Here is a 50,420-nt window from a genome sequence, read left to right as displayed (position 1 = left end):
CAGCAAGAACTTATGCACAGTTAGACCAGGCAATCACGGATGCTCTAGCTGCGGTGACACTCCAAGATATTATTGGCTGGTTTACCCACTGTTGTTGCTATGTTTCACCCAACTGAGAACTGCTGTAATTGATCTTTGGTTTCAACAACTAAAGTTGCCAGATTGTCAAACATTTGTTCGCGGGTTAATTGTGGTTGGCTCCTCGGATTTATAGGCGATGGAAGTGGGGATACTGGGGCTTGTCCTCTGGTTATTTGGCTCAGTTGTGCTTCTATCCGATTTAGCCGCGATTCTATCCTAGAAATATCTGTTTGTAGATTGAACTGTGACGATTGGGAAAATGCGATCGCCCCAGGCGGGAACTTGTCTCCCATCGCACTATTTAATCCATACCAGCTAATTGTTACAAAAATTGTGGCAAGACAAAGTAGTAAAGCTTTTTTGTACATCGCTAGTCTGGTTGTAAAGATGCAAATAATTGTTGCCAATCATTAGATGGATTGGGACTTTCGACGGCTTTTACTTCAAAAGTAACGTTGCTTGCTTGAGGTTGGGATAAAGCAGCGATGCACAGATCGGCGATCACATCACGGCTAACTTTTCCTCTAATATTGTCTCCTTGCTCAAATACTAATTCTTGAACGCCAGTTTCTTCGGTCAACGCGCAAGGTCTAATAATTGTATAAGGAATTTTACTTTCTCTTAAACTATCTTCGCCGCGCAATTTCCAAGTAAGAATACCTCCCAATTGATCGTTCATTCTGACGGCGGGTGGTTCTTCTTCGAGGTTAATACCAGGGCGATTGGGGCGAGTTACACCCGCCGAACTAATTAATACAAATTGTGGCAATGTTTCACCACCATAAGCTTTGATTGATTCTACTTGCAGGGCAAAGTTACCAGGGGTAAAGTTGGGATTTAATTCGCCGTCGTACTCAAATTTACTAAGCATTAACTGCAAAGAGCAAATATTTTGAGTATTGATTGATTCATTAGTATCTAAGGTTTTAGCCCGAAATACTGGAACTAATTGGTTAAAAGGAATGCGTACATCTATCCAACTATTATTTACAGTATCGAAAGAGTAGGAATAAGCTACACCATCCCACTTTGACTCGGTACGCGCTAGAAATTTGTAACGTTGACCGTCGCCTTTGACGCGCAGTTCTATACCTTCATAATTAGATAAATTGAATGGTGGGTCAATATTTTTAGTCCTTACCGAAGCAAATCCACCAGAATTTTGAGTAGATACATTGCCTGTAAATACTGCCAAGTTATCAACAAATTTAATTTCACTTTCGCTTACCCCGCCCATTACCACATCATCCACTGCGCCCCAAATAGCTTTTAAGTCTGGCGATGGATTAGCAAAGTCAAAGATAAGTTTTTCTGTGGGTTTATTTAGGTATTTCGCCGCCGCTTGGACGAGGTTTTTTACGCCTAAATACTCCACATTTTCTGGGGTATCGCCGACAACTTCTGGCTGATAGAATTTAATACCTTGATTGTATTTCGCCCGATCTGGCGTATCTCCTTCTACAGGCTGCACTTTGACTGACGTACAACAAATTACTGCTTGTACACTTGCCATCAATTGCGGTGTTAAGGTTTCGGGTTTAGTAATGTCACCTTCGATTAATTCTACATTTTGGGGAAGTATAGATTTCGCGCGATCGCAATTTCTGACTAAACAGCGCACTCTATAACCGCGATCAACTAATTTTTGCACTACGCGCTTACCAACGCCACCCGTCGCCCCAGCTACTAATACAGTTTCCACGCTTTTACCAATAGATGTATCTTTATTATCGTTACCTAAAAGCAACCGTTGCAGGCAGCCAATAAACGGGATAATTTCAAAGTCAGCCAAAGTTTTAACAAATCTACCTACATCCCACGAGCGATTTTGTTTATTCATACTGTGTCAGATTGAGTAATTAACGCCTCAACTTCAATTTCTACTAACATCTCAGGAGAAATCAAGCGATTTACTTCTACCATTGTGGTAGCTGGTCGAATTTCGCTAAAAAATTCGCCGTGGGCTTTACCAACTTTTTCCCATTCATCAATGTTTGTGACGTAAATGCGCGTGCGCACAACGTCAGTTAAGCTTGCACCTGCGGAAATTAATACAGATTCAATATTTCGTAGAATTTGGACAGTTTGCTGATAAGAATCGCCCACACCAACAATTGCTCCACTGTTGTCCGTTGCAGTTGTCCCAGAAACATAAATAAAGTTGCCAAGCCGAACTGCCCGCGAATAGCCTACAATTGGCTCCCAATGGCTTCCCGTTGAAATATTCTGTCTGTCCACTATAAAACTACTACCTCAAAACCCCGACTCTCACCTTCTAGTTTAAGATCGAGCGATGGAACAGGAAGATATAAAAACTATTACCCCCGCAAACCTCTTGATGGTCGATATGGATGGAACAGTACGAGAACCTCGTTCTGACAACAAGTTTATTCAACGTCCGGGAGATCAAAAACTTATTCAAGGCGCGGAAGGTGCGATCGCCTATTTTGCAAGTTTTGGCTGGAAAATAATCGGCGTAACCAATCAAGCGGGTGTAGCGGCGGGTAAAAAATCTCTAACTAGCTGCGTCAAAGAACAGCAGCAAACAATGCTTTTGCTCCCAGAAATTGAGGAAGTTTATTTCTGTCCAGATTTTGCCGGGAAAAAATGCTTTTGCGTTACGCCAACAGAAGTAAAAGATTATAGCAAACACGAGCTATCGGGGACATTTCGCAAACCCAACCCAGGAATGCTATTGCTAGTGATGGAAATACACAATGCGGGCAAAATAGTGTTTGTAGGCGATCGCCCTGAAGATAAACAAGCCGCAAATTCTGCTTCAATCAAGTTTCAACAAGCCGAAAACTGGCGTAGAACCTATGGCGATTTCTGAAATTGCCATGATTGCCCTCGCCAATATGTTCACTGCAAATACCTTTACAACTATGCTGCAATTTCAACCCCCCGGCTTCGTGCAACAGGCGATAGATACGTCTTTGGGTGCAATGGTATACTACAGCCCTGTAACTACTTCAAAACAGTTACCCCCATTAATATTTCTGCATAGTTTTGGCGGTGGCGCTTCTGCTTATGAATGGTCTAAAGTTTACCCAGCGTTTGCCAATGACTACCGCGTTATTGCTCCAGACTTGATCGGTTGGGGAGAATCTGCTCATCCAGTGCGCGATTACGGAATTTCTGACTATCTAACAACTATTGCTGAATTTATTTCCCAAGTTTGTACACCTCCGGCGATCGTTGTAGCTTCGTCTCTAACGGCGGCTTTAACTATTCGTTTAGCTGTTGAACAACCCGATTTATTTAAAGCTTTACTTTTAGTTTCTCCATCGGGGTTTGATGATTTTGGGCAAGGTGCGGGGCGCAGGATACCATTGCAAGTTATCAATACACCGCTAATAGATCGCCTAATCTACACTTTGGGCGCTGAAAATGAAATTGCCGTGCGGAGTTTTCTAGAACGATTTTTGTTTGCTAATCCTAGGCGCATTTCGCCAGAAATAGTCCAAGCTTATTTAGCTTCAGCCCAACAGCCCAATGCTATTTATGCGGCTCTGGCTTTTTTACGGGGCGATCTTTACTTTGACTTATCTTTGTATATTCAACGCTTAACTACACCTACATTTATGCTGTGGGGAGAGTCTGCACAATTTACTGATATCAAATTAGGGCGGCGTTTGGCACAACTAAATCCCTCAGCAATTGAGATTCAAGGCATTTCAAGGGCTGGTGTATTGCCTCATCTAGAAATGCCAGAAATAGTAATTGGCTTATGTCAATATTACTTAAATAATATTACTTAAGTAGTATGGTGTTTATAGCAATTAAGGCAACTTATTATGATAAATTTCGTCTTGCTGGCTAGGAGATATTCTATGCTTAAATTTGCTCCTGGCAAGTCATATTTGCGATTTTAAAATATTAAATAAATGCGCCCTTAGAAATAGAAAAGATAGGAACAATTTACATTCCATTAAATCTAAGTTATTAAGAGAGTAATGAATAAAGTTTTTACAAGGAATCCTTTCTAATGGCTATTTCTATCAATCGTTTGCAATCAAGAACCGCCGGATTAATGGCGATCGCACTTAGCGCAGGCAGCATTGCACCTGTTGTTATCTCTGCGCCTTCCTTTGCTCAAAATACAACTTTTAGCGATGTATCTAGCAATTATTGGGCAAATTCTTTTATTGCCGAACTTGCCAGACGCGATATTATTGCCGGGTTTCCTGACAATACTTTTCGCCCCGATCAGCCCGTAACCCGCGCTCAGTTTGCGGCAATTGTGCGTAAAGCTTTTGAAAAAAGCCCCGAACGTAATGCCATCAATTTTACTGATGTTCCCTCAAACTATTGGGCATCTAATGCTATTGAAGAAGCCTATAGAACAGGTTTTCTTTCTGGCTATCCGGGCAATCGCTTTCAACCAGAGCAAAATATTCCCCGCGAACAAGTTTTGGTATCTTTAGCTAGTGGTTTAGATTACACCAGCAACGATTCAAATAATCTCAGCCAATACTATAGCGACGATAGCAGTATCTCTAGCTATGCTCGTAGCCCCATTGCCGCAGCAACGCAAAGAGCGATCGTTGTTAACTACCCCAATGTCAAATTTCTCAACCCCACTCGCACCGCAACCCGCGCCGATGTGGCAGCTTTTATCTACCAAGCTTTGGTAGATTCTGGGCAAGTATCGGCAATTAATTCAGCTTACGTTGTCGGACAAGCTCAACCAACTACGCCTACCACACCCCAAGCGATTACAATTCCATCAGGAACTACTATTCCTGTCAGATACGACCAAGCAGAGCGGATTTTGGTAACAAAAGAAGAAACTGCGCCTTTGACTCTAACTGTGGCACAAAATGTTGTCACCAGTAATGGCACAATTTTAATACCCGCAGGTAGCACCGTCGTTGGCGAGTTGCGCCCAGCCCAAGGTGGTTCTCAATTCTATGCTCAAGAATTGGTACTATCTGGCGGTCGGAGATACGATATCAATGCGACATCCGAAGTAATTACCAAAACCGAGCGCATCCGCAAAGGTGTTAATGCTGGTAATGTAGTCAAAAATGCTGCTTTGGGTGCTGCCGCCGCCGCCGCGATTTCGGCAGTAACAGGCGATCGCGCGATCGCAACGGAAGAAGTATTAGGCGGTGCGGGTGTTGGTACTTTAGTTGGCTTGTTCTTAGGTAGAAACAGCGTAGATTTAGTCGCCATCGACCCCGATACCGATTTGCAATTAACTCTAACTTCTAACTTGGCGCTAAACCGCTAATTGTTGATGGCAACCAAACTATAAACTTGGTTCCTAGACCATTTTGTGCAGGGCTGACTACTTCAACGTCGCCCTGCATTTGTTCAATTAATTCTTTGGCGATCGCAAGCCCTAATCCTGTACCCGGAATTGTCGAATTTTCCTGTACTCCCCGATAATGCCGCTCGAAGACTTTTCCTAAATCAGCTTGAGGAATTCCTAAACCTGTATCGCTAATTTCTATTCCTTGCAAACCGTCGCGGGTAATGCCAGATTGAATATTAATTTGCCCTCCGGCGGGGGTATATTTCAAAGCATTATCAATCAAATTGCTCAATACTTCCCGTAATGCTCCCGCGTCAGCTTTTACAGCAGGTGAATTTGTCGGGATGTCTGCATACAAATCTAAATTTCGCTCTTGAGCGAGGACTTTTGCCGATTCTACAAGTGGCGCTAATATATCGACAACAAACACTTGGTTGCTGCTTCCGGCGGGCAATAAGGGCAGAGGTTTTATCTTCGTTGAAGCTGGCGGTAACGCTTTTTGTGGCAATAGATCGTCCACTGTCAAATCTATTGCCCGATCGAATTGTTTGAGCAATTCTTGCAGGCGATCGCTTTCTCTCACAATATTATCGGCTACGGCTCGGTTTGCGTCGTCTGGTGCAAAGCGCTTGAGCAATAGCTTACCAAAGGTTCGTAATGCCGTTAAAGGATTGCGGAATTGATGCAATAAGTTATCTAGTAAGTCTCTTTGCTGCTGCTGTAGGTGTTGCTGTTTGTTTAGTTGCTGCTCAAACCATTCTTTGCGGCGATCCATTGCCCGCGCGATCGCTAAAGTTTGAGCAATTGTTTCAATTTCTTTACGCTCAGTTTCATTCCAAGCTCGATCTTCTCTCCCACTCACTAGCAATCCGATCAATATTCCTTCATAAACTAAAGGCAATACGATTTGTCTAGTTGGCATCAATGACTGAATCTGAGTGTTGTCTTGCCAAAATTCTCTTGCTGGCATTGGTACTGGGGCAGGAGCAGCAAGTGGGAGCAACTTTGGCAAAGCATTTTCGCCCGTTTCTTGAAGCAGCAAACCTCCGACGGCTGGCTTTGCTTTTTGCCAAGCGGCTAAATCGGGGAAAGCAAATACAGGAATCAACTTAGCTTGGCTACTTTCTTTTTCTACCAATTCTTCTGTCAAATACACAATGCTCCATACCGCTCCCAATTTCTGGGTGAGGGTGGCAACTTGAACTTGGCATAGAGCAACAAAATCAGAACTGGTCAGCATTATTCAACTACTAAAACTTATCAATTTTGCCCGCACCTGGGGACTTTTGCCTCATATTAACAAGGGAATTAGGCTATTGACTTTCACCCATCAATAGATTTTTGGACGTGGTGAAGATCTTTCAGCAGGTTTTTTCCATCTAGCTTGCTACTAAGATTTTAAACAATTGTTAACTTTATTAACCAACTTCTTAACCTTATCGCAGTTTTTTAACCATATCTTGATAACTTTGTATCAAATGCTTAACATAACTTGATTTCTAATATTCATAAAGATATACTGACGACGTAAATTGTAACTATAACTACAATATTCGAGCATTTAAAAGAGGAGGACAAAGAGTTGGCAAGGAGACGGAAGCGGAAAAGTCGTCGTCGTCAAGAGGGTCGCCGAATCCTAGAACACGTACCTCAATTTAGCATCGAAAGTGGAGAAGATAAACCTGTAACCGCCGCCAGAAAGTATATTCAAGCGGAGGGCATTCTACCACCAGCGCTGCTACTTGTGAAACGCAACGAACACACTACAGACCGTTATTTTTGGGCTGAAAAAGGGTTATTTGGGGCGCAATACGTCGAAGAAAATCATTTTTTGTTTCCTAGTTTGCGGTTTTTAGAAAATCCCACAGAAAAGGAATTAGTCACTATACGTAAGTAAGTGTGCCAAGTAGATTTAAGTGGTATGGAGAGTTTATAAGTCCTTAAAAATATTACTTTTGAGGTTTATCAACAGAAATACCAGGGTGTGAATTGTTAATCTCAGTCAAAGAACCCTACTCAAGCAAATAAGTTTGGGTAGGGTAATTTTTTGGCAATCAGGATTATTCGCGATCGCTTGCCACAAGCGAAGGAATCGACCGCCTAAGTTCAAGAATTTCATCGCGATGAGCTTTGACCCAAACTGCCACATCATTACCGCTTGTAGGTTCCAATTTCAAAGATACGTTTTCAGTGCGACCAGCTTTTTTCCAGTAAAAAATCCCCGCCGCCGGAGATATAAGCAACAACAATAAAAAAACTTTGCCTAAGTCGGGAAACAATATTGATAGCGCCAAAATTAAACTAAAAATACCCGCACTTGCCAGCAACGTTAGAAGAATTGCCAGAAAAACACTAGGTCTGACTAGCCCAGTAAAAGTAACAGAGTTATTTTCCTTATCTATACTGGCAACGCGATAGGCTCTTTGGTCAAAATACTGTTGTAGTTGAGCCATTACCGTTGCTTCTGGTTGCTGAGATATTAATTCTATTTGTTCGGTGCGATCTTTAGCGGAGGCTCGAATAAAGAAAAACAAGCCCGTTGCCAACACCAAAGTCAACACAAAAATCGAGGGGATAGTAGCAGTATTCACAAGGGAAAGATTAAAACTTATGCCAACTTCTTTATTATTGGCTACCTAGGGGAAGTATTGATATATTCTCGCCAAAGACGAGCCAAATCTTGAGATTGCCTTTCCCACTGAGAACTGATTTGATACATTCTCCTCGGACGACCGCGCCCTTGCACTTTTTTCCAGTAACCAGTGATAGCTTTTTCGTCTTCCAAAAATTTGATCGCACTGTACAAAACTGTATCGGAAAGCCGATAGCTTGGATGTTCAGCTTCTAATAAAGCAATAAGCTCTGTACCGTAAGATTCTTTTTCAACCAAAACTGAGAGAACATAACACACTGCTAGTTCTTGCCCTAAATAAGTTGGAGGGCGATGGCGAAAAAACTCATAGATATGCTCAAGGTTCATTTGTCGCTCTCCTAGTAAAGTTTTCATAGACATAGGATGTAGATTAGCGTTTGCGGTAGCTTGAGACAGGATGACGGAGGTAGTGGAAAAAAATTAGTAAACTTTATTTTTCTCGGCTTGTCAATTAACCTCTTAACTACTTGTATATTTGTGAATTTTTATAGAGATTGTGGACAAAAAAGCTAAAGAGAAAATCAAGTCAACCAAATGGTTAGGGCTAGAACTTACTAACGTAGCTGCCATAATTTTGAGGACAAATGACTCGACTTGGGAAACTTTTGGAATAATTTAGTCATGGACAGTCAAAAAATAGATTTGACGCAATTTTAAACGGTTTATTGGGGTTTGTCTGCCAAAATCGCTAAATTGCTGCTCTAAGGTATGATGCGATCGCATTTAAGACTTACTAAATCAAAAATTGTGGTGAAATCCTGCTCAAATATATTTAAAGGCTATAGATTCTAAGCACCCATAGGGGAAATATTATTGTGGAAAAGTCAGAATTAAAATCTCCTCCCGCTACCCTCCAGCAAATAGCTGTGGCATTTCGTCTAGCTGGCTGGGCTAGTTTCTGGGTTCAGTTAGTATTAGGGGTAGTTTCTACCTTGGTGTTGATCTTTGCAAGTCTTGGGCGCGATATTGGTCCTCAAGGGCAAACTAGCGCCGGAACTGGAATTGGCATAGTTTTTGCTGTTAGTGGCATTATTACTTTGGGTATCGGGGGTTATATAGCTTTTCGCTATACCCGAATTGGTAGGCGCTTGCAATCAACTAACCCTAATAATCGCCCGCGTAAAACCGATACAGTTCAAATTTTGAGATTAGGGTTAATTGTCAACTTGGTGGGAACTTTATTAACTATTTTAGGGGCGCAGGCGATCGCGGGAATACTCTTACTGCGTTCTTTATCTTTACCCCAAGGTTTTGGCGCGGCGATTTACAATCCCCAACAAATTATTCGCCCTGTAGATATTTTTGTAGTCCAAGCAAATACTAATACCGTTGCTGCTCATTTTGCTGGACTTGTAGCTACGTTATTTTTACTTAATCGCGTTACCAAACAGTAAACGAGGCGCTATTGTATGCTGAACTATGGGCAGAAAAATTAGGTAATAATCCGTGCTGGATATTAAACAAATTAGAGAACATCCTCAAAGGGTACAAGAGTTAATAAGTCGTCGGGGCGAGTACGATTTAGAGCCGATATTGCAGTTAGATAAGCAGATGCGCGAACTAGAAGCCAAAAAGTCGCATCTCCAAGCCCGGAGTAATGAAATTGGTAAATTAGTCGGGCAAAAAATGAAGGCTAATCCTCAAGATGAGGAAATTGCGGCTTTGCGAAGCGAAGGGAACGAAGTTAAAGCGCAAGTGGGCGAACTAGAACCCCAAGAAAGAGAATTGGTTGAGGAGTTAAGAACCTTACTTTTGGCTTTACCAAACTTGCCCAGTGAGACGACACCAATAGGAAGAAGCGAAGATGAAAATATCGAAGTCCGCCGACGGGGAGAAGAATTTATCCCGCAAAATCCTGCTATTTTGCCCCATTGGGAAATTGGCGAACAGCTAGGAATTTTTAATTTTGAGCGCTCGGCAAAGATTGCCCAAAGTCGGTTTGTGACGCTTATAGGTGCAGGGGCAGCTTTAGAAAGGGCATTAATTCAATTTATGCTCGATTGCCAAATAGCTGCTGGCTATCAAGAAATCATGCCACCAATTTTGGTTAATACTGCATCTTTGACAGCTACAGGACAGTTGCCCAAGTTTGCCGAAGAAAGCTTTAAATGTGCAGAAGATGACTTGTGGCTAATTCCCACAGCAGAAGTACCGCTAACTAATCTGTATCGAGATGAGATCTTAGCCGCAGACAGCTTGCCAATTTATCACTGCGCTTATACTCCCTGTTTTCGTCGGGAAGCTGGTAGTTATGGACGCGATACGCGGGGTTTGATTCGACTGCACCAATTTAGCAAAGTTGAATTAGTGAAAATTGTCTCTCCCAGTACCTCGGAAGCGGAACATCAAAAATTAGTGCAAGATGCGGAAGCAATTTTGCAAGCATTGCAGTTGCCTTACCGCGTATTAGAACTATGCACTGGAGATATAGGTCCTGCGGCGGCGAAGTGCTATGACTTAGAGGTGTGGTTGCCTTCTGCGGGCAAGTATCGGGAAATCTCTAGCTGTTCCAATTGCACTGATTATCAAGCAAGAAGAGGGCAAATCCGCTTTAAGGAAGTTGGGAAAAAAGGCACGCAGTTCGTACATACCCTCAATGGTTCGGGACTAGCTGTAGGGCGGACAATGGCAGCAATTTTAGAAAATTATCAACAGCCTGATGGGACAGTGAAGATACCGGAAGTATTGCAACCTTATTTGAAACGCGAAGTCTTATAACGAGCAGACTAAGGATATTGCTAAGAGGGTAATCCTGAGACAATAATCGGCAGTAATTTACCTTCATTCCTTCAATAGGGGTAGTTTTGATAAGTGATTCTCATGCTTTTTACTTTTGATAACATCATCAGTACCTCTAGTTCTGAAGATAGCTTTTTACAAATCTTTCAAGATGCTTTTTTCAAGCAAAAACAGCCATTTTTGGAAGCTCATCGCACAATTTTAAAAGCCTGCTACAGAAATCCAGGGCTTTCTCCAATTGTGAAAGGCAGCACACCAGAAGTTTTAGCCCAGTCTTGGTTAAAAAAGTATCAAGATAGCTACGAGAACAGAATTTCAAAACGAATTTCCCTACCGCCAGGAACAATTGCCGATCCAATCGTCAAGACAATTATCAATGCCAGATTTACAAAACTAACCGCAAATAGTCTTGAACAGATTGAGTACGCTCACAGACTGTCAATGTCTGCAGAAAATATTCAGGGATTACTGCTTGAAGAATTTCTCGCTGAACAATTAGCTGACTATGGTTGGTATTGTTGCTGGGGCGAGTCCGTTCGTCACGTTGATTTCTGTAATGTTGATGGTTCTCTCTTGCAAGTAAAGAACCGCAGCAATTCAGAAAATAGCTCCTCTTCTAGAGTGAGAATTAATCAACCTATTGAAAAATGGTACAGAGTTGATGCTAAAACAGGCTCTTACCGATGGGCATACTTTAACCAGAAATATAATACCGCCCGTTTCTCCGAAGATAACTTTGTCATGTTTGTGCAAAAAGTATTAATAGCAAATCCAGAGGCTTTAGCGGTGGAGGTAAACAATCCTTGGCAATTTTTAGACTAAACCATCAGACTAGAGGCAAAGAAAGCTGTACCCCCCAGGGTTCTTCAAGATCGCCTAAAGTTTCAGCAGCCCAACTCTTATCGTCAGTTTTGTGATAGCGCGAATAGGGAAAATCTGGATAAGCGATCGCGCGATCGCCGTTTAAGTGCGTTAATAGCATCCGTGCGATCGCCCTTCCTAGAGAACAGGGTACTGCATTTCCAACTTGCCGATATTGATCTAGTAAACTTCCCTCAATTATCCAGTCATCTGAAATCTCTTGAATTCGCTTATACTCTTCAATACTCAGGGGTCTATCCTCCTCTGGGTGTGCCAGATCGGTGGCAGGCATAGCTGGATGGCTAACCAATGTTGGGGAAGGCTTATCCCAGGCTAACCTTCGATAAAACCCTGTCTTTCCACCTCCTGCAAGAAAAGAAGCCCCAAGCGCTTCTTGGTGTAACTCTACGGGTAAATCCCGCCAATGTTGTCCAGGTTTTAGAAGCCGATAGTATTTGAGTCGTTTTTCAGGAAACTTGACAAAATGATGAACGTTATTAGGAAGCCCTTCTAGAGCCTCTCTCAATGTTCGCCATTGCGGAAGCCCATATAAACCTTTCTCCGAGTGAGTTGGTGTGAGATAAGGAAGTTTTTCTCCATCACGACTACAAGCAATGACGACTCTTTCTCGTTGTTGTGGCGACCCAAAATTGGCGGCACTGTACAAGTTGAAGGAAACACTATATCCTGCTTCTCTGAGTTTACGAGTGATGAAAAGCAATGCACCGCCCTTTTGTTCATCCTGAGATAAGGGCGGGAAATTCTTCCCTCTCATCTCAAGAGGCCTATGCTTTAATGAAGCCGATAGTAATCCCCGAACGTTTTCGATCGCGGCAAATCTAGGTTTGAGTTCGGCGATCAAATCAATGAATGTCAAAAAAACATTCCCCCGATCGTCATTAAACCCTTGTCGCTTGCCTGCACTACTAAAAGCTTGACATGGTGGACCTCCAAAAATTAGATCGATATCTTCAGTCGGACTCAAACCAGCTTTTTCCCGAATTGTTGCGGCGGAGTAATTTCTGATATCTCCGATTAGCGCAATATCTGGTCGATTTATTTCTATCGTTTTTCGGGCTGCTGGATCGACTTCACAGGCAAGCATCACCTTAATTCCTTCCTCTTCTAATCCCAAATCTAAACCCATGCAGCCCGAAAAAAAACTTAGGGCTTTTAGAGTCGGTTGACTGCAAGACCTTCTTGCGCGGTCGGGAACGAGTACGCTTGTATCCTTTGCCTTGCAGCGATACTCATAGGCAGATTCCGTAGCAACAAGCCATCGACTGCTAATCTTCTCTCCACCAATTTCACCGTATCGGAGCAGTTTGCGAACGTACTGCTCCGAACAACTCAGCATTTCAGAAGCTTCTTTCACAGAGAGGTATCGATCGAGCATGGTTTCGTTAGCGAAACTAAAATCAAGTACCTAATTTTAGTTTAAGTATGATGTCTTTGCAAGCTTTTTTGAAGGAGGCAATGGACTCATGTCATAGGTTTTTAATTGCGGGTTCTGTGACCTTATATAGCCATCACTCTACCAATCTAGGCGATCGCCTAATTCAGGAAAACCTATATTCCAGGCTTTACCCCGTCCAACGCGACATCAGCGTAGAATTAAAGAAATGTTGCGTTTAGTTAAAATTTTCTATGTCAGTATTGGCAGCGATCGCCGTTTTAGCGGTTCTCATCGTAGTACACGAACTAGGACACTTTGTAGCCGCCCGTTCTCAGGGTATTCACGTTAACCGTTTTTCTTTAGGTTTTGGTCCGGTTTTATTTAAGTATCAGGGATCAGAAACAGAGTACGCTGTTCGAGCTTTTCCCCTCGGTGGCTTCGTTGGTTTTCCCGATGACGACCCCGATAGCAAAATTCCCCCCAACGACCCCGATTTGCTCCGCAATCGCCCGGTAATCGATCGCGCGATCGTGATTAGCGCTGGAGTCATTGCTAACTTAATTTTTGCTTACTTGCTACTGGTAACTCATATTGGTTTTGTAGGTATCCCTCAAGCCAGCTTACCTGGGGTATTAGTACCAGAATTAGCCGCCAATGTTAGCCGAGTAGCAACAGATGCCGGAATTAAACCCGGCGATGTAATTTTGGCAGTAAACGATCGCACTTTTAGCAACTCCTTACAAGAAATGGAGGCTTTGAGCCAAATTATCAAAACCAGTGCGGGTAAACCACTCCAGCTAAAAATTGAGCGCAAAAACGAACAATTAACAGTAAATATTACCCCAGAAGCCAAAGCAGGCGATCGCGGTAGTATTGGTATCGCTCTTGCCCCTAATGGCAGTGTAGAGCGTACAAAAGTTAGTGTATTGGATGCTTTTAGCGCTGCGGCGGCAGAATTTCAACGAATTCTCGTGCTAACCATTAAGGGTTTTGGGCAACTAATTGGCAACTTTGGCGAAACTGCTGGTCAAATTTCTGGTCCTGTTGCGATCGTTGATTTTGGTGCAAAAATTGCCCGTTCTGATGCTGCAAACTTGCTGCAATTTGCGGCTTTAATTAGCATCAACCTTGCCGTAATTAACACTTTGCCCTTACCTGCCTTAGATGGCGGTCAATTGGCATTTTTGTTATTTGAAGCAGTGCGCGGCAAACCTCTACCCACACGCATTCAAGATGGTGTCATGCAGACCGGACTGATGTTATTGTTAGGGTTGGGAATTTTCTTAATCGTGCGCGACACGGCAAACTTGGAGTGGGTGCAAAAACTATTTCAGTGAGTATCACTCGCAAATGGGCAGCTAAAAAGCAACGGGCATTAGAGATTTTGGTGCGTCTGAAAAGACTTTATCCAGACGCACCTTGTACGCTCAACTACGAAACGCCCATACAACTTCTGGTGGCAACTATTTTATCGGCGCAATGCACCGACGAGCGAGTTAATTTAGTTACGCCAGAGTTGTTCCGCCGCTTTCCGGACGCGGCGGCTTTGGCAAAGGCTGATATTGAAGAATTAGAAGGTTTAATTCGTTCTACGGGCTTTTTTCGCAATAAAGCTAAAAATATTCAAGCGGCTTGCGCTTTGCTAGTTCAAGAATTTAACGGACAAGTACCTGCAAGCATGGAGCAATTATTAAAACTCCCAGGAGTAGCCCGAAAAACAGCAAACGTAGTGCTGGCTCATGCTTACAACATCAATGCTGGGGTAACAGTAGATACTCATGTCAAGCGTTTAAGCGATCGCCTAGGCTTAACGGAATATACCGATCCAATTCGTATCGAGCGCGACTTGATGCGCTTGTTGCCTCAGCCAGACTGGGAAAATTGGTCAATTAGATTGGTATATCACGGCAGAGCAGTTTGTAAGGCTAGAAGTCCGCAATGCGATGTTTGCATTCTTGCAGATTTGTGTCCGTCGGCAGTTTTGCCTGTAGATAATTGATGGATTTTTCTATAGAAGTCTTACTGCTCGCTATCAAACGACGGTAAACTTAGTACGTTACATCGCACGGCTTCCGCGCGGTCAGGCTAACAAAGTTTCCAATTTGGCTAATACTTCCTCAACTAATTCGGTAGGAGCTTTTTCAATAAACTTAACTTGGCGTGCTTTCCAATCGAAGCTCTTAATATGGTCGCTCAAAATAACTCCAACCGTTTGCATCCCATCGAATAGTTGAACTTCAAACTTGAAACCTTTTGATTTAGTGGTTATTGGACACATCAACGCCAGTGATGTCCTCCTGTTGTACTGGCTGGGCGATAAAATAATAGCGGGTCTTTCAAATCCCTGTTCGTGTCCTTGATGAGGACTAAAGTTTATTTTTACAATATCGCCTCGTTCTGGTATGTAGATATTTGGATTACCAGACTTCATTTCCGATTGCGCCTCCCATATCAGTTTCGCTATGTACGTTATCTGGTGTCATCCCTTCAAGAAGTTCGTCAAGAGTATATTTATTTTTTCTTGGTCGAATCACAATATTACCCTCCACAACGGCGAATGTTATAGCAGTCCCTTCTTTTAAATTCGCTTGTTTGGCTATAGGCGCAGGTATGCGAATACCTAAACTGTGTCCCCATTTAGCAACTTGAGAAGCCATAACTGATAGTCTAGTTAATTCATTACTGTATATACAATGAATATATACTACTCTCAAAAGTCCAATAAATTTCCTGATGTAGAGCCAGAGCCGATGCTTCACAAGACATATTTGAGCTATTAATGAGCTTGAGGTGTCGCTGTGCTATCAGTGCTGACTGATTCTACAAAGCCACAGTTTGCCCAGTTTGAGCGGAACGCCTAGCTGCATCAGCAACTTTGAGCGCGTACAGGCTTGCGGCAGAACTAACATACAATTGCGTACCATTGATTAAATGGTTTAATACCATATCTGTATCTTTGGCAAATAAACCCCGGCGCGTACCTACTTCAATAGGTGTTATTCCTTCGGCGTTAATTAATTTTCCGTCTTCTTTGTCAAAACTCAAACCACCTTTTTCGCCATCAACAGTAAATTTGCGTTCTTCCAGCCAGATAGTTTCCCCTTTCCCATAAACAACCTCAGCTATAAGCCCGCTAGTAAATTGCAACTGCGTCGTACACAAACAAGCTTTGTAAAACTCGCCATCCATCCCCCAATAGCGGTTTTGACAGTTAATAGTTGCAACACTACCAAATAAATCAGTCAGACGATGCAGCCGCGATAATGCACCACCCAAAGGAAAGCCAAATAAGGCTTTGTTGTAAGTCCAACGTTGAGGTGCAGGAGATTGGTGATTTAAGGTGCTATAGCGGGCGTAGAATGGATTGCCAATTGCTGGTAAATTTTCTTTTAAGGCTTGGTGCAAGCCGCCGAGTAATTCAATATGTTCTACGTGCAGTAGTTTATTTTGCCGAGAAGCGAGGTTAATTAATTCTTCAGCTTCGTATACGTCCAAAGATAAGGGATACTCAACTACAACGTGCTTTCCGTGCTGCAAGGCTTGGCGACAAATTGCACCGTGTTCGCTATTGATAGTTGCAACAATTACTAAATCTATATCTAAGCTTACTAACTCCTCTACAGATGCGATCGCATCCGCATCATATTTTTGAGCAAATTCGGCAGTTTTCTCGGTTGCATGACCAACTACTGCTACTAATTTAGCTCTCCCGTCTTGCTGCAATATCTCGGCTCTAAGCTTTGCTGCATAACCCGTACCAACTAAACCTACTCTAATTGGGGTATTTATTTCTAAAGAATTAACCATAACTTTCCCTTGCTTAATAATTTGATTTTTTGCGTTTAATTCGTCTAATTTGCTCGGATTCTTCTAATATTTCTTCCATCCCGCCTTCGGCAATATTTTGAACATAGTTAATTTTGATTTCTTCTAATAAATCTACAAGTAAAGCTTGAATTTCTTTCAAGTTATGTTCTTGCTGCAACTCTCTTTCTAGAGTTTTACTAAAATTATCAGTTAACTGTTTCCACACTTTCGCGCTTTGCGGATCTTCAATCATGTTTACGATCGCACTATAACTAGACTTAGCTATTTCACTAGCTAATTGCTTGGGCAAATTACTTACTCCTGGTACATTTTGAAGCTGTTTATATACTGGAGATTGGTTAAGTATAGTTTGAAGATTATAATATATCAACGCTTCTACATCGGGCTGAATTTTTGGGATAACTTGATGAACGCTTAATTTTACTATGCGAGATGCGATCGCACTAATTTCATTTGTGTTGTTGATATCTATATAACCACTTTTAGAACGCAGCAGCCAACGACTAATATCACCATTTTTAATTGCGTCTTGAAGCTGATCTATTATCCTAATACCCACAACTTCGGTAATTTCTTCGGCAAAATTAGCTACAAAATCGTGGTTAATTTGCGATCGCACAGGTTCGAGATTCAATAGTCGAGATTGATATAGGCGAATCGTTACCGGGATTACTCGCAACCATCGTAAAACAGGTAACAACAGAAAAATATCGTACCATCGCCGCAGCATTGCTTCTAACCAGCTTAATTTATTGCGAAAGCTAAGAAATAAGGTTCGAATTAAAAAATCTATGCTAAATATAATGACAAATGGTAAATCTATTAACCAAAACTTATCTATAAATTTGCCATTCTCTCCTATATCTCGATAGTAGTTAGTTTCAATTAACGGGCGTAATTGCGTATTAAAAAAGCTAATTTCCTGCTCCCAACCTACTTGAGATAAATATAGTTGGCTCCAAAATAATGTAAATGCTTCGTGGGCTGATGCTTCTATAGAGCGATTGTTAAAAGAGGCTACACGCAGGCGCATCAATCTCTTGATTTTAGCTAAACTTCCAGTTTTATCTGCTACATCAAAAGGATTATCTTCAATTATTTCATTACTAAGTAGACGCAACTGTTGCAATGAGCTTTCAACTTCCGGCGACTGCAACCCGATTTGCTCGACTTGAGTTTCTAATTGATCCACTTTCTGAAGATATCTTTGAGTTTCACGGTGAGGTTCTATCCCTTTAACTTGGTCGTAGTATCTAACTATTGTTGGTGCTTCTATAAAGTACCAATCTCGCAAAGGGATATAACTAAGATCGAAAACTACTAAAAGTAAATTTGCAACAGCAATAATTGCTAGTAACTTTTCGAGCCAAAGATTGCGGCGAACAGATTTTTTTTTAGCTTTTAATTGTTGAACAGATAACATAGCTTAGATAAAAAGTTTATGTATATTTTTTGCCCTAGTCACCGCAAAGCACGAGCGGAGTCTTTCCCAAAATAGTATGATCTTTTCTGCCTGCCCTCAGGAATGGCTAAGATAAGGAAATACTGGCTTCTTCCGTATTACTAATGACTTCAACTGTTGTAAAACCACCCCGCTTAAATTCTCCTACCCTGCATCAGCTACCTAACGGTTTGACAATTGTAGCCGAGCAGATGCCAGTAGAAGCCGTTAACCTGAGTTTGTGGGTTAATGTGGGTTCAGCCAATGAACCGAATGATATCAATGGTATGGCTCACTTTCTCGAACACATGGTTTTTAAGGGGACCAAGCGGATTGTTAGCGGAGAATTTGAGCGCCGAATTGAGGAACGAGGCGCAGTTACAAATGCCGCAACTAGCCAAGACTACACCCACTACTACATTACTACTGCCCCGAAAGATTTTGCTAGCCTAGCGCCTCTGCAAATTGATGTAGTGCTTAATTCGCTCATCCCCGACGATGCTTTTGGTAGAGAGAAGTTAGTCGTCTTAGAAGAAATCCGTCGATCGGATGATAATCCTCGTCGGCGCACCTTTGCCCAAGCAATGCAAACCGCCTTTGCCCGTTTACCCTATCGCCGCCCGGTACTTGGAGAATTTGACGTAATTTCCCAACTCCAGCCGCAGCAAATGCGCGATTTTCACACCTCTTGGTATCAGCCAGAGTCTATTACCGCCGTTGCTGTGGGTAATTTGCCTGTAGATGAATTAATCAAAATTGTTGCCGATGGTTTTACCGAAGCTACCAACCCCTCACCCATTGTCAACCGTCAACCCTTAGCGGCTACCCTTACTGAAGAACCTGCTTTTACAGAAATTGTCCGCCACGAGTTGAAGGATGATAGTCTGCAACAAGCGCGGTTAGTGATGGTATGGCGAGTTCCAGGGTTGAGTAATCTGCAAGAAACTTACGCCCTAGATGTATTAGCCGCCGTATTAGGAGCGGGGCGTACATCGAGGCTGGTGCGGGATTTACGAGAAGAAAAGGGACTGGTTTCTAGTATTTCTGTTAGCAATATAACGCAACGCTTGCAAGGCACTTTTTATATATCGGCAACGCTTCCTGTAGAAAACTTGGCGCAAGTAGAAGCATCAATTGCTCAGCACATTCATACTATTCAAAATCAGCCCGTTGCAGAATGGGAGATTGCCCGGATTCGCACTCAAGTTGCCAATCGATTTATTTTTGCTAACGAAACTCCAAGCGATCGCGCGGGTTTATACGGCTACTATCAATCTATGGTCGGAAACCTAGCGCCAGCCTTTGATTACCCAGCGAGGATTCAAGCCCTCGATGCGGGGGTAATGCAAGCCGCCGCCCAAAAATATCTCTCCGCCGATGCTTACGGTGCGGTTATTCTCAAGCCTTAATTTGTTATGTGGACGCAAATAGCCGAACATATCTCCCAGACTCAACCAAAGTTTGCGATCGCAAGTCATCGTTCTGTAAGCGGTGGCTGTATCAATCAAGGCTACGCGGTAAGTGATGGCGACTTCACTTATTTTGTGAAGCTAAACGAGGCTGCTAAAGTTGGAATGTTTGTTGCCGAGGCGCTAGGGTTGGAGCAAATGGCACAAACAAATACTATCCGCGTACCAAAACCGATTTGTTGGGGAGTCGCTGAAAATTCGGCTTATATAGTCTTGGAATGGCTGAACTTAGGTACGGCAACTACTAATTCGTGGCAAGAAATGGGGCGTAATTTAGCTGCAATGCACCGCACGACTAGCTCTAAGGGTTTTGGGTGGGAACAAAATAATACAATTGGTTCTACACCGCAGATTAATAATTGGACAACTGATTGGGTAAGGTTTTACGCTCAACACCGTCTAGGCTATCAATTTCAATTGGCTAACCGGAAGGGGGAGCATTTTCCCCAGCAAGAACAATTATTAGCATTCCTCCCGCAACTGCTATCCCATCAAGTACAACCCTCTTTAGTACATGGAGACTTGTGGGGAGGTAACGCCGCTTGTACAAACCAGGGAGAGCCAGTAATTTTTGACCCTGCAACCTATTATGGCGATCGCGAAGTAGATATAGCAATGACGGAACTATTTGGCGGTTTTCCGGCGGCTTTTTACCGCGCTTATAACGATACTTTTCCTTTAGAGCCAGGCTACGAGCAACGCAAAACCTTGTATAACCTCTACCACATTCTCAATCATTTCAATTTATTTGGTGGCGGCTACGCATCTGGGGCTAATCGCATGATTTCTCAGATTTTAACTAATTCAGCGAAAAAGTAGCCGCCACAAGAGCTAAAGAGCTAATTGCTAAAGCAAAACAACAATAGCCTTAAATTCAACATACATCAGCAAAATCTTGACTTTTGCAGCCATTACCTAACTTTTGACCGTAGCTATAGAGATCGCGCCTGTTGTTAAAATCGCAATAGTTGCTCAATTGCTCTAATGGCTCAAACTCGATTTGCTAAACTTGTTTCTTACCTCCGCCCCCATTGGCAAGCAACTACTGTAGGTATTGTTGCTTTACTTGTTGTTAATGCTATTGGTGTTTATATTCCGCAATTGATTGGTGAAATTGTTGATAGATTTCAATCTGCTTTCACTTTCGACGAAGTTTTACGCTATGTCATCCTAATTATTGTTCTTAGTTCGATCATGTGGGTCATCCGCATGGTTTCCCGCGTTACTTTATTTGGTGTTGGGCGACAGGTAGAATTTGACCTCAAACAAAAGATTTTTCAACACTTGCTAAGACTTGAACCTGCTTATTTTGCCCTCAATACGGCGGGTGACTTGATTAACCGCGCTACTAGCGATGTCGAAAATATCCGGCGATTGGTGGGATTTGCGGTGCTTAGTTTGGCAAATACAGTATTTGCTTACGCCCTTACTCTCCCGGCGATGTTAGCAATTAGCGTGCAGCTAACGCTTGCAACTATAGCTATCTATCCGTTCATGCTAGTTACTGTACAGTTATTTAGCGATCGCCTCCGCAACGAACAAATTCAAGTACAAGAGGAGCTTTCTCTTGTCAGCGAGTTGATTCAAGAAGATATGAGCGGGATTGCGCTGATTAAAATCTACGCCCAAGAAGAAAACGAGCGCCGTGCTTTTAGTCAAAACAATCAAAGGCTGTTAGCCGCCAACTTAAAACTAGCCAAAACCCGCAATACCTTATTTCCGCTTGTGGGGGGGCTTGCGTATATTAGTTTGCTAATTTTATTGTGGTTAGGTTCTAGCCAAATTATTTCTGGACAAATTACTATTGGTGACTTTCTCAAGCTCTTAATCTATGTAGAGCGTTTGGTATTTCCCACTGCACTGTTAGGCTTTACAATTACGGCTTACCAACGAGGTGAAGTTAGTATCGATCGCATTGAGTCTATTTTAACGGTCACGCCCAAAATTCAAAACTCCGACCAAGTTATACATTTACCCAAAGAACAAGTCAAAGGCGAACTCAAAGCAGTTAATCTCAGCTTTACTTATCCTGGCGCTACTACTCCAGCTTTGGACAATGTCAATTTGACGATTTTTCCTGGCGAAACTGTAGCAATTGTTGGTGCTATTGGTTCAGGTAAATCAACTCTTGCTAATGCTTTACCGCGTTTATTAGATATTGAACCTGGGCAATTGTTTTTAGATGGGATAGATATTACGCTTCTTGATTTAGATTCATTACGTCAAGCGATCGCTTATGTTCCTCAAGATAGCTTTTTGTTTAGCACTACGATCAAAAATAACATTCGCTATGGCGATCCGGTAAGCGACCAAGCCGAGGTAGAATATAGCGCCAAAGTTGCCCAAATAGACGGAGAAATTCGCAATTTTCCCCAACAATACAAAACTATTGTGGGCGAACGCGGCATTACTCTTTCTGGCGGTCAAAGGCAACGTACTGCTTTAGCTAGAGCGATGCTCGTTGATGCGCCAGTATTAATTTTGGATGATGCGCTTTCTAGCGTGGATAATCAAACTGCCACTGATATCTTGAATAATCTTTCGCAAGGTACTAAACGCAAAACAGTAGTATTTATTTCTCACCAACTATCCGCCACCGCTACCGCCGATAGAATTTTGGTGATGGATAAAGGGCAAATTGTGCAAGCTGGTACTCACGCCGAATTGGTGCAAAAACCAGGATTGTATCAAACTCTCTGGAATCAGCACCAATTGGAGGAAATATTGCAATAACTTAGTTGGGGCGGATAAGCCCCTAATTGAGTTTGAGGGCAATTATTTAATGCAGCCAGCCCCAATTTAGTTTAGAAATAGACTTATTCGGTGCGTAGTTTGAACTTTTTGTTTGAGGTGCTGGCTCGTCTTCTATCAACATATCTTCTAGCAACTCGGTTACTTCTTCTCCACTAGAAGAATTTCTCAGTTGCTGCGACAAAATGTTTAATTCGCTGTCGATAATTTGTTGGGCTTGTACGTCATTTTTTGTAGTTGCTAATTGTGAATGCAATTCCAATAACCCACTACGTAATAGTTTGGTATCTGAAGACTTGGGCAATTCCTTGACCATTTGGGTAATGGCTACTTGAGTTTCTTGGGCTACAGAAACGCGATTGGATGGTGCGGCATTATCTGCGGGAGTAAACAGCATTAAAGCAGAAAATAGTAAACAAGCTGTACACATATTGTTACTTGTCCTCAAGATTAATTAGCATTACATTTTACTCTTAGTTCCAGATTTCGCACGCAGTGATAGAATGATTGCCTGACGCGATTGGTTCTGGTGGAAGTCACTAGAAGTGAAGGGAAAGTTCGGTGAGATTCCGACGCTGTTCCGCAACTGTGATGAGGCGATACTAAAGCCTTTAAGTCAGAATGCCTACCAATCGCTAATAACTCTACATTATTGTGCGAGGAACACTGGTTGTGAGAGCTACAAATAATCTTACTTACGTTCAAAAACGGGCAATTGATTGGACTTTATCGTTGCCTGTACAGTTGACACTGTATACTTCGCTATGCGCTTTGACGTTGTGGACGGTATATTTTTCAACTTATCCCGCCGTCCATGATTCGATGCACTCTTTGCGCCACCACACTTTGACAATTAGTTGTCATTAAAATTTGTTCAAGATAACAGCTTGTGACGGAACAATTAATTAACTAATATCAAAATGTCAAAATCTCAGCGCTCAGCGCTCATCATAGCTATTACGGGCTTGATGAGCCTATTTCTGTTTGCAATTATTGGCTTATCTCAAAATGCGCGATCGCCTATTCAACTAACGACAAGTCCGCCTGTAGGACAATTTTACCCATTTGAAGCGGAAGCGACAACGCCCCAATCGCCTACATTATTGACGTTAAGCGCGCGAAATCCTGCTGGGGAATTGTTGGCAAATAGTTTATTTAAAATCCAAATATTTACACCGCCCATTACTCCCTTTTTATCTACCGATTTTCCCGTCGTCGAAGGTACGAAGCTACTAGAATTAAATGCGATCGCCCCAGAAGGCAAAGTACAGCTTCAACAAATGCTGCCAATTCGGGGCAAATATAAGTTAGCAGTCAATGTTTCCCCGATTGTTGCCAATCAATTTAGTCCGATTGAGCAAACTTTGACCCTTAAGGTAGCAGAAAATCCGGTTAAGTATCGCAATTACGCTATTTTAATCGCGATTTTACTCGCTGTTGGAATTGGTGGCGGTTGGGTGATGGGCAAACAACCTTTACCCCAAAGAGGAGAAATAGCCCCGGCGCGAGTGCGATTATTGTTGAGTGGAGCGGTGTTAGTTGCGATCGCAAGTTTGCTTGTAGTTAATGTCAGCGCCGAAGTACCCCATTCTCACAGTCATTCCCATCCAGAACCTGTAGAAACCGCCATTGTCAATGATTCCCAGCTACAAGTACAAATAAGCGGCGACAAGCACGCCACCGTGGGGAAATTGGCTAATTTACAAGTTAGCGTGATCGATCCAAAAACCAATCAGCCTTTAACGGATGTAGTTTTCAACTTAAAAACTACTCAACTAGAAAATAACTGGGTAGCTTTTGCTTATCAAGGTATTCCCGATGTTACAGGTAAGTTGAAATGGCAGCAACAATTTTTTGATGGCGCACCTCACAAGCTAGAGGTAGAAGTTGTACCAAATCCTACAGCTAATCGTCAGTTTCAACCAGTTGTGGCTACAGAGGAAATTGAAGTAGCGGCTGTGGCTACCCCGCTACTAACTCGATTAATTAGCTTGGGTTATCTGGTAGCTACGGTAGTAGTTGGGTTAGCCCTCGGATTAATCATCCGCCATAGCCCACTAAAGCATAAAATAAATAGCTAATCTTTGCGCTGTAACTTTTGCCATACCAAAAATGTGATCGCACCCGTAAAAATTGCCCCGATAGCAACGGCTGGAATCAACCACGGCGGCATTGTTTGCGGCTCTTGAGGTGATATTTGGGTAGAAATGCGATCGCTGCTTTTTGGTGCTGCAACTCCTGGTGCAACGTCGATATCAAACTTTAGTTCAAAAGCGGAAAACTTTGCACCAGCTTTGGGGCTTCCCTGCAATTGCAATTGATAAGCTCCCGCCGCCGGAAAGGTGATTTCTGCCCCAGGAATGTCTCTATAGCTCTCTTGGGACACTGCTTTTAATGGGGGCTGTGATATGGGTGCTGTACCTACCTTCAGAGGTTGGGAGTACAGAGATAGCTTACAGTTGCACTCATCTAGAGGAATAATTTTCCCTCCCTTCTGAGTAAGCGCAAACCAAGCTAAAGCCGTTTCACCCGCACGGGGAGAATCGTTTGGCTCAATGTGAATAGTTGCGCCGACATTTTTGTGGGTTTCTATTTTATGAGCGTTGGCGGGAGTAGTAAGTAAGGTTGTAAGTAATAGCAGCCAGCCAAAATTGATGGGTTTGGTAGAAAATATTTGAAAATTTTTGCTATAAGTAGCTGCATTTAGTAATCGCCCTAAATCACCCTTAAAAAGGGCGACCTTAAGATATTTTCCCCCCTTTTGAAGGGGGGTCAGGGGGGATCTCCGAGTATTGCAAGTTACAAAGTTTTTCATAAGCCGCGCATTTTTGATGGTGGGTTTTGCCAACGTAATATTAATATGCCCAAAGTCATCAACCCCAAACTAACTACCAAAAGCTGATTTATCCATGTGTGATTAATCCCGCCCAAGTAATGCGTACCAATCAGTACAGCATGAATTACAGCGAGTATCAAAGCTGGAATACTTAATAAATGAATTTGTCGCCAATACTTGCCTAAATTTTTCTGTGCTTTGTCAAAGCTAGTAAAAGCTGCGGGAACAAGCAGTAGAAATGCGCTTAACCCCATACATATAGCTATTTGATGATTTGGAATCAAAAAGGGTATAGAGCTTAAGTTCCAACCAAAGCTATGCTGCATGGTATTAGTAACGTGAGCGATCGCCATTACAAAGGCTCCTACCCCCAAAGCGCGGCGATACTTTAATGGTTGCGCCCACAGGCGGCTAATCGGGCGAGCAGCCAAAGCTAACATCAAACATAGTAATGCTCCATGTCCTGTAAAATAAACCATCATTTCCTCTCCCATCGCCCGTAGGAGAGTTAATACACCAACCGTAATAGTTACCCAACCAGCTAATCTAAATAGTTGACTGCGCCGATCTTTACTAACAAGCGAAGTAGAAATGCCTACGCCTAACATCGTGGGTAGAGTTCCCAACCCAAAAGCCGCCATTGTTGCCGCGCCTCGCCAAATACTGCCAGTTTCGGCGGCTTTAATTTGCGCGGCGTACAGAAAACCACAAGGCATTAAACCCCAAACAAATCCTAAAATAGCTGGTGTCCACCATTGACTATCAAAAGAAAGCTGTACCATCGCTTTACTTAGGCGCTGATGCAAGTTTCCTCTAGTTAGAGGGTGTAAAAAGGGGATTGGTGGTAAAAATTTGGGGTTAATTTGCACAATTCCAAACCAAATTAGGAGTATGCCAGTAATAATGGCAATACTTTGACGCAAAGCGCTGCCGCTTCCGGCTAGTTGTCCGCTTGCAAAAATTACCGAACCTATTGCACCAATACCCGCACCAACTAAGGCATAACTTATTAGCCTGCCAGCATTGAGCAAAATATGAAACAAAATTTGCGATCGCACTTTTTGGGGCGCGTCTTGTTTTTGCGATAGAGAAAACGCCGCCGTCAATGGTCCGCACATTCCCACGCAATGCCCAAAGCTACCAAAAAAACCTACCGCTAGAATCAGTACCAAATCCAGCATGGTGCTTCTTTTTTCTCAACTATTGTCTTGCACCCGGTTGGATGTACCCAATCGGACTAGCTTTCTAGCTTTATTCTAAAACCTTAGTCGATTGCTCTATCTGTATTTATCCAAATTCCTCAAATTGGCAAGCGATTGATGTCTTTATTACAGCCAATTACTACCATTGCGGAACCTTGCTGTAACTTTTTTTTGGGGTCGGGATTAATTTCAAACTTGTCATCTTGACTTACAGCCAAAAGGTTTAAACCGTAGCGAGTGCGCAGTTGAAGTTCGGTAATTGTTTTGCCGTGAAACTCATCGGGAACAATTAGCTCGACAATACTGTGATCGGGATCGAGGTCAAAACGGTCTAAAATACCTGGTTTGGTGAGACTCCGCGCCAAAGTAGAACCCGCCTCAAACTCAGGATACACTACATGATCTGCTCCCACTCTTTGCAACAGTTTTCCGTGAATTTCTGAGGAGGCTTTGGCTACTACATGAGGTACACCAGCTTCTTTGACGTTTAGCGTTGTGACAATACTTTCTTGAATGTAGTTGCCGATCGCAATAATTACCGTATCAAATTCAAAAATCCCTGCTTCTTTGAGGGCGGCGGGTTGAGTAGAATCTAGTTGCACCGCGTGAGCAACAATTTGGTCTGTTAACACTTGAGCAACAAGTTTTTCATCAACATCTGTTCCTAGCACTTCATAACCTAACTTGTGAAATGTCGCACAGACCGACCTACCAAAACGTCCTAACCCAATAACAGCAAACTGACGATTGTCTTTACGGAGACTGCGTAAAAAACCTAGAGAAGACAGATTCACTCTTTTTATTACCTTGGTAAATTCACCCTATTTGAACTAAATTTTATTGCTATTTGGGCATGATTTTAGGGTAGTACGATCTTAGCCGACAATTAAATTTTCTTCAGGATAGCGAACTAAGCTCGGTTTGGGATCTCCGAGCAAAGCTGCCATTAGCAGCAAAACTCCAACTCTACCTATATACATAGTCATAATTAAAATTAATTTTGCCGCCGCCGTTACACTAGCAGTAATTCCTGTCGAAAGTCCGACCGTAGCAAAAGCTGATACTACTTCAAATAAAATTTGAATAAAGTTTATTTTTGGATCGGTTACAGCAATTAAGATGGTAGCTAAAAGTACGGTAGCGACTGAGCCGACTAATACACCAACTGCTTTTAGAATTAAAGAAATATCTACTGTTCTTTCATATAATAGTACTTCTTCTTTTCCTTGGAGAATTGCTTTTGTACAGCTTGTCAAAACTCGAAATGTAGTTGTTTTTAGTCCGCCACCCGTACCACCGGGGCTTGCACCAACAAACATAAAAGCAATGGTTAAAAATAAACCTGCCGTAGTCATTTTACCAATATCAATAGTATTAAATCCCGCAGTCCTTGTCGTTACCGATTGAAACCAAGCTGAAAGTATTTGATTTTGTAAGCTGAAAGAACCAAAAGTTGCCGGATTTTTTACTTCTATAAAAAAGAAGGCAATTGTTCCCAAAATTAACAAAGCTAAAGTAGTACTAACGGCAACTTTAAAGCTGAGAGAAAATATTATTCGTTCTGACTTGCGCTGTAGGCGATCGCGCAACCAAATGTATAGCTCTAAAATCACTCCATAACCAATACCACCACAAATAATTAACCCCGTAACTACCAAGTTTAAAAGTATAGAAGTTTGGTAGCCAATAAAACTGTCTTTAAATAAACTAAAACCTGCATTATTCCAGGAATTAACACTATGAAAAGTTGCTAGCCACAAAGCCTCATTCAATGGATAGTTTTGAGCAAAAACTGGTAAAAGCAGGAAAATGCCACTAATTTCAAAAATTAAAGTTAGAGCAATAATTGAGCGGATCAATTGAGCGCTACCCTGTATCCCCGTTTGATCTAAAGCTTGTTGAATAGCAACTTTATCGCGCAAGCCAAATTTAGCTCCAAGTAGTAGCAATAGAAAAGTAGTTGCAGTCATATAGCCAAGTCCGCCAATCTGAACTAGAGCAACTATAAAAAACTGACCCCAAAAAGAAAAATAAGTACCAGTATCGACAACCCCTAACCCAGTTACACAGACAGCCGAGGTAGAAGTAAATAGCGCCACAATCAAATTAGTCCAAGTCCCCGCCGCCGAAGAAAAAGGCAACATCAGTAAAATAGTGCCAACGGCGATTACTGCCAAAAATCCGAAGCAAATTGTCCGAGAAACAGTCACATCCTACGCTCCAACTAAAAGAAGTTTAAACATACTCGAAAACAATATTCATTTTGGTCATAAAACGTAGGATTTAAAACTTAAAAGCCGTGTCAAGTAATAGCATCTTCTGCTACGCTAATTCCGGTCTACCGTTTCAACGCTACTAACATGAGTACGGCACTACAGCAGCAAATTCAACAATTTTACGATGCTTCCTCAAGTCTGTGGGAACAGATCTGGGGCGAGCATATGCACCACGGCTATTATGGCGCAGATGGCAAAATCAAAAAAGACCGCAGACAGGCGCAAATAGATTTAATTGAAGAATTACTGCAATGGTCGGGCGTACAGCAAGCAGAGAACATTCTCGATGTTGGTTGTGGTATTGGTGGCAGTTCTTTGTATTTAGCGCAAAAATTCAATGCTAGGGTGACGGGTATTACTCTTAGCCCGGTGCAAGCCTCTAGAGCCGCAGAACGAGCAAAGGAGGCAAGTTTTTTAAGCACAGAAGCTAGTTTTCAGGTAGCAGATGCCCAAAATATGCCCTTTGCAGACAATTCTTTTGACTTAGTATGGTCGCTGGAAAGTGGCGAACATATGCCAGACAAAACTAAGTTTATGCAAGAGTGTTACCGGGTGCTAAAACCTGGTGGAAAGTTTATTATGGTTACTTGGTGTCATCGCTCTACAGAAAATGCGGCGCTGACTACCGATGAAAAACAGCATTTGGCAGATATTTATCGGGTTTATTGTTTGCCTTACGTGATTTCCTTACCAGAGTACGAGCAAGTCGCGCAAAATCTATTATTACAAAACATTCAGACGGCAGATTGGTCAGAGGCTGTTGCTCCTTTTTGGGATGTAGTAATTGATTCGGCGTTCAATTTTGAGGCGCTTTTCGGCTTAATTCGCTCCGGCTGGGGGACAATTCAGGCGGCGCTATCTTTAGGATTGATGAGTCGTGGTTACGATCGCGGATTGATTAAATTTGGGTTGTTGTGTGGTACTAAATAAGGAAACAAACCCCAGCGTCAAGAGTAACTGGCTGGCGGCTTTTTGGCAATTTTCGCGCCCTCATACAATTATTGGTACGAGTTTGAGCGTATGGGGCATATATGCGATCGCATTATCTCAAGGATTCAATAGTAATTCAGTGCTGTCTGTAGTAGGAGCTTGGCTTGCTTGTCTGTGTGGCAATGTCTACATTGTGGGCTTGAATCAGTTGGAAGATATAGCCATCGACCAAATTAATAAGCCGCATTTGCCTCTAGCTAGTGGCGAGTTTTCTCTGGGTACAGGTAGGCTAATTGTGGCAGTAACGGGGGTCTTAGCGCTGCTACTAGCTTGGTTACTATCGCCTTATTTGCTAGGAATGGTAACGATTAGTTTAGCAATTGGTACGGCTTATTCCTTACCACCGATTCGGTTGAAAAAGTTTCCTTTTTGGGCGGCTTTGTGCATTTTTACAGTGCGAGGAGCGGTAGTCAATTTAGGGCTATATTTGCATTTTACTAGCAGCCTAAGTATCCCAAGAGCGGTATGGGCGTTGACGACGTTTGTGATCGTATTTACAGTTGCGATCGCTATATTTAAAGATATCCCCGACTTGGAAGGCGATCGTCAATACCAAATTTCTACTTTTACTATTGCTTTAGGTCAAGAACGAGTATTTAATCTGGCTCGTTGGGTAATAACTGCATGTTATGTAGGAATGGCGACTTCTGCGGTTTTTTGGATACCTGGGGCTAATTCTGTATTTTTAGTTAGCACTCATTTAGGCTTATTGGGTCTATTGTGGTGGCGCAGCTTTCAGGTAGATTTGGCAGATAAAAGTGCGATCGCTGATTTTTATCAATTTATTTGGAAATTATTTTTCTTGGAATATCTAATTTTTCCTGGATCTTGTCTATTGGGCTAAAAGCCATTTCTTTTTCTGGTTAAGCACTTGCAGACAAAGATAGAGGCAATGCGATCATATTGCCTCTAAAATCTAGTTCAAGTCAGTTGAAGCGGTAAGCTGCACCTGCTTGAATGCTACTAGCCGCCGCCGAACTATCTTCGTAGGCATCAATTCCTAGCTTCACGTCACCGTAGAGGACAACTCTGTTAGTAACTTGAGATTCAACACCTGTAGAAAGAACAACGGCATTCTTATTGCCTAGAGGAGTTGATTGACCATCTTCACCTACAAAAGAGTAGCCAGCACCTAAATAAATGTTGGTATTATTGCTTACAGGTACATCGTAGGATAACGATGGGATAACAGAAACAGTATCGCCACCAAATAAGAGCGCACCCCTAGCAGAAATAGATGTATTGGGAATAGCATAACGTCCTTGCACGTTGCCACCAAATTGCGCGTCATCGTTGTATCTGAGACTACCACCATTGGTAACACCCGCAGAAATACCAGCACCCAAATAAGCAGCGTCAGTCCCTGTAGGTCTGGGGTTGATAGGTTGAGCAGAAACGTTGCCAGCAAAGAGTAATACAGGGGCAACTACCGTAGAAAGAGCAACAACACTGGGAAATAGACGTTTCATAATTCTTTGCACCATCGAATAAAGAATACTGATATCGCAATGATGGTTGCTGTCACAAAAGCTAGAACTTACTGTCTATGAGCTTTTGGAGAATGTTTTTCATACCTTCGATTGCCACATTTCTAAAATAACGGTTAGTGTGCGTAATATTTAATACTGGTGGACTTTTAGAAAAGTGTCACAAAAAAATAAATGTGTTTGCAAAATACTAAGTTTTGTGATGTAAGCAGTTCGGCTTAAACTCCCGGAGGAAAATACTCCTGGCAATTTCTGCTCAGCACTATTTTCACAGGTGGGTTTTGGAGTAATGCCGTAGCATCATATAAGTAATGGAGAGTTATAAATGGTTGAATCGTCTGGGCAAAGTCATTTAATTGCGGCGGTTGTCGTTGCTACCAGCTTAATTGCCCTAGCTTTTTTTGTTTGGGAAGGGGTAACTATATCTTCTCTATACAATCGCGGTGTCAAGTTGTACCAAGAAAAAGACTACAAAAATGCGGAGTCAGTTTTTATCGATGTGCTTTCTCGGCATCCCAGTAACGATATTGCGCGACTGCTGCTAGGAGAAACGTTGATGCAGCAAAATAAACTAGATGATGCAGTGGCTCAATTTACGGCGCTAATTTCTCGCGCTCCTAAAAATGCTGAGGCGCAAGTAAGATTGGCGACGGCTTTAATGAAGCTACACAAGTTAGAATCTGCTACTGCGTCTCTAGAAAAAGCACAAGAATTATTTAAGTCTCAACGCAACGAGCAAAAATCTGAGGAAATCGAGCAACTATTGCAGAGCATTTCTGCTAGTAAAAATAGCTAATAATGATAATTTCTTCTTGGTAAGCCTGGTACTTTACCTATGCTCGCAACTCGCTTTGTTAGGTTTTTCTACTATCTGCGTTGGGCTGCAATCAAAAAAACTATTGCTCGTGTGGGCGAACGACGGCTACTAGGATTGTCTTCAGAAATTGCTTACAATGCAATGCTGTCATTATTTCCTGCTATTCTGGCTATCCTTACCGCTATCGGTTTATTTGAAGAATCCTTACAATCATTTTTTAAAGAATTGGCAGTGCAAGTTAGTGAAGTTGCCCCCGATGAAGCATTGGGGTTGATTCGTGACTTTGCTAAGCAAATTACTCAAACAAGAAACACTGGCTTATTTTCTCTCAGTTTTATTGTCGCAATCTGGGCAGCTAGTGGAGCCTTGAGTGCAGCAATGAATGCTCTAGACCAAATTCATCAAATTCCCCCCAAACAAATCCGCCCTTTTTGGAAAGCTAAACTTATTTCTATTGGATTAACAATTGGCACAATCGGTTTACTTGTAGTAGCTTCTTTTTTAATTTTTATCAGCGATTGGTTGCTGAACTTTTTTGTCCGTGAAAGTGGGTTATTGATTTTATTAGTTGGTTGGCAATTGCTACGTTGGCCCTTGGCTTTAGCGATTGTTTCTACAGCTTTTGCCTTTGTCTACCGCTACGGACCAAGTATTTGGGATGCTGGTACGCCGATTATGCCTGGAGCTTTTCTTGCCGCTATTTCTTGGGCGCTGGTGTCTGGTTTATTTCGACTTTATGCGTCCAATTTTGGCAACTACAATCAAGTTTATGGCGCAGTGGGGGCAGTAATTGTCTTAATGCTGTGGCTTTATATGAGCGCTGTCGTGCTGTTAGTAGGCGATCAACTAAACGTTACTGTAGGCGAAGCAATGCGCAAAGCCAAAATCCGCAAAAATTGAGTAGGTTCTAAATCTAGCTACAGGTACAGCGCGATCGCAGCTTAATTGTGTTTGGATGAAGATCGATAGCAATAATCTAAGCTTATGTCCCAGACTTCTCCTGCCTCCAGACTTGCTCCATCCAGACTTGCTACTCTCAACCGTCTGCGTAAGTTTAGCCGCTTGCTTGACAACGCTATTGGCATTCCCGGTACAAAATTTCGCATCGGTTTAGATCCTATACTCGGAATCATACCTGGAGCCGGAGACTTTTTGGGTACAGTCCTCTCGGCTTATATAGTAATAGAAGCGGCGCGGCTAGGTTTACCCAAAGAAACATTGGCTAAAATGGTGTCTAACATCGTATTAGAAAGTGCTGTTGGTACATTACCAGTAATTGGAGATTTGTTTGATGTTGCCTGGAAAGCTAATATCAGAAACTTTGAATTAGTAGAAGCTCATTTGAATATTCCTCAAGAAGTTGAAAAGAAAAATCGCTGGTTTATTTTCTTCCTCCTAGCAGGTTTGTTTGTATTTAGTATAGGTATTTTAGCTATTAGTGTTTTTACCCTCAAGCTCCTCATTGGGGCGATAACTGGCTGATTATATAAAATTAAAGCAAGTGTTAAACCAAGCTTGCTTATATATATGCAGACAACAACCCAGCTACCAATTCCCCCACATTTCGATCCCCAAAAAGTAGGCGAAGTTTGGCGAGTACCCTATCAAGAAAGAGCAGCATTAGCTAGAGATTGGGCAACCAAACACAGTATAGAGCCGTATTACGCAGATAAAGAACGTGTTTGCTTATTGTTAATTGACGTGCAAAATACCTTCTGTATTCCTGGCTTTGAACTATTTGTGGGCGGACAGTCAGGAAGGGGTGCAGTAGAAGATAATCAACGGCTGTGCGAGTTTATTTACCGCAATTTGGGGTCAATAAGTGCGATCGCACCTACCCTCGATACTCACACAGCAATGCAAATTTTTCACCCGATTTTTTGGATAAATGCCGAAGGCATCCACCCCACTCCTGCCGCTACCAATAGCACACCAAAAGACATCGAAAAAGGCGTATGGAAAGTCAACCCCGCCGTTGCCCATAGCTTAAATTTGACGTACGAAACGCTGCATAAGCACGCACTGCATTACGTCAATCAACTAAGTCAAAATGGCAAATATCCGTTAACTGTCTGGTTTTATCATTCTATGCTTGGTGGTATTGGTCATGCTTTAGTCTCGGCTGTCGAGGAAGCTGTATTTTTTCATTGCATCGCTCGCGATAGCCAAACTCAGTTTGAAATCAAAGGCAATAATCCTTTAACTGAGAACTATTCTGTTTTGCGTCCTGAAGTGCTAGAAGGCGTAGGCGGAAATCAACTCGCCCAAAAAAATACCCGCTTAATCCAGCAATTACTAAACTTTGACAAAGTCATTATTGCCGGACAAGCAAAAAGTCACTGCGTAGCTTGGACAATTGACGACTTGCTGACAGAGATTCAACAAATAGATCCAAGCCTTGCCAACAAAATATATGTTTTGGAAGATTGTACAACTCCCGTAGTTGTTCCAGGGGTTGTAGACTACACCGCTCAAGCAGATTTAGCCTTTGAAAAATTTGCGAAAGCTGGAATGCACTTAGTAAAATCTACCCAACTGATGTAAATGCCTACAAAACTACCTCAATTATGCTACTTCCAAAAGCAAAACCATTAATAATGGAGTGGAAATAGTTTTTAAATAATGTCAACTATAAACTCTTTTATTCGCTCAGCACGTCGGGGTAAGCATAAAATCTTTATTGGGATGGCTCCTGGAGTAGGTAAAACCTACCGAATGCTAGAAGAAGCCAAAATGCTCAAGCAAGAGGGAATTGATGTCGTTATTGGACTATTGGAAACCCATGGACGCAAAGAAACGGCTCAAAAAGCCCTCGATTTAGAGATCGTACACCGCAAACAAATCGATCGCGGCGAACTAGCGCTAACAGAGATGGATACCGAGGCAATTATCGAGCGATCGCCGTCTTTAGTATTGGTCGATGAATTAGCTCATACTAATGTCCCTGGCTCAGCTACAGAAAAACGCTACCAAGACGTGGAACTAATTTTAAATGCCGGAATTGATGTCTATTCCACGGTTAATATTCAGCACTTAGAAAGCCTCAATGACCTAGTAGCTAGGGTTACCGGGGTTGTAGTCCGCGAGCGCGTCCCCGATCGCCTGTTGGACGTTGCTGATGAAGTCGTAGTAATTGATGTCACTCCCGAAACTTTAGTCGAACGCCTCCAAGACGGAAAAATTTATGCTCCCCAAAAAATTCAAGAGTCCTTACAAAACTTTTTTCAACGCCGCAACCTAATTGCCTTACGAGAACTAGCGCTGCGCGAAGTCGCCGATAATGTAGAAGATGATGCAATTTCGTCAACCCCCGCAGGCAAGTTTTGCAACATTCACGAACGAGTTTTAGTCTGCGTCTCTACTTATCCCAATTCTGTCCAATTATTGCGCCGGGGAGCGAGAATTGCGGGATATATGAATGCGCCACTTTATGCCGTTTATGTAGCCAATCAAGAGCGCTTTCTTACCAGAGAAGAAAGCTTGCATATTGAGACTTGCGAGAAACTTTGCCGAGAATTTGGCGGTGAATTTATCCATATTAAAGACCAAAATATTGCTAATGCGATCGCCCAAGTAGCGCAGCAAAAGCATATTACTCAAATTGTAATTGGCGAAAGTCAGCGATCGCGGTGGAAAATTTTATTACAAGGTTCCCTGACTCAGCAATTGATGCGATTGCTAAAAAATATCGATCTGCACATCATTGCTACAGAAAAAATAGCTGTACCGTCACCTTAAAGTCAAAAATGAACTTTGGAAAATTGGCTATAGTGCCTCTAGCTCATAAAAACTAAATTTATTATGACTCGTGTAATTGGTTTAATCAGTGGTACATCCGTCGATGGTATTGATGCCGCATTAATAGACGTAACTGGGACAGAATTAGACTTAAAAGTTGAACTTTTGGCGGCAGAAACTTACCCCTATCCCCAAAACTTGTCAGCGCAGATTTTGGCAGTTTGTGGCGGGCAAGAAATCTCAATGGCGCAATTAGCCCAATTAGATGATGAAATCGCTCGTAGCTTCGCTCAAGCAGCCCAGAATATTCAAAAATCTTACCCCCCCGCTCAATTAATTGGTTCTCACGGGCAAACTGTATATCATCGACCAGTAGCCGGTACTACCTCTACTCATCCTCGCTCCTTAGCTTATAGCCTTCAACTAGGTCGGGGGGATTTGATTGCTCAAATAACGGGCATTCCCACTATTAGCAACTTTCGTGCTGGCGATATCGCTTCCGGAGGAGAGGGTGCGCCCTTAGTTCCCAAAGTAGATGCTTATCTCCTCAGCCACCAAGAAAAACATACCTGCGTACAAAATTTAGGTGGTATTGGTAACGTGGCTTACTTGCCTCCTCGTAGTAATCCTCAGTGGCTAGAAGAAATACGCGGCTGGGATACGGGACCTGCAAATTCTTTACTAGACTTAGCGGTACAGCATTTGACTGATGGCGCTCAAACTTACGATCGCGGCGGGAGTTGGGCAGCAAGGGGTACACCTTGCGATAAATTAGTAGAGGAATGGTTGCACCAAGATTTTTTTGGACAGTCACCACCAAAATCTACGGGTCGAGAGCTATTTGGTTCAGTGTACCTACATGAATGTTTAGCGGACATGGAACCGTATCAGCTTAGTCCTGCCGATAAAATAGCGACTCTTGCCGAATTGACCGTTGCTTCAATTGTGCATAGTTACCACACTTTTTTACCCAAACTACCTGACCGAGTGCTATTGTGTGGGGGCGGAAGTAAAAATTTATACATCAAAAATCGGCTCCAAACCCTTTTGCCTGCCAGCCTATTAACTACAGATGAAGTAGGACTAAGCGCTGATTTTAAAGAAGCGATCGCCTTTGCTGTACTGGCATACTGGCGCAATCTTGGTATTGCTGGCAATTTACCTAAAGTTACTGGGGCTAGAGAAAAAATGCTGTTAGGAGAACATCATCAAATTTTTGATGATGTTCTTAGGTAATACTGGAAAAAAAATGGGTATCCTAAGCTCGTCAACTCCCATAGCTCCAAAAACAGCTCGTTGTTTACAAGCTAGTCCAAATGTCAATTGATTGAACCGTTATCCTCACTATGACAGATCCCAATATTGGTCGTTTATTAGCAAAACGCTATCAGATTCAGAAATTAATTGGCACTGGAGCGATGGGGCAGGTTTATTATGCAAATGATATTTTGTTGGGTGGCGTGCCTGTAGCTGTCAAATTTCTTGCCCTCTCAATTCAAAATAAAAAAATTCGAGTCAAAGAGCGCTTTGAAACTGAAGCAAAAACTTGCGCTCTTTTAGGACAAAAAAGCATCCATATTGTCCGCGTCATGGATTATGGGGTAGACGAACAGGGGACACCATTCTATGTCATGGAATATTTGCAGGGAGAAAATCTCAATGACGCTGTGCGGCTCAAACCGATTACTCTACCTCGATTTTTAAGTTTATCGCGGCAAATTAGCCTAGGTTTGCAATGCGCTCACCAAGGTATTTTGGTGGATGGCGCAATTTGTCCAATTATCCATCGAGATATCAAGCCTAGCAATATGCTTGTAGTTCAAGATCAAAGCTTTGGTGAGTTGGTCAAGGTACTAGATTTTGGAATTGCTAAATTAATTCAAAGTGATAGCAATCAAACTAAGTATTATTTGGGGACACTAGCTTATTCATCTCCCGAACAAATGGAGGGGAACGATATCGATGCGCGCTCCGATATATACAGTCTGGGCGTGATGATGTTTGAAATGATTACGGGTAATATGCCTTTTCAGGCAAATACTGAATCTTTTGGCGGTTGGTACAAAGCCCACCACTTCCAAATTCCTCGGTCTTTTGCCTCTACAGGGAGCAAGCTTAGTATCCCCAAAGCAGTAGAGGAGCTAGTAATTAGTTGTCTAGCCAAGTCTCCCAGCGATCGCCCCCAAACGGTCGGCGAGATTATTGAAACAATCATCGCTTTAGAGCAGCAAAACAGCCTTGTAGTCGTTCCCACCACTCAGATCCAAACCATAGCGCCACTCAAAGAAGAAAGTATTAACTCCTCCCTAACTATGGGAGTCCCATTCCTAGATCAGTCTTATTCTGACGATCCAGTTTTTCAACCGACGGCTTGGCCCAAAAACAAGCCGATTGCTGATATTGTTTTTCCCCAACCAATTCGTACCAAAGGTGAAATTATTTCTGCGCTGTGGGTAATGCTGCCCCAACAAGAAATTCAAAAGCGATTGCACGGTAAACGCTTCAACCAATTTTTGTTTATTAGTACGCCGCATCCGATGATGTTGTGGATTACCGTCCTCCACAATGACGAACACGGTTCCAAGTGGCTGGCTTATTACGTGGACTTAAAAACTCGTCAAGGTCAAGAAATAACTAGGTTACTAGGAGAATCTGGCTCTTACCGATTGTTATTGTTTGCTCGTGAGTCTCCAGAGTGTGCCTGTAGTTCTTTGTTAATGGCGATCGCTCCCTTGCAGCGTCAACAACTGCAACAATGGGTGATGACTAGCCAAAATCTGGTTTCTGTTGCCGAGCCTCAAGTCAGTAAAGGTTTGCTTCGGCAAGAATTTGAAAAGCTTAAACCGCAGATTTTAGTCAAGTTGCAACCTTCTGGTTTAGATTCGGTTTTTAATGTTACTTTGTAGTGATTTCTGTTTACAAGTGACAGTTATTGCCGCTACGAGATTAAATATATTTTGTGATGTGGCTTACTAATTGATTCCACAAATTACAGTTTTTTCCACCGCGATGTTTTGAGGTAACGCCCCAGCAGCCCCAGCTATTTTCTGCCCGCAGAATTCAGCTAGAGAAGGAGGTCGCCCTTGGTGGACTGTTAAAAGCATTAGCTGAGTTTAGACTCCACCCTCAAATCCCCATTGGTGCTTGATTAGCTCTTTATAGGTTGCTTCGCGCATGACCATTTGCTGATATAGCTTGACTAAAAAGTCTTGGGCTTGCTCGTGGCTCATTTGCTGTACTTGGGTCTCAAAAGAGCGGATGCTGAACTGTTGTTCTAGTGATAGTTCAATTGGGTTACTCATGATTGACTCCAACAAAAAATATAGAAACGTGAATGGCATTTCTGCCCATAAGCTTGGCGCTTTTTCAAAATTAACCTTGCTGTATTAAAAAATATAACAAAGATTTGACAAACTGCACCTACTTCTAAATGTGTAATTCCATATAAACCTTAAGAAATAAATTTTGCAAGTGGGTTAACACGGAAAACTACAGGTAGTTTTAGCAAGTTGACAAGCTAAAAAATGCTCAAACTGAACAAAGCTAAGTATATGTACTTAAAAAATCCGCAGCAAAAAGATCATGCTGCGGATTTGGCAATAAATGGTAAAAAGAATAACTAAAATGTTTTGTCGTAGCGATCGAGCTGCATAATTGTCCGAATCAAAACAATACCTAAAGCTCCAGCAGCAAGCGCTGCGATCGCGGCTAACCACAGGTAATGATTAATTAGTAGCAAAGTAGCAGATAGCGTCAAAGTGCTAACTACCAAAGCATAAATAGTCGCAAGTCCAATATTGCTTTGGCGACGCAGCAAACGCTCAGTTTCAATCGAGCGGACGCGCATCCGAATATCGCCCCGTTCTAGCTTATCTAAGGTGTCTTCTAGCCGTCGCGGTAAGCCCAATGCTGTAGTGCTGACTTGCGCCGCCTGACGACCTAATTCATTGAGGAAAGTATTGCCTTGGGAACCATTGCCGTTTGTCATAATTTCCATTGCAAAAGGCTTTGCAACCTCCATAAAACTAAATTCTGGATCTAACCCCTTGCCTACTCCTTCCAACGTTGAAAAAGCCCGCATCACAAAAGTAAAAGTTGCAGGAAAGCGGAAAGGTTGGTCGTAGGCAATTTCATAAAGATCTTCACTAATGGCGCTGACCGATTGATTCTCAAACGGCTGATCCATAAAGTGGTCTAACATATACTGAATTGAGCGCCGCACCGGACCCATATCATCAGCAGGTGCGATCGCGCCTAGCTCAATTAAAGACGCAACTACTTGATTGGCATCTTTTTGAGCAATGCCAAAGAGCGTTTTCATCAGTTGCTCTCGCACCCCCGTGCGAATCTGCCCCATCATCCCAAAGTCGTAAAAAATCAACGAACCATTGGGACTAACAGCAAGATTGCCAGGATGAGGATCGGCATGAAAAAATCCATGATTGAGCAACTGCCGTAAATAAGATTCCGCACCTTGACGCGCTAGAAGTTTACGATCTAACCCCGCCGCTTCTAATGCCTCGTAGTGACTAATTTTAATTCCTGGGACATATTCTAAAGTCAGCACTCTAGGCGAGGTATACCGCCAATAAACTCGCGGTACTTTTACCCAATCGTGAGCGCGGAAATTGCGGCGAAAAGTATCCGCATTGCGTCCTTCATTGAGGTATTCAATTTCTTCCCACAAAATCCGGCAGCACTCCTCATAAATGCCCAGCCAATCTCTACCTCTACCCCATTCTGGGTGACTTTGGAAGTAACGAGTGATGCCTTTAAGAATAGTTAAATCAATCTCAAATAACTTTTTTAATCCAGGGCGCTGGACTTTAACAGCAACAATTTCTCCGGAATGAAGGGTAGCTTTATGAACTTGACCTAAACTAGCGGCAGCAATCGGAATTTGCTCAAAGTTTTGGAATAATTCTGGGATAGTCTTCCCTAGCTCCTGCTCGATAATAGCTTTTGTTTGCTCGTAACTAAAAGCCGGAACTTTGTCTTGGAGTTTGGCAAGTTCGTCAACGTATTCGCTGGGAAATAAATCGGCGCGAGTCGAAAACAACTGACCGACTTTGATAAAAGTTGGTCCTAGTTCTAGCAATGTATTCCGAATCCAAACAGCTTGCTCAATCCGTCGAGCCTTGCGTTTTTCCTCGGTAACTCCGCCGGGATAACTCCAAGATTTTTTATTAAGCCAAAAACCAGTCATCAAAGACAGCACAAACGTCCATATGTCAAAGAAGCGCCGATTTCGAGAGTAATTGTCTCGATTCCAGCGATAGGTATTATCTTTATACACCATCGAGCTACGCTTGCGGTCAACCTTAGTTTTGATGGAATTTTTGGCAGGAGAAGAAAGGGACACTCGAATTCCTAATCGTTATTTTTGCAGGAGGTAAGAAATAAATCAGTGGTAAGCGAGCGAAAATTTTTAGGGCAACTCCCTATAAAAGAGCGAATTTAATTTTCTCCTAACTTAAGTAGAACTACTACGGTGACGTTGTAATTCTGCTCTTAGTAGGGCAATTTCGGCTCTAAGTTCATCGATTGTTGCTTGTACGTCACTAGAGCGACTTGGAGAAGAAACGGTTGTAGTTGTAGTGCTAGAACCGCCAAAATTGCTTTCTGCTTCTCGGTTAGCTCGTTCCATAACTTCTTGAGTAAACTGGCGCAGGCGTTCGCGCTGTTCCGCGTCAAATTTACCTAGTTCGCTTAAAGCATCAGTCAAGGCATTTTCTAGGTGTTCGTTGACAACTTCGGCGGCTGCTCTACCAACAAAAAAGGCATGAATCAAGGGATTAGTCATAGATTGTTTCTGTACTCCATACGCGAGAATTATAACTTGCTTGCTTAAGTAGCTGCCTCCACCGTAGTAGAGAGTCAGGTAGCATCAGAAACTAGAAACTTCTTTACTTTACTTTACAATGGATAGTGGCTCGATAAAAACTTTTCTGCACTGGTGCGATCGCATATTATTCCATCTAAAGTAGCAGCTAATAATTCTTCTAACATTTGCCGATACTGGGGACCTGGTTTGTAGCCTAGTTTTTTGAGGTCGTTGCCATTGAGCGGTGCTTGGATATTTGCCCAACAATTGAGGTATAGCCAAATTTGACGGCGAATAATTTTAGGGGTGCGTACCAGAAGCAAAATTAAAGTAGCATCATCGTAGGGTTGTAGTAAATGGACTACTTGACTTTTGGGCGAAGTAGGTAGTAGGTTTCTAACTTTGGTTTCCGCAGCCTCTAAATTTACTAACCTTTTAATACTTTCATCGGGCAATTGCAAATTTGCAGCGACTAAACCGCGCTCTTTGGGTGCTAAGTGAGCAATTAATACTTCCAATCGTAGCAACCAATCAGTAAGGTTTTTACCCTTTAAACCTAGCTCTAAAAGCCGCAATTGCTGCCATAAAGAGCGAGTAATTTTTAAATCGGGGTGAATGCACTTAGTTGCGTCTAAGTCAGCAAGTAAGCGCAATCCTGCTTGCCAATAAGGGGATTGAAGTAAGTATTTTAATTCGCTGCGGAGACGAGTTTGCAAAGCAGGTCTAGTTTTATTATCTGGTTGATTGGAGTTATAAACGCCGCTAGAAATTGCATAACGAATGTACTCAATACTGCGCTGTTCAATTTCAAACCCCAATCGCACCGCAAAGCGGACAGCGCGATAAATTCTTGTAGGATCTTCAATAAAACTATTGGCGTGTAAAACTCGAATTTGCTTTGCTTGCAAATCCCGCATTCCGCCAAAAAAGTCTAACAATTCCCCCCCATGAGGATTAGTTAACCGCATCGCCAGGGCATTAATTGTAAAGTCGCGCCGATACAAGTCTTGGCGGATAGAACTTGCTTCAACTTCAGGATTAGCCGCCGGGTAAGGATAAAACTCAGTTCGAGCAGTGGCAATATCTACCCATAATGAATCTAAGATGCGATCATTGTGCCACAACAAAGCGGCGGTTTGAAAAGCACCATGAATTTCTAATCTAGCTTGGGGGTAAGATTTCTGTAAAGCTTGGGCGAGTTCTACACCCGCGCCTACATCGGTCGCATTATGAAAGCCATCAACTACTAAATCAATGTCTTGAATTAGGATTTCAGCTTCCCCTTGAGCCAATAATAAGTCTCGGACAGCGCCGCCCACTAGATACAAATGCCAGCCGCGTTTTTCTGCTTCTGTAGAGGCATTTGCTAGTAAAGCTTGTAAAGCTGGAGTTAGACGACTATTGAGTAAATGCCGCAATGAATAGTTAATAGCCAGGGAATTATCGGCATTTTGGCTCAGGTTTCGGGTTTTTTCTTGGTGCATTTCCCGCAAGATATCAGTGCGCGTAACTATACCTACCAGTTGCCCCGATGCTAAAACGGGCAAGCGTCCAATATCGTAAGTTACCATCAAATCCTGGATTTCCGGTAACGTGGTTGTGGGACTAATAGTTTTTACATTTGTAGTCATGTAGCCCTTTACGGGCGCATGACTAAAGCCATGATGTAAAGCAATATCAATATCTCGGCGCGATACAATCCCGACTAATTCGCCCCCCGCATCAACTACCGATAAGCCCGAATGACCGTAGCGCAAAAGAATTCTTTGGGCTTCCGCAATGGTAGTTTCTGGCAAGATAGTACGGACGGGAGATGACATCAATTCTCGCGCTGTGGGTGGCTGGGGAATTTGGTTAATAAAAGTGTCTACCAGTTGCTTGATGGTATTTTCTGGGTTTACTCCCCGCAAAGATAAAGAGGCTGCTTGCGAATGACCGCCGCCACCCCAAGGTTGAAACAAAGTATTTAGATTGGTTTGGGGAATTTGCGATCGCCCAATTACTGTTAACTTGTCTTCATAGCTTGCCCCTAATAGCATTGCATCGCTTTCGGTTAGCTGCATTAACTGAGAAATTAACCCTGATAACCCCGGTATATGGTCAGAAGTTTTTAGCCATACCCAAGCAACGCTGTAACCGTCGATTTTTGTGGTTTCCAAGCTGTTGATTGCGATCGGTAGTAGTGCCTGTAATTGTTTGGATAAACCCGGCTCTAGGTACTCGTTAACCACTTGTAAAGAAGCTTTTTGCCGCATCAACCACGCCAACGCTTGGGCATCTCGTGCGGTAGCTTGAGGAAATATCAATGAACCCGTATCTACATGAATGCCCAAAGCCATTACAGTCGCTTCGGCAACGGTGAGGTCAATATTGGCGGTTTGCAATTGCTCGACAATTAGCGTTGTTGTTGCCCCAACATCGGCTATTACTGTTTCTGTGGCAGGAATATCTAGCTGAGTATCCAAATGATGGTCGTAAACGATTAACGAACCCAACTGTGGCAAATCTAACCATTCGGCGGCGACTCCCAAGCGATCGCGCTTTTGCGTATCTACGACTACTAACCGTTTTATTTGTTCGGGATTGACAGCGCGGCGCTCAATAATTGCATACTCATCTTTATGCAATGCCAAAAAATCCCGTACTACCTGATGACAGCCTCCAGGAAGCACAATTCGGCTACCTGGCAATAAGCGCGTCAATCCTACTGCCGCTCCCAGCGTATCAAAATCTGCGGTGGTATGGCACAAAATTAGATCCATGCAGGCAAAAATTCTTTCTCTACTCTTACCTTCTATATTGGTGCAATTTCTGATAGCGTAACTATAGGAAATGCTAGAAACATAGCAAGCTTTATACTCAAATTTTTTATCCCCCTAGGAGAAATATCGATGTTTACAATCTTATTCCAAATTGCTTTATTAGCCTTGGTTGCCTTGTCTTTCGCAATGGTAGTTGGCGTTCCCGTTGCCTATGCAACTCCTCAAAGCTGGAACGAATCTAAAAGATTGCTGTGGTTAGGCTCTTTTACCTGGATTGGGCTAGTATTTTTGGTAGGTGCTTTAAACTTCTTGGTAGCTTAAGTTAGGCTGTAGCTATTAGCTTGGGTTTTAGTCCATATTTGCTCTTGAAGCTAATAGCTAATTTTTGCGTTGTTATTTATGTGAGAGATATTGATGGCAGTTTTTGAGGGGACTTTTACTCAAACCGAACCGTTGCGACTAGCAATAGTAATTGGGCGATTCAATGACTTGATTACAAATAAGCTATTGGAAGGCTGCCAAGATTGCTTGAAACGTCACGGTGTAGACCCTAATCCTCATGGTACTCAAGTAGATTACTTTTGGGTTCCGGGTAGTTTTGAAGTTCCCCTAGTCGCCCATCAAGTAGCTCTGACTCGGCGCTATGATGCGATTATTTGTTTGGGTGCAGTAATTAAAGGTCAAACTCCCCATTTTGACTATGTAGCTGGGGAAGTTGCTAAAGGTATTGCTTCCGTTGGATTTCAAACTGGAGTTCCGGTAATTTTTGGCATTTTGACCACCGATACTATGCAGCAAGCGATGGAAAGAGCAGGCATTAAAAGCAATAAAGGCTGGGATTATGCCATGAATGCCCTAGAAATGGCGAGTTTGATGCGTAGTTTTCGCTCCGACAGTGACTACAATAGTCAATTGCCACCATCCTTAAAAAGTGCCTCAGCCCAGCTAAGTGAGTTGTCATCGGCGGAATAGCTTGACAAACTCTCAATAGTTTGAGAAAATGAGTTTTACGGTCAAAGACTGCGGGTATAGCTCAGTGGTAGAGCGTCACCTTGCCAAGGTGAAAGTCGCGCGTTCGAATCGCGTTACCCGCTTAGAAAACTTATTTTGAAACATCGCCAGGGCAGTAACTGCGACGTTGTGTAGGTCTATTGCAGGTTGCAATAACTCCAAAACTTTCAACAATAAGATAGAGTTGGTCATTTAAGTCTTGGAGTAATGGCGTTAATCTAAGCGATGACGAGTTTGGGCGGTTTGAATACGGTACGCCGCCCGATAAAAACGGTGATTATGCTTTTTTGCTGCATATTCTCAAGTCGCTAAAAAGTACAGGTAAGGCGGCGGTGATTTTGCCCCATGGGGTGTTGTTTCGCGGCAATGCGGAAGCCCGGATTCGGCAGAATTTGGTGCCTCAAGGCTACATTTTGGGCATTATTGGCTTGCCTGCGAATCTGTTTTATGGGACAGGGATTCCGGCTTGCATTATTGTTATTGACAAAGCTAATGCTGGTAGCCGAGAAGGTTTGTTTATGGTGGATGCAAGCAAAGGTTTTATCAAAGACGGGAATAAAAACCGATTGCGAAGCCAAGATATTCACAAAATTGTTGATGCTTTTACCAGACAGCTTGAGTTACCTAGATACAGCCGGATGGTTAGTTTGGCGGAGATTGCTAAAAATGACTACAACCTCAACATTCCGCGCTATATCGATTCTAGTAACCCTGAAGATTTGCACGATCTGGGCGCTCACTTAAACGGCGGTATTCCTGATGCGGATATCAATGCGTTGCAAGGGTAATGTTCTAGACGTGTGGAGATTGGTTCATATAGCGCGTCCGAATTCGTAGCGGTTGATGAACAATCCAATTACGGTATCGTGCATCTGTTCAGACTTAGAAAAACAAATTGTTTTGCGAGCTAAACGCTTAATCCTAGTTCTCAGAGTCAAATGCTTACGCTCAATCCGCTGTGTATTCGCTTTGCCAACGGTGTGATGTTGTCGATCTAATAGTCGCAAGTATGCCCCCCAGCTATCGGTGTAAAACTGCCTAATCGAGAATGGTGCTAACAGTTGCTGGAGTTGTTTTAGAGCCACATCTTCATGAGTTGCCAACACATAAGCGAGAACTTTACCACTGCGATGGTCAATGGCATGCCACAGCCATCGTTGATGTCGTTTCGACCCCACAAAACTCCACATCTCGTCCATCTCGGCTTCCTCTACTCGCACCACCATCACAGCACTCTTTTGATATTCTTGCTGTTCCAAAACAGATGTATTCACTTGCTCTAAATGCTTCGACTTTTTTTTAGCGTCTCAATCAAGGTCGTTGGGCTGACCTTGAGAACCCGTGCAGTATCTCGGATCCCACTGCCATTCATCGCCATATCGCTGATTTGTTGCTTGACTTCACTTAAGCGTCTCTGGTAGCTAAGATTTAAAATAAATGACCGAGATTATTGTTAGCGATACATCTGCGATTAACAACCTTGCAGCGATTGACTCTTTGTACTTGCTTCAACAACTTTATGAAACAATCATTATCCCGGATGCAATCTATCGAGAACTGACCGATCCTACTTTTCCAGTTGCAGGAGCAACGGCAGTTCAAACCCTTGAGTGGATTCAAACTCGCTCAGTTGGAGATCGTACAATTATTGATGCCCTTAGTAATGAACTCGACCCTGGCGAGGCGGAGGCGATCGCTTTAACCTTGGAACTGAAAGCCGATCGGGTTTTGATCGATGAACGGCAGGGTCGTCGTCTGGTTGCAGCTAGGCTCAATCTTGGCTACATAGGAATTTTGGGCATTTTAGTGGAAGCAAAGAGTCAGAGGTTGATTCCGGCGGTGAAACCACTATTAGATGCTTTACGTGATCGCGCTGGCTTTGGGATTGCTGCACCTTTGTATAACAGCGTTCTCCAGCTTGTTGAAGAAGAAGGAAATGAGTGATTATCAATTACCAGAAGGGTATAAGCAGACTGAAATCGGGGTAATTCCTGAAGATTGGGATGCTACTAGGCTGGGTAATGTAGCTGAAGTCACTATAGGGCAATTACCAAAGGGAACTTCTTACAACAGAGATGGTTACGGGTTGCCTCTTAATCAATGGTCCAACTGAATTCACGAAGAAACATCCTATTAAGGTTCAATGGACAATCGAACCAACAAAACTATGTAAATCTAGTGATTTACATAGTTTTGTTCGCGGAAGCTCGACTGGACGGATGAACATTGCGAATGACGAATTTTGCATTGGTAGAGGAGTGGCGGCAATCCGAGCCAATCCTAGAGCTAATACAGAATATTTAACATACCAGGTTCATCTAGCGATAGAGAAGTTACTTGCTCTAAGCGTTGGTTCGACCTTTCCAAGCATTGATGGCAAGGCAATTAAGTCAATTCTTATTCCATGTCCGGGAATAGAAGAACAACGATCGCTTGCCTAAGCTTTATCTGACGTAGATGCCCTAATTGCCGCCCTAAGTAAGCTAATCGCCAAAAAACGCGACGTCAAAACCGCCACCATGCAGCAACTCCTCACGGGCAAAAAACGCTTACCGGGGCTTGGTGAAGGACAAGGTTATAAGGAAAGTGGGATCGGTTTGATTCCTGAAGATTGGGAAATTAGACAATTAAAGAATGCGTTAAGAAGCATTCCACAATATGGAATTAATGCTGCTGTTCCTTATCGGAATAGCCTGCCAGTTTATATTCGGATTACCGATATATCTGAATTTGGTTACTTTCAACCAGATATGTTAGTTAGTGTTAATCAACACAATTTAGAGCAATATTATCTTGAAGACGGTGATTTAGTTTTTGCTAGAACTGGCGCAAGTGTTGGCAAGTCGTATCTTTATAAATCTGCTGATGGACGACTTGTTTTTGCTGGCTTCTTAATTCGTGTAAAACCAGATAAAAATATACTGCTGCCAAATTATCTTTCTCAGTAAGTAAGAACAAAATTGTATTGTATTGGGATTGGGTTCAATTAATGTCTATGCGTAGTGGTCAGCCTGGAATCAACGGGAATGAGTATAGCCAGTTATTAGTTCCGTTACCAGAAATAGAAGAACAACGCGCGATCGCAAGGGTACTATCTAATATGGATAATGCGATCGCACTTTTAGAATCCCACCAAGCCAAAACTAAAGCTATCAAACAAGGCATGATGCAAGAACTCCTTACTGGACGGACGCGGCTAGTATGAGCGCCAAAGATATTTTCCATGAAGCCGTCGAGCGGGGCTTAGAAAAAGACCAGTGGCAAATCTCTAGCGATCCGCTAGAACTAGAATGGGAAGAAGTTAAAGTTAAAATTGATCTAGCTGCCGAAAGGTTAATTGCCGCCGAGCGAGGCGAAGAAAGAATCGCTGTCGAGATCAAAAGCTTCATCGGCACATCAGCAATTAGTGACTTTCATACCGCCCTGGGACAGTTCCTCAACTATAGAATCATGATAGAGGTCAAAGCGCCCGACCGTCAGCTTTATTTAGCTATTCCCCTGGAAGCTTACGAAACCTTCTTTCAGAGCCGCTTTGCTCAGGTTGCCATTGAACGACATCAGCTAAAACTAATTGTGTATGACCCAATTGCAGAGGAGATTGTGACATGGATAAGTTAGATCGTTATCGCACTTGTATCCAAAATCTTTTGGAGCAATATAGCCAGTCCAAATTTCAAGATGAAGAAATCGAGAACGAACTTTTTTTCGATACTATTCGCGATCGCTATCAGCTAATGCGCGTTGGCTGGAAAGGTTTGAGCCGCGTTTATCACACCGTCCTTCACTTCGATATTAAAGATGGCAAAGTTTGGCTTCAGCAAAACACCACCGATATTGATGTAGGGGAAGAATTGATCGATATGGGGGTTCCTAAAGAAGACATCGTTTTAGGTCTACATCCTGCTTATAAGCGACCTTACACAGGCTACGGAGTCGCCTAACAATCGTCTTGAGAAGTAAGTTTATACCTCAACTTAGGAAGCGAAAAAATGCTTTACTTAGGATTAGTCTGGACATTTGACTAGACAGTGGCTAGAGTAGATGTACCGTAGGTATTGGCGGCAGTCAAAATAGTCAGCAATCATCGATCGCGATCGGCGTTTAAATCCGCTCAATATTCGTCAGCAATTGGGTATTTCTCAAGAGCGCATGAGCAACTTACTGAAAGTTAGCAGCAAAACAGTAACTCGATGGGAAAAAGAGGAACGATTACCAAACGATGCGGAGGCGCTTTCGCGTTTAGCCAAGCTTAAAGAAATTACTGAATTAGGGCTAGTGGTTTATACCGCCGTTGGGTTTCAAGAGTTCTTAAAAACACCTTTGCCAGTTTTTGGGGGACGCAGTGCTTTCGATTTGCTGCAATCAGGTGATTACGAAACTGTCCTTAGTGCGATCGCAGCAGATTTTGAGGGAACAGGTTTTTAAACTATGCCCCTCCAGGCTCATATATTACCCTGGGCAGGTTTCGCTGTTCGACACCTCCCTGATACCCCTGGCAAGTCTTACGATATATACGATTTCAGATATTGCAGTCGCAGCAACGAAAATCGTTGGAATATTGCCGGGGAATCAACCCTATACTTAGCAAAAGAAAAAAACGTTGCCCTAGCTAAGTACGCCCGACACTTTAAAGTTGACCGTACACCGGAACTTGCAGCCCAAACTTACCGCCGTCAGGTTTTTCGTTTTAAAGTAGAGCTAGATTATGTTCTCGACCTAACAAATTCCCAAGTTTGGGCAGAACTTTCTTTAGAAACAGTACCAGATTGTTTTAAAGATAAAAATATTGCCCGTTCAACGGCGAACTTTATCCGCTTTGCGACCTTAACTCAAGCAATTATTGTTCCTTCTATTGCCTTTCTAGATAACTAATACCAATTCTTTATGAAGCTGCGCTAAATAAAGCTTCAAGGATGAAATTGTAAGAAGTGAGAGAAGCAATCGTCTCAGGAGTGATGGCAAGGAGTGCATCAGTTAACTTCTGCTGTAGTTGTGGGA

The 50,420-nt window shown here is 42.7% G+C and carries 57 protein-coding genes, 1 tRNA gene, 2 pseudogenes and 1 riboswitch; of the genes and pseudogenes, 37 read left to right on the top strand and 23 right to left on the bottom strand.

Translation table 11 applies throughout. The annotated features are described in order from the left end of the window. Positions 1 to 104: 104 nt before the first annotated feature. From AC2VE5_RS11295 to AC2VE5_RS11285, 3 genes are read right to left on the bottom strand one after another with little or no spacing between them, the layout of a single operon-like run. Entirely contained in the window at positions 105 to 449 is a 345-nt protein-coding gene (locus AC2VE5_RS11295) for a hypothetical protein (protein ID WP_486887842.1), read from the bottom strand. A 2-nt stretch (positions 450 to 451) separates the two neighbouring features. Further along, a complete protein-coding gene (locus AC2VE5_RS11290) occupies positions 452 to 1,921 on the bottom strand; it encodes a CIA30 family protein (RefSeq protein WP_486887841.1) in 1,470 nt (489 codons plus the stop codon). Next, positions 1,918 to 2,319 (bottom strand): RidA family protein, encoded by a 402-nt coding sequence (locus AC2VE5_RS11285; protein WP_486887840.1) that lies wholly within the window; start codon positions 2,317 to 2,319, stop codon positions 1,918 to 1,920. The genes AC2VE5_RS11290 and AC2VE5_RS11285 overlap by 4 nt, the downstream gene beginning before the upstream one ends. A 55-nt stretch (positions 2,320 to 2,374) precedes the next feature. On the opposite strand from AC2VE5_RS11285, the gene AC2VE5_RS11280 reads away from it, so the two are divergent. From AC2VE5_RS11280 to AC2VE5_RS11270, 3 genes are all read left to right on the top strand, one after another. Beyond that, positions 2,375 to 2,914 carry an HAD-IIIA family hydrolase gene (locus AC2VE5_RS11280; protein WP_486887839.1) on the top strand — a complete coding sequence of 180 codons (540 nt, stop codon included), beginning with the start codon at positions 2,375 to 2,377 and terminating at the stop codon, positions 2,912 to 2,914. A 52-nt stretch (positions 2,915 to 2,966) separates the two neighbouring features. Further along, complete coding sequence (locus AC2VE5_RS11275) at positions 2,967 to 3,842, top strand: alpha/beta fold hydrolase (protein ID WP_486887845.1); 876 nt, start codon at positions 2,967 to 2,969, stop codon at positions 3,840 to 3,842. A gap of 227 nt (positions 3,843 to 4,069) precedes the next feature. Then, on the top strand, positions 4,070 to 5,317 hold the full coding sequence (locus AC2VE5_RS11270) for an S-layer homology domain-containing protein (protein WP_486887838.1): 1,248 nt from the start codon (positions 4,070 to 4,072) through the stop codon (positions 5,315 to 5,317). Here the strand turns inward: AC2VE5_RS11270 and AC2VE5_RS11265 are convergent. After that, the gene (locus AC2VE5_RS11265; RefSeq protein WP_486887837.1) at positions 5,295 to 6,581 is read right to left on the bottom strand and encodes a GAF domain-containing sensor histidine kinase; all 1,287 of its coding nucleotides are present in this window, start codon (positions 6,579 to 6,581) and stop codon (positions 5,295 to 5,297) included. The genes AC2VE5_RS11270 and AC2VE5_RS11265 overlap by 23 nt on opposite strands. A gap of 342 nt (positions 6,582 to 6,923) precedes the next feature. Between AC2VE5_RS11265 and AC2VE5_RS11260 the strand changes: the two genes are divergently transcribed. Continuing rightward, the gene (locus AC2VE5_RS11260) at positions 6,924 to 7,238 is read left to right on the top strand and encodes a DUF3155 domain-containing protein (protein ID WP_106369365.1); all 315 of its coding nucleotides are present in this window, start codon (positions 6,924 to 6,926) and stop codon (positions 7,236 to 7,238) included. A gap of 163 nt (positions 7,239 to 7,401) precedes the next feature. Here the strand turns inward: AC2VE5_RS11260 and AC2VE5_RS11255 are convergent, their stop codons facing one another. Both AC2VE5_RS11255 and AC2VE5_RS11250 read right to left on the bottom strand, forming a co-directional pair. After that, positions 7,402 to 7,932 (bottom strand): cofactor assembly of complex C subunit B, encoded by a 531-nt coding sequence (locus AC2VE5_RS11255; protein WP_486887836.1) that lies wholly within the window; start codon positions 7,930 to 7,932, stop codon positions 7,402 to 7,404. A 41-nt stretch (positions 7,933 to 7,973) separates the two neighbouring features. Further along, positions 7,974 to 8,321, bottom strand: a complete 348-nt coding sequence (locus AC2VE5_RS11250; protein ID WP_486887835.1) for a PadR family transcriptional regulator — start codon at positions 8,319 to 8,321, stop codon at positions 7,974 to 7,976. Positions 8,322 to 8,806: 485 nt separating this feature from the next. Here AC2VE5_RS11250 and AC2VE5_RS11245 point away from each other — a divergent pair, with 485 nt between their 5' ends. From AC2VE5_RS11245 to AC2VE5_RS11235, 3 genes are all read left to right on the top strand, one after another. Continuing rightward, positions 8,807 to 9,388: a DUF3611 family protein gene (locus AC2VE5_RS11245; protein WP_486887844.1), complete on the top strand. Its 582-nt coding sequence runs from the start codon at positions 8,807 to 8,809 to the stop codon at positions 9,386 to 9,388. Between the two features lie 52 nt (positions 9,389 to 9,440). After that, a complete protein-coding gene (gene serS, locus AC2VE5_RS11240) occupies positions 9,441 to 10,712 on the top strand; it encodes a serine--tRNA ligase (protein WP_486887834.1) in 1,272 nt (423 codons plus the stop codon). A gap of 102 nt (positions 10,713 to 10,814) precedes the next feature. Then, positions 10,815 to 11,555 carry a SinI family restriction endonuclease gene (locus AC2VE5_RS11235; protein WP_486887833.1) on the top strand — a complete coding sequence of 247 codons (741 nt, stop codon included), beginning with the start codon at positions 10,815 to 10,817 and terminating at the stop codon, positions 11,553 to 11,555. Positions 11,556 to 11,559: 4 nt separating this feature from the next. Here AC2VE5_RS11235 and AC2VE5_RS11230 read toward each other — a convergent pair whose 3' ends face one another. Beyond that, entirely contained in the window at positions 11,560 to 12,990 is a 1,431-nt protein-coding gene (locus tag AC2VE5_RS11230; RefSeq protein WP_486887832.1) for a DNA cytosine methyltransferase, read from the bottom strand. An 80-nt stretch (positions 12,991 to 13,070) separates the two neighbouring features. On the opposite strand from AC2VE5_RS11230, the gene AC2VE5_RS11225 reads away from it, so the two are divergent. Genes AC2VE5_RS11225 through nth form a run of 3 tightly spaced genes read left to right on the top strand, consistent with a single transcriptional unit; the run spans position 13,071 to position 14,989 of the window. Further along, entirely contained in the window at positions 13,071 to 13,229 is a 159-nt protein-coding gene (locus AC2VE5_RS11225) for a hypothetical protein (RefSeq protein WP_486887831.1), read from the top strand. 12 nt (positions 13,230 to 13,241) lie between these two features. Then, entirely contained in the window at positions 13,242 to 14,327 is a 1,086-nt protein-coding gene (rseP, locus tag AC2VE5_RS11220) for an RIP metalloprotease RseP (protein WP_486887830.1), read from the top strand. Beyond that, complete coding sequence (gene nth, locus AC2VE5_RS11215) at positions 14,324 to 14,989, top strand: endonuclease III (protein WP_486887829.1); 666 nt, start codon at positions 14,324 to 14,326, stop codon at positions 14,987 to 14,989. The genes rseP and nth overlap by 4 nt, the downstream gene beginning before the upstream one ends. Positions 14,990 to 15,070: 81 nt before the next feature. On the opposite strand, the gene AC2VE5_RS11210 is transcribed toward nth, so the two are convergent. The 4 genes from AC2VE5_RS11210 to AC2VE5_RS11195 all read right to left on the bottom strand — a co-directional run bounded on the left by AC2VE5_RS11210 (position 15,071) and on the right by AC2VE5_RS11195 (position 18,241). Further along, a complete protein-coding gene (locus AC2VE5_RS11210) occupies positions 15,071 to 15,421 on the bottom strand; it encodes a type II toxin-antitoxin system PemK/MazF family toxin (protein WP_486887828.1) in 351 nt (116 codons plus the stop codon). Next, a complete protein-coding gene (locus tag AC2VE5_RS11205) occupies positions 15,408 to 15,647 on the bottom strand; it encodes an AbrB/MazE/SpoVT family DNA-binding domain-containing protein (RefSeq protein ID WP_486887827.1) in 240 nt (79 codons plus the stop codon). Before AC2VE5_RS11205 ends, AC2VE5_RS11210 begins: the two co-directional genes overlap by 14 nt. Before the next feature lie 163 nt (positions 15,648 to 15,810). Then, positions 15,811 to 16,797 carry a Gfo/Idh/MocA family protein gene (locus tag AC2VE5_RS11200; protein WP_486887826.1) on the bottom strand — a complete coding sequence of 329 codons (987 nt, stop codon included), beginning with the start codon at positions 16,795 to 16,797 and terminating at the stop codon, positions 15,811 to 15,813. A gap of 13 nt (positions 16,798 to 16,810) precedes the next feature. Beyond that, positions 16,811 to 18,241, bottom strand: coding sequence for a hypothetical protein (locus tag AC2VE5_RS11195; RefSeq protein WP_486887825.1), 1,431 nt, complete (start codon positions 18,239 to 18,241; stop codon positions 16,811 to 16,813). A 143-nt stretch (positions 18,242 to 18,384) separates the two neighbouring features. Here AC2VE5_RS11195 and AC2VE5_RS11190 point away from each other — a divergent pair, with 143 nt between their 5' ends. From AC2VE5_RS11190 to AC2VE5_RS11180, 3 genes are all read left to right on the top strand, one after another. Continuing rightward, positions 18,385 to 19,668, top strand: coding sequence for a M16 family metallopeptidase (locus AC2VE5_RS11190; RefSeq protein ID WP_486887824.1), 1,284 nt, complete (start codon positions 18,385 to 18,387; stop codon positions 19,666 to 19,668). Between the two features lie 6 nt (positions 19,669 to 19,674). Then, complete coding sequence (locus AC2VE5_RS11185; RefSeq protein WP_486887823.1) at positions 19,675 to 20,547, top strand: fructosamine kinase family protein; 873 nt, start codon at positions 19,675 to 19,677, stop codon at positions 20,545 to 20,547. A 165-nt stretch (positions 20,548 to 20,712) separates the two neighbouring features. Continuing rightward, on the top strand, positions 20,713 to 22,461 hold the full coding sequence (locus tag AC2VE5_RS11180; protein ID WP_486887822.1) for an ABC transporter ATP-binding protein: 1,749 nt from the start codon (positions 20,713 to 20,715) through the stop codon (positions 22,459 to 22,461). Positions 22,462 to 22,507: 46 nt separating this feature from the next. On the opposite strand, the gene AC2VE5_RS11175 is transcribed toward AC2VE5_RS11180, so the two are convergent. Next, positions 22,508 to 22,909, bottom strand: a complete 402-nt coding sequence (locus AC2VE5_RS11175; protein WP_486887821.1) for a hypothetical protein — start codon at positions 22,907 to 22,909, stop codon at positions 22,508 to 22,510. Positions 22,910 to 22,983: 74 nt separating this feature from the next. Next, positions 22,984 to 23,126: riboswitch (cobalamin riboswitch) on the top strand. A gap of 25 nt (positions 23,127 to 23,151) precedes the next feature. Between AC2VE5_RS11175 and AC2VE5_RS11170 the strand changes: the two genes are divergently transcribed. Together AC2VE5_RS11170 and AC2VE5_RS11165 are read left to right on the top strand one after the other, a co-directional pair. Beyond that, positions 23,152 to 23,346: a CbtB domain-containing protein gene (locus AC2VE5_RS11170; protein WP_486887820.1), complete on the top strand. Its 195-nt coding sequence runs from the start codon at positions 23,152 to 23,154 to the stop codon at positions 23,344 to 23,346. A gap of 53 nt (positions 23,347 to 23,399) precedes the next feature. Next, on the top strand, positions 23,400 to 24,560 hold the full coding sequence (locus AC2VE5_RS11165; protein ID WP_486887819.1) for a hypothetical protein: 1,161 nt from the start codon (positions 23,400 to 23,402) through the stop codon (positions 24,558 to 24,560). Here the strand turns inward: AC2VE5_RS11165 and AC2VE5_RS11160 are convergent. The 4 genes from AC2VE5_RS11160 to AC2VE5_RS11145 form a co-directional block, all read right to left on the bottom strand. Then, complete coding sequence (locus AC2VE5_RS11160) at positions 24,557 to 25,294, bottom strand: hypothetical protein (protein WP_486887818.1); 738 nt, start codon at positions 25,292 to 25,294, stop codon at positions 24,557 to 24,559. The two genes, AC2VE5_RS11165 and AC2VE5_RS11160, sit on opposite strands and share 4 nt — an antisense overlap. Continuing rightward, the gene (locus tag AC2VE5_RS11155) at positions 25,291 to 26,496 is read right to left on the bottom strand and encodes an urease accessory protein UreH domain-containing protein (protein WP_486887817.1); all 1,206 of its coding nucleotides are present in this window, start codon (positions 26,494 to 26,496) and stop codon (positions 25,291 to 25,293) included. The genes AC2VE5_RS11160 and AC2VE5_RS11155 overlap by 4 nt, the downstream gene beginning before the upstream one ends. Positions 26,497 to 26,615: 119 nt before the next feature. Further along, positions 26,616 to 27,311 carry a potassium channel family protein gene (locus tag AC2VE5_RS11150; RefSeq protein WP_486887816.1) on the bottom strand — a complete coding sequence of 232 codons (696 nt, stop codon included), beginning with the start codon at positions 27,309 to 27,311 and terminating at the stop codon, positions 26,616 to 26,618. Between the two features lie 81 nt (positions 27,312 to 27,392). Further along, positions 27,393 to 28,727 carry a TrkH family potassium uptake protein gene (locus tag AC2VE5_RS11145; RefSeq protein WP_486887815.1) on the bottom strand — a complete coding sequence of 445 codons (1,335 nt, stop codon included), beginning with the start codon at positions 28,725 to 28,727 and terminating at the stop codon, positions 27,393 to 27,395. 150 nt (positions 28,728 to 28,877) lie between these two features. Between AC2VE5_RS11145 and AC2VE5_RS11140 the strand changes: the two genes are divergently transcribed. Together AC2VE5_RS11140 and AC2VE5_RS11135 are read left to right on the top strand one after the other, a co-directional pair. Beyond that, on the top strand, positions 28,878 to 29,723 hold the full coding sequence (locus AC2VE5_RS11140; protein ID WP_486887814.1) for a methyltransferase domain-containing protein: 846 nt from the start codon (positions 28,878 to 28,880) through the stop codon (positions 29,721 to 29,723). Beyond that, positions 29,710 to 30,627 carry a homogentisate phytyltransferase gene (locus AC2VE5_RS11135; RefSeq protein ID WP_486887813.1) on the top strand — a complete coding sequence of 306 codons (918 nt, stop codon included), beginning with the start codon at positions 29,710 to 29,712 and terminating at the stop codon, positions 30,625 to 30,627. Before AC2VE5_RS11140 ends, AC2VE5_RS11135 begins: the two co-directional genes overlap by 14 nt. An 82-nt stretch (positions 30,628 to 30,709) precedes the next feature. On the opposite strand, the gene AC2VE5_RS11130 is transcribed toward AC2VE5_RS11135, so the two are convergent. Next, positions 30,710 to 31,252 (bottom strand): hypothetical protein, encoded by a 543-nt coding sequence (locus tag AC2VE5_RS11130; protein ID WP_486887812.1) that lies wholly within the window; start codon positions 31,250 to 31,252, stop codon positions 30,710 to 30,712. A 343-nt stretch (positions 31,253 to 31,595) separates the two neighbouring features. On the opposite strand from AC2VE5_RS11130, the gene AC2VE5_RS11125 reads away from it, so the two are divergent. The 7 genes from AC2VE5_RS11125 (at position 31,596) to AC2VE5_RS11095 (ending at position 38,731) form a co-directional block, all read left to right on the top strand. Continuing rightward, positions 31,596 to 32,066 (top strand): tetratricopeptide repeat protein, encoded by a 471-nt coding sequence (locus AC2VE5_RS11125; protein WP_486887811.1) that lies wholly within the window; start codon positions 31,596 to 31,598, stop codon positions 32,064 to 32,066. A gap of 39 nt (positions 32,067 to 32,105) precedes the next feature. Further along, on the top strand, positions 32,106 to 32,987 hold the full coding sequence (locus AC2VE5_RS11120; RefSeq protein ID WP_486887810.1) for a YihY/virulence factor BrkB family protein: 882 nt from the start codon (positions 32,106 to 32,108) through the stop codon (positions 32,985 to 32,987). A gap of 84 nt (positions 32,988 to 33,071) precedes the next feature. Then, entirely contained in the window at positions 33,072 to 33,569 is a 498-nt protein-coding gene (locus AC2VE5_RS11115) for a DUF4112 domain-containing protein (RefSeq protein WP_486887809.1), read from the top strand. Between the two features lie 45 nt (positions 33,570 to 33,614). Further along, positions 33,615 to 34,631, top strand: a complete 1,017-nt coding sequence (locus AC2VE5_RS11110) for a cysteine hydrolase family protein (protein WP_486887808.1) — start codon at positions 33,615 to 33,617, stop codon at positions 34,629 to 34,631. A 78-nt stretch (positions 34,632 to 34,709) separates the two neighbouring features. After that, on the top strand, positions 34,710 to 35,825 hold the full coding sequence (locus tag AC2VE5_RS11105; protein ID WP_486887807.1) for a universal stress protein: 1,116 nt from the start codon (positions 34,710 to 34,712) through the stop codon (positions 35,823 to 35,825). 63 nt (positions 35,826 to 35,888) lie between these two features. Continuing rightward, positions 35,889 to 37,061: an anhydro-N-acetylmuramic acid kinase gene (locus AC2VE5_RS11100; protein WP_486887806.1), complete on the top strand. Its 1,173-nt coding sequence runs from the start codon at positions 35,889 to 35,891 to the stop codon at positions 37,059 to 37,061. Between the two features lie 110 nt (positions 37,062 to 37,171). Next, positions 37,172 to 38,731, top strand: coding sequence for a serine/threonine-protein kinase (locus tag AC2VE5_RS11095; protein ID WP_486887805.1), 1,560 nt, complete (start codon positions 37,172 to 37,174; stop codon positions 38,729 to 38,731). 66 nt (positions 38,732 to 38,797) lie between these two features. Here AC2VE5_RS11095 and AC2VE5_RS11090 read toward each other — a convergent pair whose 3' ends face one another. The 5 genes from AC2VE5_RS11090 to AC2VE5_RS11070 form a co-directional block, all read right to left on the bottom strand. Then, on the bottom strand, positions 38,798 to 38,929 hold the full coding sequence (locus AC2VE5_RS11090) for a hypothetical protein (RefSeq protein ID WP_486887804.1): 132 nt from the start codon (positions 38,927 to 38,929) through the stop codon (positions 38,798 to 38,800). A gap of 9 nt (positions 38,930 to 38,938) precedes the next feature. Then, a complete protein-coding gene (locus AC2VE5_RS11085) occupies positions 38,939 to 39,127 on the bottom strand; it encodes an NblA/ycf18 family protein (RefSeq protein WP_009633391.1) in 189 nt (62 codons plus the stop codon). A 317-nt stretch (positions 39,128 to 39,444) separates the two neighbouring features. Next, positions 39,445 to 41,124 carry an ABC1 kinase family protein gene (locus AC2VE5_RS11080; RefSeq protein WP_486887843.1) on the bottom strand — a complete coding sequence of 560 codons (1,680 nt, stop codon included), beginning with the start codon at positions 41,122 to 41,124 and terminating at the stop codon, positions 39,445 to 39,447. A 174-nt stretch (positions 41,125 to 41,298) separates the two neighbouring features. Further along, complete coding sequence (locus AC2VE5_RS11075) at positions 41,299 to 41,628, bottom strand: DUF6825 family protein (RefSeq protein ID WP_486887803.1); 330 nt, start codon at positions 41,626 to 41,628, stop codon at positions 41,299 to 41,301. A 113-nt stretch (positions 41,629 to 41,741) separates the two neighbouring features. Beyond that, a complete protein-coding gene (locus AC2VE5_RS11070) occupies positions 41,742 to 44,411 on the bottom strand; it encodes a CBS domain-containing protein (protein ID WP_486887802.1) in 2,670 nt (889 codons plus the stop codon). Between the two features lie 129 nt (positions 44,412 to 44,540). On the opposite strand from AC2VE5_RS11070, the gene psbZ reads away from it, so the two are divergent. The 4 genes and pseudogenes from psbZ to AC2VE5_RS11050 all read left to right on the top strand — a co-directional run. Beyond that, a complete protein-coding gene (psbZ, locus tag AC2VE5_RS11065; protein ID WP_486887801.1) occupies positions 44,541 to 44,732 on the top strand; it encodes a photosystem II reaction center protein PsbZ in 192 nt (63 codons plus the stop codon). 93 nt (positions 44,733 to 44,825) lie between these two features. Continuing rightward, complete coding sequence (gene ribH, locus AC2VE5_RS11060; protein ID WP_486887800.1) at positions 44,826 to 45,383, top strand: 6,7-dimethyl-8-ribityllumazine synthase; 558 nt, start codon at positions 44,826 to 44,828, stop codon at positions 45,381 to 45,383. Between the two features lie 50 nt (positions 45,384 to 45,433). Continuing rightward, a tRNA-Gly gene (locus AC2VE5_RS11055) sits at positions 45,434 to 45,505 on the top strand. 102 nt (positions 45,506 to 45,607) lie between these two features. Beyond that, a pseudogene (locus tag AC2VE5_RS11050) lies at positions 45,608 to 46,204 on the top strand (N-6 DNA methylase); the annotation flags it as partial. A 30-nt stretch (positions 46,205 to 46,234) separates the two neighbouring features. Here AC2VE5_RS11050 and AC2VE5_RS11045 read toward each other — a convergent pair. Beyond that, positions 46,235 to 46,866, bottom strand: a pseudogene (locus AC2VE5_RS11045) (IS1 family transposase); the annotation flags it as partial. Here AC2VE5_RS11045 and AC2VE5_RS11040 point away from each other — a divergent pair. The 9 genes from AC2VE5_RS11040 (at position 46,860) to AC2VE5_RS11000 (ending at position 50,294) form a co-directional block, all read left to right on the top strand. Further along, positions 46,860 to 47,366 carry a PIN domain-containing protein gene (locus AC2VE5_RS11040; RefSeq protein WP_486887799.1) on the top strand — a complete coding sequence of 169 codons (507 nt, stop codon included), beginning with the start codon at positions 46,860 to 46,862 and terminating at the stop codon, positions 47,364 to 47,366. The pseudogene AC2VE5_RS11045 and the gene AC2VE5_RS11040 sit on opposite strands and share 7 nt — an antisense overlap. Next, the gene (locus tag AC2VE5_RS11035; RefSeq protein WP_486887798.1) at positions 47,359 to 47,535 is read left to right on the top strand and encodes a hypothetical protein; all 177 of its coding nucleotides are present in this window, start codon (positions 47,359 to 47,361) and stop codon (positions 47,533 to 47,535) included. Before AC2VE5_RS11040 ends, AC2VE5_RS11035 begins: the two co-directional genes overlap by 8 nt. Beyond that, on the top strand, positions 47,498 to 47,863 hold the full coding sequence (locus AC2VE5_RS11030; RefSeq protein ID WP_486887797.1) for a restriction endonuclease subunit S: 366 nt from the start codon (positions 47,498 to 47,500) through the stop codon (positions 47,861 to 47,863). Before AC2VE5_RS11035 ends, AC2VE5_RS11030 begins: the two co-directional genes overlap by 38 nt. A 78-nt stretch (positions 47,864 to 47,941) precedes the next feature. After that, the gene (locus tag AC2VE5_RS11025) at positions 47,942 to 48,370 is read left to right on the top strand and encodes a restriction endonuclease subunit S domain-containing protein (RefSeq protein WP_486887796.1); all 429 of its coding nucleotides are present in this window, start codon (positions 47,942 to 47,944) and stop codon (positions 48,368 to 48,370) included. A gap of 41 nt (positions 48,371 to 48,411) precedes the next feature. Continuing rightward, positions 48,412 to 48,627, top strand: a complete 216-nt coding sequence (locus AC2VE5_RS11020; RefSeq protein ID WP_486887795.1) for a restriction endonuclease subunit S — start codon at positions 48,412 to 48,414, stop codon at positions 48,625 to 48,627. Continuing rightward, the gene (locus AC2VE5_RS11015) at positions 48,624 to 49,040 is read left to right on the top strand and encodes a XisH family protein (protein ID WP_486887794.1); all 417 of its coding nucleotides are present in this window, start codon (positions 48,624 to 48,626) and stop codon (positions 49,038 to 49,040) included. Before AC2VE5_RS11020 ends, AC2VE5_RS11015 begins: the two co-directional genes overlap by 4 nt. Continuing rightward, entirely contained in the window at positions 49,028 to 49,363 is a 336-nt protein-coding gene (locus AC2VE5_RS11010) for an element excision factor XisI family protein (protein ID WP_486887793.1), read from the top strand. The genes AC2VE5_RS11015 and AC2VE5_RS11010 overlap by 13 nt, the downstream gene beginning before the upstream one ends. Positions 49,364 to 49,550: 187 nt before the next feature. Then, positions 49,551 to 49,847: a helix-turn-helix domain-containing protein gene (locus AC2VE5_RS11005; RefSeq protein WP_486887792.1), complete on the top strand. Its 297-nt coding sequence runs from the start codon at positions 49,551 to 49,553 to the stop codon at positions 49,845 to 49,847. 3 nt (positions 49,848 to 49,850) lie between these two features. Further along, complete coding sequence (locus AC2VE5_RS11000) at positions 49,851 to 50,294, top strand: RES domain-containing protein (protein WP_486887791.1); 444 nt, start codon at positions 49,851 to 49,853, stop codon at positions 50,292 to 50,294. The last annotated feature ends 126 nt before the right edge of the window (positions 50,295 to 50,420 follow it).

The sequence above is a fragment of the Aliterella sp. E5.1 genome (genome assembly GCF_057473825.1).
The sequence above is the reverse complement of the archived record's forward strand: the minus strand, read 5'-3'. Positions and strand labels throughout refer to the sequence as shown.

Coding starts and splice junctions, on each gene's coding strand:
- AC2VE5_RS11205 (WP_486887827.1), bottom strand. CDS start 15,647: ATGGCTTCTCAAGTTGCTAAATGGGGACACAGTTTAGGTATTCGCATA.
- AC2VE5_RS11210 (WP_486887828.1), bottom strand. CDS start 15,421: ATGAAGTCTGGTAATCCAAATATCTACATACCAGAACGAGGCGATATT.
- AC2VE5_RS11105 (WP_486887807.1), top strand. CDS start 34,710: ATGTCAACTATAAACTCTTTTATTCGCTCAGCACGTCGGGGTAAGCAT.
- AC2VE5_RS11195 (WP_486887825.1), bottom strand. CDS start 18,241: ATGTTATCTGTTCAACAATTAAAAGCTAAAAAAAAATCTGTTCGCCGC.
- AC2VE5_RS11225 (WP_486887831.1), top strand. CDS start 13,071: ATGGACTCATGTCATAGGTTTTTAATTGCGGGTTCTGTGACCTTATAT.
- AC2VE5_RS11265 (WP_486887837.1), bottom strand. CDS start 6,581: ATGCTGACCAGTTCTGATTTTGTTGCTCTATGCCAAGTTCAAGTTGCC.
- AC2VE5_RS11295 (WP_486887842.1), bottom strand. CDS start 449: ATGTACAAAAAAGCTTTACTACTTTGTCTTGCCACAATTTTTGTAACA.
- AC2VE5_RS11155 (WP_486887817.1), bottom strand. CDS start 26,496: ATGCTGGATTTGGTACTGATTCTAGCGGTAGGTTTTTTTGGTAGCTTT.
- ribH (WP_486887800.1), top strand. CDS start 44,826: ATGGCAGTTTTTGAGGGGACTTTTACTCAAACCGAACCGTTGCGACTA.
- AC2VE5_RS11200 (WP_486887826.1), bottom strand. CDS start 16,797: ATGGTTAATTCTTTAGAAATAAATACCCCAATTAGAGTAGGTTTAGTT.
- AC2VE5_RS11110 (WP_486887808.1), top strand. CDS start 33,615: ATGCAGACAACAACCCAGCTACCAATTCCCCCACATTTCGATCCCCAA.
- AC2VE5_RS11235 (WP_486887833.1), top strand. CDS start 10,815: ATGCTTTTTACTTTTGATAACATCATCAGTACCTCTAGTTCTGAAGAT.
- AC2VE5_RS11020 (WP_486887795.1), top strand. CDS start 48,412: ATGTCTATGCGTAGTGGTCAGCCTGGAATCAACGGGAATGAGTATAGC.
- AC2VE5_RS11120 (WP_486887810.1), top strand. CDS start 32,106: ATGCTCGCAACTCGCTTTGTTAGGTTTTTCTACTATCTGCGTTGGGCT.
- AC2VE5_RS11040 (WP_486887799.1), top strand. CDS start 46,860: ATGACCGAGATTATTGTTAGCGATACATCTGCGATTAACAACCTTGCA.
- AC2VE5_RS11165 (WP_486887819.1), top strand. CDS start 23,400: ATGTCAAAATCTCAGCGCTCAGCGCTCATCATAGCTATTACGGGCTTG.
- AC2VE5_RS11010 (WP_486887793.1), top strand. CDS start 49,028: ATGGATAAGTTAGATCGTTATCGCACTTGTATCCAAAATCTTTTGGAG.
- AC2VE5_RS11025 (WP_486887796.1), top strand. CDS start 47,942: ATGCAGCAACTCCTCACGGGCAAAAAACGCTTACCGGGGCTTGGTGAA.
- AC2VE5_RS11030 (WP_486887797.1), top strand. CDS start 47,498: ATGGTTACGGGTTGCCTCTTAATCAATGGTCCAACTGAATTCACGAAG.
- AC2VE5_RS11140 (WP_486887814.1), top strand. CDS start 28,878: ATGAGTACGGCACTACAGCAGCAAATTCAACAATTTTACGATGCTTCC.
- AC2VE5_RS11180 (WP_486887822.1), top strand. CDS start 20,713: ATGGCTCAAACTCGATTTGCTAAACTTGTTTCTTACCTCCGCCCCCAT.
- AC2VE5_RS11085 (WP_009633391.1), bottom strand. CDS start 39,127: ATGAGTAACCCAATTGAACTATCACTAGAACAACAGTTCAGCATCCGC.
- AC2VE5_RS11070 (WP_486887802.1), bottom strand. CDS start 44,411: ATGGATCTAATTTTGTGCCATACCACCGCAGATTTTGATACGCTGGGA.
- AC2VE5_RS11080 (WP_486887843.1), bottom strand. CDS start 41,124: ATGGTGTATAAAGATAATACCTATCGCTGGAATCGAGACAATTACTCT.
- AC2VE5_RS11175 (WP_486887821.1), bottom strand. CDS start 22,909: ATGTGTACAGCTTGTTTACTATTTTCTGCTTTAATGCTGTTTACTCCC.
- AC2VE5_RS11250 (WP_486887835.1), bottom strand. CDS start 8,321: ATGAACCTTGAGCATATCTATGAGTTTTTTCGCCATCGCCCTCCAACT.
- AC2VE5_RS11035 (WP_486887798.1), top strand. CDS start 47,359: ATGAGTGATTATCAATTACCAGAAGGGTATAAGCAGACTGAAATCGGG.
- AC2VE5_RS11095 (WP_486887805.1), top strand. CDS start 37,172: ATGACAGATCCCAATATTGGTCGTTTATTAGCAAAACGCTATCAGATT.
- AC2VE5_RS11275 (WP_486887845.1), top strand. CDS start 2,967: ATGCTGCAATTTCAACCCCCCGGCTTCGTGCAACAGGCGATAGATACG.
- AC2VE5_RS11125 (WP_486887811.1), top strand. CDS start 31,596: ATGGTTGAATCGTCTGGGCAAAGTCATTTAATTGCGGCGGTTGTCGTT.
- AC2VE5_RS11280 (WP_486887839.1), top strand. CDS start 2,375: ATGGAACAGGAAGATATAAAAACTATTACCCCCGCAAACCTCTTGATG.
- AC2VE5_RS11075 (WP_486887803.1), bottom strand. CDS start 41,628: ATGACTAATCCCTTGATTCATGCCTTTTTTGTTGGTAGAGCAGCCGCC.
- AC2VE5_RS11185 (WP_486887823.1), top strand. CDS start 19,675: ATGTGGACGCAAATAGCCGAACATATCTCCCAGACTCAACCAAAGTTT.
- AC2VE5_RS11230 (WP_486887832.1), bottom strand. CDS start 12,990: ATGCTCGATCGATACCTCTCTGTGAAAGAAGCTTCTGAAATGCTGAGT.
- rseP (WP_486887830.1), top strand. CDS start 13,242: ATGTCAGTATTGGCAGCGATCGCCGTTTTAGCGGTTCTCATCGTAGTA.
- AC2VE5_RS11130 (WP_486887812.1), bottom strand. CDS start 31,252: ATGAAACGTCTATTTCCCAGTGTTGTTGCTCTTTCTACGGTAGTTGCC.
- AC2VE5_RS11290 (WP_486887841.1), bottom strand. CDS start 1,921: ATGAATAAACAAAATCGCTCGTGGGATGTAGGTAGATTTGTTAAAACT.
- AC2VE5_RS11190 (WP_486887824.1), top strand. CDS start 18,385: ATGACTTCAACTGTTGTAAAACCACCCCGCTTAAATTCTCCTACCCTG.
- AC2VE5_RS11015 (WP_486887794.1), top strand. CDS start 48,624: ATGAGCGCCAAAGATATTTTCCATGAAGCCGTCGAGCGGGGCTTAGAA.
- AC2VE5_RS11000 (WP_486887791.1), top strand. CDS start 49,851: ATGCCCCTCCAGGCTCATATATTACCCTGGGCAGGTTTCGCTGTTCGA.
- AC2VE5_RS11270 (WP_486887838.1), top strand. CDS start 4,070: ATGGCTATTTCTATCAATCGTTTGCAATCAAGAACCGCCGGATTAATG.
- AC2VE5_RS11100 (WP_486887806.1), top strand. CDS start 35,889: ATGACTCGTGTAATTGGTTTAATCAGTGGTACATCCGTCGATGGTATT.
- AC2VE5_RS11115 (WP_486887809.1), top strand. CDS start 33,072: ATGTCCCAGACTTCTCCTGCCTCCAGACTTGCTCCATCCAGACTTGCT.
- psbZ (WP_486887801.1), top strand. CDS start 44,541: ATGTTTACAATCTTATTCCAAATTGCTTTATTAGCCTTGGTTGCCTTG.
- AC2VE5_RS11160 (WP_486887818.1), bottom strand. CDS start 25,294: ATGAAAAACTTTGTAACTTGCAATACTCGGAGATCCCCCCTGACCCCC.
- AC2VE5_RS11090 (WP_486887804.1), bottom strand. CDS start 38,929: ATGCTTTTAACAGTCCACCAAGGGCGACCTCCTTCTCTAGCTGAATTC.